This is a genomic window from Lysinimonas soli, assembly GCF_042655435.1.
Lineage (GTDB): Bacteria > Actinomycetota > Actinomycetes > Actinomycetales > Microbacteriaceae > Lysinimonas > Lysinimonas soli.
The window spans coordinates 1-55,916 of record NZ_JBHSMG010000003.1 but is presented as its reverse complement, the minus strand read 5'-3'; the positions used below and the strand labels follow the sequence as shown (position 1 = coordinate 55,916).

Annotated in this window: 53 protein-coding genes and 1 tRNA gene (1 of these 54 running past the window's edge); 26 read left to right on the top strand and 28 right to left on the bottom strand. The window is 68.4% G+C overall.

Translation table 11 applies throughout. The annotated features are described in order from the left end of the window. The 3 genes in view from ACFPJ4_RS12020 to ACFPJ4_RS12010 are tightly spaced (at most 38 nt apart) and all read left to right on the top strand, a layout consistent with a single transcriptional unit that may run on beyond the window. Positions 1–481: the end of a bifunctional lysylphosphatidylglycerol flippase/synthetase MprF gene (locus tag ACFPJ4_RS12020; protein WP_386740685.1), read on the top strand. Its footprint begins 1,508 nt before the window's first position; 481 of the gene's 1,989 nt are visible here — the last part of the coding sequence; its start codon lies beyond the left edge, outside the window; its stop codon occupies positions 479–481. A 2-nt stretch (positions 482–483) separates the two neighbouring features. Continuing rightward, positions 484–1,764: an alpha/beta hydrolase-fold protein gene (locus ACFPJ4_RS12015; protein WP_386740684.1), complete on the top strand. Its 1,281-nt coding sequence runs from the start codon at positions 484–486 to the stop codon at positions 1,762–1,764. A 38-nt stretch (positions 1,765–1,802) separates the two neighbouring features. Then, positions 1,803–2,627, top strand: coding sequence for a zinc-ribbon domain-containing protein (locus tag ACFPJ4_RS12010; protein WP_386740683.1), 825 nt, complete (start codon positions 1,803–1,805; stop codon positions 2,625–2,627). On the opposite strand, the gene ACFPJ4_RS12005 is transcribed toward ACFPJ4_RS12010, so the two are convergent. From ACFPJ4_RS12005 to ACFPJ4_RS11995, 3 genes are all read right to left on the bottom strand, one after another. After that, the gene (locus tag ACFPJ4_RS12005) at positions 2,615–3,100 is read right to left on the bottom strand and encodes a GIY-YIG nuclease family protein (RefSeq protein ID WP_386740682.1); all 486 of its coding nucleotides are present in this window, start codon (positions 3,098–3,100) and stop codon (positions 2,615–2,617) included. The two genes, ACFPJ4_RS12010 and ACFPJ4_RS12005, sit on opposite strands and share 13 nt — an antisense overlap. 80 nt (positions 3,101–3,180) lie before the next feature. Further along, complete coding sequence (gene dinB / locus ACFPJ4_RS12000) at positions 3,181–4,377, bottom strand: DNA polymerase IV (protein WP_386740681.1); 1,197 nt, start codon at positions 4,375–4,377, stop codon at positions 3,181–3,183. Between the two features lie 44 nt (positions 4,378–4,421). After that, positions 4,422–4,685, bottom strand: a complete 264-nt coding sequence (locus tag ACFPJ4_RS11995) for a hypothetical protein (RefSeq protein ID WP_386740680.1) — start codon at positions 4,683–4,685, stop codon at positions 4,422–4,424. A 233-nt stretch (positions 4,686–4,918) separates the two neighbouring features. Between ACFPJ4_RS11995 and ACFPJ4_RS11990 the strand changes: the two genes are divergently transcribed. Next, on the top strand, positions 4,919–5,305 hold the full coding sequence (locus ACFPJ4_RS11990; RefSeq protein ID WP_386740679.1) for a DUF7670 domain-containing protein: 387 nt from the start codon (positions 4,919–4,921) through the stop codon (positions 5,303–5,305). A 62-nt stretch (positions 5,306–5,367) separates the two neighbouring features. Here ACFPJ4_RS11990 and ACFPJ4_RS11985 read toward each other — a convergent pair whose 3' ends face one another. Next, the gene (locus ACFPJ4_RS11985; protein ID WP_386740678.1) at positions 5,368–5,928 is read right to left on the bottom strand and encodes a TetR/AcrR family transcriptional regulator; all 561 of its coding nucleotides are present in this window, start codon (positions 5,926–5,928) and stop codon (positions 5,368–5,370) included. A 116-nt stretch (positions 5,929–6,044) separates the two neighbouring features. Here ACFPJ4_RS11985 and ACFPJ4_RS11980 point away from each other — a divergent pair, with 116 nt between their 5' ends. Beyond that, on the top strand, positions 6,045–7,115 hold the full coding sequence (locus tag ACFPJ4_RS11980) for an SDR family oxidoreductase (protein WP_386740677.1): 1,071 nt from the start codon (positions 6,045–6,047) through the stop codon (positions 7,113–7,115). A 23-nt stretch (positions 7,116–7,138) separates the two neighbouring features. On the opposite strand, the gene ACFPJ4_RS11975 is transcribed toward ACFPJ4_RS11980, so the two are convergent. After that, entirely contained in the window at positions 7,139–7,882 is a 744-nt protein-coding gene (locus ACFPJ4_RS11975) for an SDR family oxidoreductase (RefSeq protein WP_386740676.1), read from the bottom strand. A gap of 87 nt (positions 7,883–7,969) precedes the next feature. Between ACFPJ4_RS11975 and ACFPJ4_RS11970 the strand changes: the two genes are divergently transcribed. Continuing rightward, positions 7,970–8,929, top strand: a complete 960-nt coding sequence (locus tag ACFPJ4_RS11970; protein WP_386740675.1) for a LysR family transcriptional regulator — start codon at positions 7,970–7,972, stop codon at positions 8,927–8,929. Between the two features lie 55 nt (positions 8,930–8,984). On the opposite strand, the gene ACFPJ4_RS11965 is transcribed toward ACFPJ4_RS11970, so the two are convergent. Next, entirely contained in the window at positions 8,985–10,142 is a 1,158-nt protein-coding gene (locus ACFPJ4_RS11965; RefSeq protein WP_386740674.1) for an epoxide hydrolase family protein, read from the bottom strand. 48 nt (positions 10,143–10,190) lie between these two features. Between ACFPJ4_RS11965 and ACFPJ4_RS11960 the strand changes: the two genes are divergently transcribed. Further along, on the top strand, positions 10,191–10,817 hold the full coding sequence (locus ACFPJ4_RS11960) for a TetR/AcrR family transcriptional regulator (protein ID WP_386740673.1): 627 nt from the start codon (positions 10,191–10,193) through the stop codon (positions 10,815–10,817). Next, positions 10,814–12,310: an MFS transporter gene (locus ACFPJ4_RS11955; protein WP_386740672.1), complete on the top strand. Its 1,497-nt coding sequence runs from the start codon at positions 10,814–10,816 to the stop codon at positions 12,308–12,310. The genes ACFPJ4_RS11960 and ACFPJ4_RS11955 overlap by 4 nt, the downstream gene beginning before the upstream one ends. Before the next feature lie 85 nt (positions 12,311–12,395). Here the strand turns inward: ACFPJ4_RS11955 and ACFPJ4_RS11950 are convergent, their stop codons facing one another. Then, a complete protein-coding gene (locus ACFPJ4_RS11950) occupies positions 12,396–12,881 on the bottom strand; it encodes a MarR family winged helix-turn-helix transcriptional regulator (protein ID WP_386740671.1) in 486 nt (161 codons plus the stop codon). A 116-nt stretch (positions 12,882–12,997) separates the two neighbouring features. On the opposite strand from ACFPJ4_RS11950, the gene ACFPJ4_RS11945 reads away from it, so the two are divergent. Then, positions 12,998–14,443 (top strand): MFS transporter, encoded by a 1,446-nt coding sequence (locus ACFPJ4_RS11945; RefSeq protein WP_386740670.1) that lies wholly within the window; start codon positions 12,998–13,000, stop codon positions 14,441–14,443. A gap of 24 nt (positions 14,444–14,467) precedes the next feature. Beyond that, positions 14,468–15,382, top strand: a complete 915-nt coding sequence (locus tag ACFPJ4_RS11940; RefSeq protein ID WP_386740669.1) for an alpha/beta fold hydrolase — start codon at positions 14,468–14,470, stop codon at positions 15,380–15,382. Between the two features lie 46 nt (positions 15,383–15,428). On the opposite strand, the gene ACFPJ4_RS11935 is transcribed toward ACFPJ4_RS11940, so the two are convergent. Genes ACFPJ4_RS11935 through ACFPJ4_RS11905 form a run of 7 tightly spaced genes read right to left on the bottom strand, consistent with a single transcriptional unit; the run spans position 15,429 to position 23,297 of the window. After that, a complete protein-coding gene (locus ACFPJ4_RS11935) occupies positions 15,429–16,313 on the bottom strand; it encodes a VOC family protein (protein ID WP_386740668.1) in 885 nt (294 codons plus the stop codon). A gap of 38 nt (positions 16,314–16,351) precedes the next feature. Further along, on the bottom strand, positions 16,352–17,518 hold the full coding sequence (locus tag ACFPJ4_RS11930; RefSeq protein ID WP_386740667.1) for a thiolase family protein: 1,167 nt from the start codon (positions 17,516–17,518) through the stop codon (positions 16,352–16,354). Beyond that, positions 17,515–19,023 carry an AMP-binding protein gene (locus ACFPJ4_RS11925; protein WP_386740666.1) on the bottom strand — a complete coding sequence of 503 codons (1,509 nt, stop codon included), beginning with the start codon at positions 19,021–19,023 and terminating at the stop codon, positions 17,515–17,517. The genes ACFPJ4_RS11930 and ACFPJ4_RS11925 overlap by 4 nt, the downstream gene beginning before the upstream one ends. Before the next feature lies 1 nt (position 19,024). Continuing rightward, positions 19,025–19,954, bottom strand: coding sequence for a fumarylacetoacetate hydrolase family protein (locus ACFPJ4_RS11920; RefSeq protein ID WP_386740665.1), 930 nt, complete (start codon positions 19,952–19,954; stop codon positions 19,025–19,027). 7 nt (positions 19,955–19,961) lie between these two features. After that, positions 19,962–20,816, bottom strand: coding sequence for a fumarylacetoacetate hydrolase family protein (locus ACFPJ4_RS11915; protein ID WP_386740664.1), 855 nt, complete (start codon positions 20,814–20,816; stop codon positions 19,962–19,964). 8 nt (positions 20,817–20,824) lie between these two features. Continuing rightward, complete coding sequence (locus ACFPJ4_RS11910) at positions 20,825–21,634, bottom strand: alpha/beta fold hydrolase (RefSeq protein ID WP_386740663.1); 810 nt, start codon at positions 21,632–21,634, stop codon at positions 20,825–20,827. Continuing rightward, positions 21,627–23,297: an FAD-dependent monooxygenase gene (locus ACFPJ4_RS11905; RefSeq protein ID WP_386740662.1), complete on the bottom strand. Its 1,671-nt coding sequence runs from the start codon at positions 23,295–23,297 to the stop codon at positions 21,627–21,629. The genes ACFPJ4_RS11910 and ACFPJ4_RS11905 overlap by 8 nt, the downstream gene beginning before the upstream one ends. A gap of 198 nt (positions 23,298–23,495) precedes the next feature. Between ACFPJ4_RS11905 and ACFPJ4_RS11900 the strand changes: the two genes are divergently transcribed. Then, entirely contained in the window at positions 23,496–25,103 is a 1,608-nt protein-coding gene (locus tag ACFPJ4_RS11900) for a helix-turn-helix domain-containing protein (RefSeq protein ID WP_386740661.1), read from the top strand. A gap of 631 nt (positions 25,104–25,734) precedes the next feature. Beyond that, a complete protein-coding gene (locus tag ACFPJ4_RS11895) occupies positions 25,735–27,687 on the top strand; it encodes an ATP-dependent nuclease (protein ID WP_386740660.1) in 1,953 nt (650 codons plus the stop codon). 231 nt (positions 27,688–27,918) lie between these two features. On the opposite strand, the gene ACFPJ4_RS11890 is transcribed toward ACFPJ4_RS11895, so the two are convergent. Next, positions 27,919–28,344 (bottom strand): hypothetical protein, encoded by a 426-nt coding sequence (locus ACFPJ4_RS11890; RefSeq protein ID WP_386740659.1) that lies wholly within the window; start codon positions 28,342–28,344, stop codon positions 27,919–27,921. A gap of 430 nt (positions 28,345–28,774) precedes the next feature. Between ACFPJ4_RS11890 and ACFPJ4_RS11885 the strand changes: the two genes are divergently transcribed. The 3 genes from ACFPJ4_RS11885 (at position 28,775) to ACFPJ4_RS11875 (ending at position 31,107) form a co-directional block, all read left to right on the top strand. Further along, positions 28,775–29,590, top strand: coding sequence for a TIGR04255 family protein (locus tag ACFPJ4_RS11885; RefSeq protein WP_386740658.1), 816 nt, complete (start codon positions 28,775–28,777; stop codon positions 29,588–29,590). A gap of 38 nt (positions 29,591–29,628) precedes the next feature. Beyond that, positions 29,629–30,159 (top strand): helix-turn-helix domain-containing protein, encoded by a 531-nt coding sequence (locus ACFPJ4_RS11880; protein ID WP_386740657.1) that lies wholly within the window; start codon positions 29,629–29,631, stop codon positions 30,157–30,159. Positions 30,160–30,234: 75 nt separating this feature from the next. Continuing rightward, the gene (locus tag ACFPJ4_RS11875) at positions 30,235–31,107 is read left to right on the top strand and encodes a hypothetical protein (protein WP_386740656.1); all 873 of its coding nucleotides are present in this window, start codon (positions 30,235–30,237) and stop codon (positions 31,105–31,107) included. A 983-nt stretch (positions 31,108–32,090) separates the two neighbouring features. On the opposite strand, the gene ACFPJ4_RS11870 is transcribed toward ACFPJ4_RS11875, so the two are convergent. After that, positions 32,091–32,180 (bottom strand) — tRNA-Ser (locus tag ACFPJ4_RS11870). 132 nt (positions 32,181–32,312) lie between these two features. Here ACFPJ4_RS11870 and ACFPJ4_RS11865 point away from each other — a divergent pair. From ACFPJ4_RS11865 to ACFPJ4_RS11850, 4 genes are read left to right on the top strand one after another with little or no spacing between them, the layout of a single operon-like run. Further along, complete coding sequence (locus ACFPJ4_RS11865; protein ID WP_386740655.1) at positions 32,313–33,548, top strand: efflux RND transporter periplasmic adaptor subunit; 1,236 nt, start codon at positions 32,313–32,315, stop codon at positions 33,546–33,548. Next, complete coding sequence (locus tag ACFPJ4_RS11860) at positions 33,545–34,297, top strand: ABC transporter ATP-binding protein (protein WP_386740654.1); 753 nt, start codon at positions 33,545–33,547, stop codon at positions 34,295–34,297. The genes ACFPJ4_RS11865 and ACFPJ4_RS11860 overlap by 4 nt, the downstream gene beginning before the upstream one ends. Further along, positions 34,294–35,523, top strand: a complete 1,230-nt coding sequence (locus tag ACFPJ4_RS11855; protein WP_386740653.1) for an ABC transporter permease — start codon at positions 34,294–34,296, stop codon at positions 35,521–35,523. Before ACFPJ4_RS11860 ends, ACFPJ4_RS11855 begins: the two co-directional genes overlap by 4 nt. A gap of 21 nt (positions 35,524–35,544) precedes the next feature. Beyond that, a complete protein-coding gene (locus ACFPJ4_RS11850) occupies positions 35,545–36,159 on the top strand; it encodes a DUF5666 domain-containing protein (RefSeq protein WP_386740652.1) in 615 nt (204 codons plus the stop codon). A gap of 176 nt (positions 36,160–36,335) precedes the next feature. Here ACFPJ4_RS11850 and ACFPJ4_RS11845 read toward each other — a convergent pair whose 3' ends face one another. Genes ACFPJ4_RS11845 through ACFPJ4_RS11830 form a run of 4 tightly spaced genes read right to left on the bottom strand, consistent with a single transcriptional unit; the run spans position 36,336 to position 39,621 of the window. Next, positions 36,336–38,009: a 2Fe-2S iron-sulfur cluster-binding protein gene (locus ACFPJ4_RS11845; RefSeq protein WP_386740651.1), complete on the bottom strand. Its 1,674-nt coding sequence runs from the start codon at positions 38,007–38,009 to the stop codon at positions 36,336–36,338. Next, on the bottom strand, positions 38,006–38,905 hold the full coding sequence (locus ACFPJ4_RS11840; RefSeq protein WP_386740650.1) for an FAD:protein FMN transferase: 900 nt from the start codon (positions 38,903–38,905) through the stop codon (positions 38,006–38,008). The genes ACFPJ4_RS11845 and ACFPJ4_RS11840 overlap by 4 nt, the downstream gene beginning before the upstream one ends. 13 nt (positions 38,906–38,918) lie before the next feature. Further along, complete coding sequence (locus tag ACFPJ4_RS11835; protein ID WP_386740649.1) at positions 38,919–39,266, bottom strand: hypothetical protein; 348 nt, start codon at positions 39,264–39,266, stop codon at positions 38,919–38,921. Beyond that, entirely contained in the window at positions 39,259–39,621 is a 363-nt protein-coding gene (locus ACFPJ4_RS11830; RefSeq protein ID WP_386740648.1) for a hypothetical protein, read from the bottom strand. Before ACFPJ4_RS11830 ends, ACFPJ4_RS11835 begins: the two co-directional genes overlap by 8 nt. A 114-nt stretch (positions 39,622–39,735) precedes the next feature. Between ACFPJ4_RS11830 and ACFPJ4_RS11825 the strand changes: the two genes are divergently transcribed. Genes ACFPJ4_RS11825 through radA form a run of 3 tightly spaced genes read left to right on the top strand, consistent with a single transcriptional unit; the run spans position 39,736 to position 43,313 of the window. Beyond that, complete coding sequence (locus ACFPJ4_RS11825; protein WP_386740647.1) at positions 39,736–40,407, top strand: response regulator transcription factor; 672 nt, start codon at positions 39,736–39,738, stop codon at positions 40,405–40,407. Further along, complete coding sequence (locus ACFPJ4_RS11820) at positions 40,404–41,954, top strand: sensor histidine kinase (RefSeq protein WP_386740646.1); 1,551 nt, start codon at positions 40,404–40,406, stop codon at positions 41,952–41,954. Before ACFPJ4_RS11825 ends, ACFPJ4_RS11820 begins: the two co-directional genes overlap by 4 nt. 9 nt (positions 41,955–41,963) lie before the next feature. Beyond that, positions 41,964–43,313 carry a DNA repair protein RadA gene (gene radA, locus ACFPJ4_RS11815; protein ID WP_386740645.1) on the top strand — a complete coding sequence of 450 codons (1,350 nt, stop codon included), beginning with the start codon at positions 41,964–41,966 and terminating at the stop codon, positions 43,311–43,313. A 17-nt stretch (positions 43,314–43,330) separates the two neighbouring features. Here the strand turns inward: radA and ACFPJ4_RS11810 are convergent, their stop codons facing one another. From ACFPJ4_RS11810 to ACFPJ4_RS11795, 4 genes are all read right to left on the bottom strand, one after another. After that, on the bottom strand, positions 43,331–44,221 hold the full coding sequence (locus ACFPJ4_RS11810) for a PfkB family carbohydrate kinase (protein ID WP_386740644.1): 891 nt from the start codon (positions 44,219–44,221) through the stop codon (positions 43,331–43,333). Positions 44,222–44,265: 44 nt separating this feature from the next. Further along, entirely contained in the window at positions 44,266–44,883 is a 618-nt protein-coding gene (locus tag ACFPJ4_RS11805) for a hypothetical protein (protein ID WP_386740643.1), read from the bottom strand. Positions 44,884–44,950: 67 nt separating this feature from the next. Continuing rightward, positions 44,951–45,481 (bottom strand): amino-acid N-acetyltransferase, encoded by a 531-nt coding sequence (locus ACFPJ4_RS11800; RefSeq protein WP_386740642.1) that lies wholly within the window; start codon positions 45,479–45,481, stop codon positions 44,951–44,953. A gap of 268 nt (positions 45,482–45,749) precedes the next feature. Continuing rightward, complete coding sequence (locus ACFPJ4_RS11795; RefSeq protein ID WP_386740641.1) at positions 45,750–48,266, bottom strand: ATP-dependent Clp protease ATP-binding subunit; 2,517 nt, start codon at positions 48,264–48,266, stop codon at positions 45,750–45,752. A 252-nt stretch (positions 48,267–48,518) separates the two neighbouring features. Here ACFPJ4_RS11795 and ACFPJ4_RS11790 point away from each other — a divergent pair, with 252 nt between their 5' ends. From ACFPJ4_RS11790 to ACFPJ4_RS11775, 4 genes are read left to right on the top strand one after another with little or no spacing between them, the layout of a single operon-like run. Further along, complete coding sequence (locus tag ACFPJ4_RS11790) at positions 48,519–49,412, top strand: cytochrome c oxidase assembly protein (protein WP_386740640.1); 894 nt, start codon at positions 48,519–48,521, stop codon at positions 49,410–49,412. 23 nt (positions 49,413–49,435) lie between these two features. After that, positions 49,436–50,515: a phosphotransferase gene (locus ACFPJ4_RS11785; protein ID WP_386740639.1), complete on the top strand. Its 1,080-nt coding sequence runs from the start codon at positions 49,436–49,438 to the stop codon at positions 50,513–50,515. Further along, positions 50,515–51,867, top strand: coding sequence for an aspartate aminotransferase family protein (locus ACFPJ4_RS11780; RefSeq protein ID WP_386740638.1), 1,353 nt, complete (start codon positions 50,515–50,517; stop codon positions 51,865–51,867). Before ACFPJ4_RS11785 ends, ACFPJ4_RS11780 begins: the two co-directional genes overlap by 1 nt. Further along, entirely contained in the window at positions 51,864–52,859 is a 996-nt protein-coding gene (locus ACFPJ4_RS11775) for a pirin family protein (RefSeq protein ID WP_386740637.1), read from the top strand. Before ACFPJ4_RS11780 ends, ACFPJ4_RS11775 begins: the two co-directional genes overlap by 4 nt. Before the next feature lie 10 nt (positions 52,860–52,869). Here ACFPJ4_RS11775 and ACFPJ4_RS11770 read toward each other — a convergent pair whose 3' ends face one another. The 4 genes from ACFPJ4_RS11770 to panC form a co-directional block, all read right to left on the bottom strand. Next, a complete protein-coding gene (locus tag ACFPJ4_RS11770; RefSeq protein WP_386740636.1) occupies positions 52,870–53,064 on the bottom strand; it encodes a hypothetical protein in 195 nt (64 codons plus the stop codon). A gap of 114 nt (positions 53,065–53,178) precedes the next feature. Continuing rightward, the gene (locus ACFPJ4_RS11765; protein WP_386740635.1) at positions 53,179–53,319 is read right to left on the bottom strand and encodes a hypothetical protein; all 141 of its coding nucleotides are present in this window, start codon (positions 53,317–53,319) and stop codon (positions 53,179–53,181) included. Positions 53,320–53,333: 14 nt separating this feature from the next. Next, complete coding sequence (gene lysS, locus ACFPJ4_RS11760; protein ID WP_386740634.1) at positions 53,334–54,857, bottom strand: lysine--tRNA ligase; 1,524 nt, start codon at positions 54,855–54,857, stop codon at positions 53,334–53,336. A 5-nt stretch (positions 54,858–54,862) separates the two neighbouring features. Further along, positions 54,863–55,762 carry a pantoate--beta-alanine ligase gene (panC, locus tag ACFPJ4_RS11755; RefSeq protein ID WP_386740633.1) on the bottom strand — a complete coding sequence of 300 codons (900 nt, stop codon included), beginning with the start codon at positions 55,760–55,762 and terminating at the stop codon, positions 54,863–54,865. Positions 55,763–55,916 lie beyond the last annotated feature (154 nt).

Here is a 55,916-nt window from a genome sequence, read left to right as displayed (position 1 = left end):
CGCCCTCGACGAGTTGCGCGATCCCGAGGTGCAGCTCGTGGTCGCTCGAGACGAGGCCGGGCGCGTGCACGCGGTCACCAGCTGGCTTCCCATCTGGGAGGAACATCGGCTCATCGGCCGCACTCTGGACGTGATGTGGCGCCAGGCAGACGCGATGCCGGGCGCCATGGAGTTCCTCATCGCCGCCGCCGCCCTCGGGTTCCGCGCCGGGGGCCTTCAGAAGCTCAGCCTCTCGGCGACCCCTCTGATCGTCGATGCCGCCCCGGGGCGACGCGCACGCCTCACCGCCTGGCTTCTCGGAGTCATCGCGCAGGGGCTCGAGGGCGCGTACGGTTTCCGCTCGCTCGCGCGCTTCAAGCGCAAGCTGCACACGAGCACGCAACCTCTCTACGTTGCCTACCCCGACGCGCTGGCGCTTCCGATGATCGCGGCGGCGGTTCTGCGCGCCCACCTGCCATCGCGGCCCGAACGGACGACCTGAGGGTGAACTGGCTGCTCCACCTGCGCGTCGACCACACGGCCTTCCTCGTCGCCGTGGACGTGGCGATGGTCATTATCGCGATCCTGCTGATCCCTCGAGGACGATCGCGGCCCCGTCCCTGGCTCGCCTGGCCCGTCCCGGTGCTCGTCGGTGCAGGGATCGGACTCTTGCTGACGTGGCTGATCGGCGACGTAGCCGATGCCTTCGGCCTGACCCTCACCCCCATCACGCGCATGTGGGTCGCCCTCGGCTTCGCGGGCATCGCCCTCGCCGTCACGCGCCTGTGGACTTCGAGCTGGTGGCGCAGAATCATTGCCGCGATGGGCATCCCGATCATGGCTCTCGGCGCGCTCGCCGGCATCAACGTGGACTTCGGCGCCTACCGCAACCTGCACGACGCACTCGGCCTCGGCAACTACCCGACGCTGACCGAGTCGATCGCCCCAGCATCTGCGGCACGTACCTGGACGCCGCCCGTCGACATGCCACGTACCGGGATCGTGCGCCGGGTGGCGATCCCAGGCCCCACCTCGCGGTTCGCGGCCCGGGATGCCGTCGTGTACCTGCCGCCCGCCGCCCTGACCGCGAATCCTCCTCGCCTTCCCGTCATCCTGATGTTCGCCGGACAACCCGGCGCTCCCTCCGACATGTTCACCGCCGGTCGCGTCGAGAAGACGCTCGACGCCTACGCGACAGCGCACCACGGCATTGCTCCCATGGTCGTGGCGCCGGATCAACTGGGTGCACCCGACCGGAATCCCATGTGCGTCGATTCACCGCTGGGTGACGTCGCCAGTTACATCACCATCGACGTCACGAGATGGATCCGGTCGCATCTGCCGGTCGCGACCGACCCGGACTCCTGGGCGATCGCCGGCTATTCAGAAGGAGGAACCTGCGCCATGCAGTTCGGCGCCGGCCACCCGGACCTGTTCTCGTCGATCCTGAGCATCTCCGGCGAGCTGGCTCCCACGATCGGAGCGAAGACGGTCGACGTCGCCTTCCACGGCTCCGCCGAGGCGTATCGGCACGCGCAGCCGCTCTCTCTGCTCGCCGCCCACGGCCCATACACCGGTTCGTACGCGATCTTCGGCGCGGGTCAAGACGACGCGAAGTTCTCGACCTTCCAGCACACGACGGATGCCGCCGCGAAGGCGGCCGGCATGCAGACAGAATTCATCTCATCGCCCGGAACGGCGCATGACTGGAACACCGTTCGCTACGTTCTTGCTCGCGGACTCCCGAAGCTCGCCGACCGCCTGGTGACGACGCCTGCGGCCTGAGCGCGCCGGGCGTCGGACGCCGCTCGTATCCTCACCCCATGTCCGAGGGTGTCGAGGCGTGGTGGGCGCGACGGCAGTTCACGCATGACGCCGACGTGCCGTTCCCGGTCGGGACGTATCGGGACGCGTGGGCGCCCTACCCCGCCCTGATCCGGCAGTACCACCCGGAGTTCAACGCCGGCATCACTCTCACTCAGATCCCGCCGGCCGCCGAGGTGCTTCTGCTCTGGCAGTGCGAGGTCGGCCACCTGTTCGCGGCGACCCCCGCAGAACAGCGTCAGCGGCCGGGGCGTGAACGCCGGCTCTCGTCGTGGTGCCCGGAGTGCGCAATGCTGGCCAAGCCGCCCCGCGTCCGGCCCGCGGGTGAGGCGCGACCGCGCGCTGCATCCCGGGCCAAGGCGGTGTGCCCGAAGACGCCGCGGCTTCCGGTCGGCGAGGCGTTTACGAGCGAGTGCGCGCCGGCCACGGCATCCGCTGTCGAAGCGCGGCTGCGGCACGACCTCGCCGAACGTCTCGAGTTCGCGTCCGGCCTCAACGCGGTGCGCGTGGCACGCCCGTTCTTCGAGCATCTCGAGGTGTGGCCCGACATCGTCATCCCCGAACTGCGCATCGCCGTCGAGTACGACAGCACCGGGCGGCACGGTCTCGAGCACGTGGGCAGGCGCCGGGATGCCGACCTGCGTAAGGACCGCGCGCTGCGGTGGGCGAAGTGGGAGGTCGTGCGAATCCGCACCGGACGGCTTGAGAAGCTCGGGCCGTGGGACCTGCAGGTGTCGGGTGCGGGGCGGAAGACGGTGACCGGACTGCTCGACGTGTTCCGAACGATCCGCGGCGAGCTGATCGTCGAGGCCTATCGGCGCTGACGATCCGAGAGCGCGGCGGCCTCGCTCATCCACCGTGCGTAGACGTCCCAGGGGTCCCGCCCGCCCGCGACGACATCAGCGTGCTCGGCGATGGCCGGGGTCAGGCGGAACCATTCCGACCCGCCGAACCTGTCGGCGGCGAACTGCTCGTGCCGCCGCCGCTCGAGGCGACGGTCTCCTCGCTCGAAGGCGAGGACCTCCTCGTGCCAGATCGCCGTGAACCGCTGCCGGGGATTCGCGGTGGTCCCGATCTTCACGCGATCGCCGTGCCGCAGGTAATAGACGACGTCGACGCGCGGAGGCGCCAAGTCGGAGTCCGGCGCCTCTCCGTATCGCCACTCGCAGACGGCGCAGGCCCACCCGGACGGGTAGTGCACCCCGATGGGCGAACCGCAGGCCAGGCAGGGCGACGGGAGCAGGTCGGTGACGCTCTGGGTGCGCGAGCTCCACTCGGCGGCAACGGCGAGATGCATCTCGCAGAGAGGCAGAGGTGCGTCGACCGCCTCGGTTGCCTCGCATCCGGGTATGCAGCAACTCATGCAGACCGTCCTGTTCACTCGTGCTCGGGAAGCAGCGGAGTCGACCACCCCGGGTCGCGGCCGAGCTGTGCGGCACGGGCGACCGATGCCGTCCCGAACTTGTCGCGCACGGCGTCGAGCACCATGTCGAGTCGCGCTCCCTCGTTCCACTCGATCGGCAGTTCCGGTTGGATGTCGTCGGCCCGACCCAGCTGCGACAACGTGATCCCGATGAGCGTGATCCCCCGGTCCGCGATCTCCGCCTGGGAGGCGGCGAGCAGCGCTCGGGCGACGGCGAGCAGCACCGTCGTGCGGTCGGTCGCGGGGCCGACCGTGTGCGACCGGGTGGCCCGGGCGAAGTCGCCGAATCGGAGGCGCAGCACCACCGTGCGACACACCCGATCCCCGTCGCGCAAACGTCGGGCCAGCCGATCGACGATCTGGGTGAGGATGAGGTCGAGCTCGTCGGGCGATCGCGGGCTGCGGCCGAGTGCGCGTTGAGATCCGATGGAGCCACGACGTCGTGTCGTCTCGACCGGTCGCGGATCCCGCAGCCGAGCCAGCGCGTGCAGGTGCGCCCCAGCCGCTCGGCCCAGCATTCGTTCGGCGGTCGCGGCTTCGAGCTCGGCGAGCTCCCCGACGGTGCGGATGCCGAACCGGTGGAGTTTCGCGGCCGTCACCGCGCCGACGCCCCACAGTCGTTCGACCGGCAGCGGTAACAGGAAGTCCTGCTCGCGGTCGGGTTCGACGACCAGGAGCCCGTCGGGCTTGCTCACCGCGCTGGCGACCTTGGCGAGAAACTTGGTGCGCGCGACACCGACCGAGATGGCCAGCCCGACCTCCGCTCGCACGCGCTCCCGCAATCGCACGGCGACCTGTTCGGGCGTGCCGACGATGTGACGCAGGCCGCCGACTTCGAGGAACGCCTCATCGATGGAGAGCCCCTCCACCAGAGGGGTCGTATCGCGGAAGATCGCGAACACGTCCTTGCTGGCCGCGGAGTAGGCCTCCATCCGCGGCGGGACGATCACGGCATCCGGGCACAGCTCACGCGCCTGGCGGCCACCCATCGCGGTGCGCACTCCGCGGGCCTTCGCCTCATAGCTCGCGGCGAGCACCACTCCGCCGCCGACGATCACCGGCCGGCCGCGCAACTCGGGCGCGTCGCGCTGCTCAACCGACGCGTAGAAGGCGTCGAGATCGGCGTGGAGCACGGTTGCCTCGCCTCTCATCCTGCCCCCTCCCGTCGATCGCTGACGAACCCGGCCGTCTCGCCCTAGTCGTAGATGCGGATCAGTTGCCACTCGCCGCCGGCCCGGCGGATGTCGAACATGTGGGACAGACCGGCGTCGTCGGTGCCCTGGAAGCGCCACCCGGTCAGGTTCAGCCGGTGGGTCATCTCGGGATGCTCGTCCTCGAGCCGGGTGGGCATGTCCGTCACTCGGTAACGCTGGCCCTCGTAGACGAGACGGGCCGGCACGTCGTTGACCAGCCAGACGGTGACGACGCTCCCGGTTCGGGCCGGGTGCAGCAGACTCATGATGAACTCCCTTCGACACTCGAACGAATGTTCGAAGGTCGAGAGTAACCCCGGCTTCCACGACACGCCAAGAGACCTTGTCCCCGAGATCAACGATGTCCGTCCGCACTGAGCCACGCAATGACTGGACCGAAAGGCTGAGGGCCGGACAGGACCAAAGCCCCTGCCGACTCCCGGCCCACACGGACGAGTGTGTCTCTAACCCGTATCCGAATCGATCTTGGATCAACCGTATGTCGCCCCGCACCCGCGTTCCCGCCGTCGAGTGGGTGGCCCGTGTCCTGGCGATCGCCTTCGCTGCGATCACCGCGGTGGGATGGTGGGACGAGGCCCGCGCACGCCAAGAGCCGACCCTCGGCGGCACGGTGCCGGGGACATGGTTCGATCAGTGGGCGATCCCGACCCATTTCCTTCCGCTTCTGTTGATCGTCGCCGCGATCATTGTGGGATGGAGGCGTCCGCTCATCGCCGCCATCGGTTTTGCGATCTATGCGGTGCTTCAGGCGATTGCTGTCGGAACCGAGTGGGCCTACCTCCCCCTCGTCGTCGCACCGCCTGCGCTGATTGCGATCCTGTACCTCATCGGCTGGTCGGTGCGTCGTCGTGCGAAGCCCGCCTGACCCCTTCGACGACCTCGACCTCGCAGTCGCACACAGCCGCAGCCGTGTCGCGCGAATCTTCGTTACACCCTGAGAATCCAGCGCCTGAGCGCGTCGCGCGCCCCGCTGTCGCGAGTGGCGGCATCCCACTCGATCGCCGCCGTCTCCGACGCGAGGGCGATCAAGAGTCGAGCGTTGATCTGGACAGGTGTCAATCCCAGCACCTTCAAGCTTGGCTCCACGAGCTGCTCGAAGCGCGCGGCCAACGGGCGGCCAGACTCACCGACTCCCCCCGCCTCGAGAGTAAGGGTCTTGACGGATCGGTGTGCGAGGCAGACGTCGAGGTAGCTGTCGATGGCGGCGAGCAGGAAGTCCCGTCCTGGCGGGTGGGGCGCCACTGCGGCGAGCACCGCTTCCTCGACCTCGGAGAGGAATCGCTCCCGAAGAGCCTCGACGAACCGAGCACGATCGGCGAAATGGATGTAGAAGGTGCCTTTGGCCACGCCTGCCTCGGCCGTGACCGCTGCCACGGAGAGATCTGAAAGACCGTCCCGAGCGGCGATCAGCTCTCCGGCATCAAGGAGAGCCCGGGTCGTCTCACGCCCTTTCGGCGTTATGGGGCTCTTCCACTCCTCGTCCGTCATGTGACCATGTTACATGACCGTTTGGTCATAAAATTATGACCGCGCGGTCATTTCTGTGCTACGGTCGCCTCTCGGGTGCGGATCCGAGGGTCGGATCGGCGTTGAAGGGACATGACATGAGCGACGACCTCGTGCTCGTAACGGGTGGAACCGGCTTTCTCGGCGCGCATACCGTCGTACGTCTGATCCGGGCTGGCTACCCGGTGCGAACCACCATCCGCAACATCTCGGCCGTCGACCGCTTCCGCTCGATGCTCCGCGCCGGCGGCGTCGACGCCAACGCGGCAGCGGCCGTCGAAGTCGTGGAAGCCGACCTCGTGGCGGATGCCGGCTGGCAGGCTGCGGTGAACGGCGCCCGTTATGTCCTTCATGTGGCATCCCCCTATCCCGCTGTTGCGCCCCGCAATCCGGACGAGCTCCTCATCCCGGCCCGCGACGGCTCGTTGCGCGTCCTTCGTGCGGCCCGCGAAGCGGGAGTGCGACGGGTCGTGCTGACCTCGTCGTTCGCCGCGATCGGCTACGGCCATCCCCCGATGGAGCGCACCTTCACCGAGCGAGACTGGACGGATCCCACCCGCCCGGGCGTCGAGGCCTACCAGCGTTCGAAAGCCATCGCCGAACGCGAAGCTTGGGACTTCGTTGCGCGAGAAGGCGGCTCGCTCGAACTTTCCGTGATCAACCCGGTCGCCATGATCGGGCCCATGCTCGCGACTCCGCCCTCGACGTCGATGCAACTCATGGCGCAGATCCTGAACCGAGCAATGCCTGCGCTGCCGCGGCTCTCGTATGGGATCGTCGACGTGCGAGACGCTGCAGACCTTCATCTCCTTGCGATGACCACTCCCGCCGCCGGCGGCGAACGGTTCCTCGCGACGGGCGGGGATGCTGTCTGGCTCACCGACATAGCTCGTGTCTTCCGCGACCACCTCGGCGACGCGGGGCGCCGGGTCCCGTTGCACGCCATGCCCGATACGGTTCTGCGCGCTCTCGCCTTGGTCAGCCCGTTCGTCCGCCCGATGACACATGACCTCGGAGTCATGAAACACCTCGACAACACCAAGTCGCGAGAGATGCTTGGATGGCGTCCCCGCACCACCGAGGAGACCCTGATCGCCACGGGCGAGAGCCTCCTTCGCTACGGGCTCATCGCTCACCTCGACCCTGCTCGTCAGCGGCGAGCGCGATAAGGGAGGGCGACACATCCGCGCCTTCAGAGTTGCGAGCCGCCGCCATCGACCGTTAGTTCGGCACCTGTGGTGTAGCTCGCGTCGAAGAGAAGATAGGTCACGGCCCGCGCGACTTCGTCCGCCGTCCCGAGCCGTCCCATGGGGTTGTCAGCGGCCATCTGAGCCTGGGCCTGCTTCGCGATGTGGTCGGGCATCGACTTCTGAAGGATGCCTGAGTCGATGGCCCCCGGGCTCACCGCGTTGACGCGAACGCCGCCTGGCAGCAACTCGCGGGCGAGGCTGCGCACCATCGACCGCGTCGCTGCCTTGGCCGCGGCGTAGGCGCTCAGTGTCGGAAGACCGAGCACGTTGGCAATGGACGTGGTGATCACCACACCGCTGCCCTCGGAGAGCAGAGGAGCCAGCCGTTGGACAGTGAAGTACGGACCCTTCGCGTTGATGTTCATCAGTTCGTCGAAGAGTTCCTCGGTGGTCTCGCCAAACGGAGCGAACCCGTTCACTCCTGCGTTGACGAAGAGGCCGTCGACAGTTCCGAACGCGCTCTTTGCGCGCTCCGCGAGCGTCTCGATATCCCTCAGCGATCCGGCATCGCTGAGTACGGCGATGGCATCACCACCTAACCGGGAAGCAGCTTCGTCAAGGCTGGATTGAGTACGTCCCGTGATCAGGATCCGGGCGCCCTCGCTGATCAACGACTGGGCGGTGGCAAAACCGATTCCAGTGCTTCCTCCGGTGATGACAACACTCTTGTTTTCAAAACGACCCATGTAGCCAGTTGATGCCTGTCTCCGCGATACGTCCAAGGCCTGGATGGCACTCCGGCATACCCGAAATGCATGACCTAGGTTGGGGAGGTGACGATCGCAGTTGGCGGGGCAGACCCTGACGGGGGTCTCGCCTCGGACCTGGACCTGCGAATCGTCAGGTACTTCGTCGCAGTCGCGGAGCATGCCAACTTCGGTCGGGCGGCACAGGCGCTGCGCCTCGCTCAACCCTCCCTCAGTCGACAGATCCAACGGCTGGAACGTCAACTTGGGGTCCAGCTGTTCGTGCGGGGCCCAAGCGGAAGCACGCTGACCGATGCGGGGGACGCATTTCTCCCCCACGCGCGAAGCCTTCTCGCCACGGCACGGCGCGGCGCGGCCGCCGCACGGGCAGTCGACGGATCGGACGGTTTCACGATCGGATACCTGGGCGGCCTGGGCGTCACCGATGCCGTACGCACCCTCCATTCGCTTCATCCTGAGGCGCGCATTCGGACTCGTGAACTGCCTGACGTCGGGGCCGCGGCAGCGCTACGTTCAGGTGAGGTCGACGCCCTGCTGGCCAGGATGCCGCTTTCTCTTGACGGTATTCGGACTCGCACTCTCCTGGAGGAGCCGCGCTTGCTCCTGGTTTCGTCCGGTCACCCGCTCGCCGGCAGGGAATCCGTCAGCGCCGAGGACTTCGAATTGGACCTACGGGTCTCTTGCGGCGCGACGGATCATGAGTGGACGTCCTTTTGGCGCCTCGACCCGGCCAGCGGGTCTCCGGCTCCCCTCGCAGCTGCGCGCGTGGCGACGTTTCGGGACAAGCTGGAACTGGTGGCGATGGGCGAGGCGATCGCCGTCGTGTCCGCGGGCGACAGTCGACTGGTGGAGCGCCCGGATTTGTGCACCATGCGGATCCGTGGCATCGAGCCTTCTCGGATTGTCACGGCCATCCGTTCCTCCGAGGAGGATGCTCTTGCGTCGGACTTTCTCGGCCTGGGCCCGACGGCTTTTGGCCTGGAGACTTCTCTCAACGAGGCAATCGACGCAACCCGGGGCCTCTGAAGCTCACTGTCGTCGATCGAGATGAGAGTCTCTCGCGAAGGTCTGTCGATGTGTCCTAGACCAGTAGCGTGAACGTCGCCCGGATGTCTGCAACGAGGGTGTCGGGTTGTTCGAGGGCGAAGAAGTGGCCACCGGCGGCTGGTTCGTTGAAGTAGACGATGTTCGAGTAGCGGCGGTCCAGCTGCCGACGCGACTTTCGGACCGCCTCCTTGGGCGGCATGGTGAAGCCGACCGGGATGCTGATCGGGTCGTCGATCGTGGCCGGCGATGACCATCCAGACTGGTCCATCTCCCAGTACATCCGGGCAGCCGACGCGCCGGAGTTCGGCAGCCAGTACATCATGATGTCGTCGAGCATCTCGTCGAGCGTGAAGGACCCTTCGGCGTCACCGGGTGTGCCGCAGGTGTCCTGGAACATGGCGTAGATCCATGCGGCCTGCCCGACGGGCGAGTCGGCGAGGGAGTACCCGATCGTCTGTGGCCGGGTGGACTGTTCTTTGGCGTAGCCGGAAAGGTTGTCCCAGAAGTGTTTCGCGTCTCCGAGCGCCGCCTTCTCCTCGGGTGTCGCGTTCTGGATTTCGTCCGGGGTGGGCGGGAACATCGCGAAGTTCAGGTGGGTGCCGATCAGGCCGGCAGGCTTCAGCTTGGCGATCTCATCCGTGATGGCGCAACCGAGGTCGCCGCCTTGCGCGCCCCAGCGCTCGTATCCGAGTCGGTCCATGAGGGTGATCCATGCCCTGGCGATTCGGGGCGGTGTCCACCCGGTTTCGGTGGGCTTCTGGGAGAACCCGAACCCGGGCAGCACGGGGATGACGAGGTGAAAGGCCTGCGCGGAGTCCAACCCATGGGCGGTCGGGTCGGTCAGTGGGCCGATGACCTTGCGGAACTCGAGGACGGAACCGGGCCATCCGTGGGTCATGATCAGCGGGGTCGCGTTCGCCTCATGGGAGCGGATGTGGAGGAAGTCGATGTCGAGGCCGTCGATCGTGGTGCGGTGCATCCCCCAGACATTGAGCTCCGCTTCGACCTTGCGCCAGTCGTACGAGCCGCGCCAATAGTCGACCAGGGCGGCGAGCTTCTCGGGAGTCGGTCCCTGCGAGGTGTCCGACACGGTGCGACCGTCAGGCCAGCGCACCAACGCCAGCCGGGTGTGCAGCTCGTCGAGCTGCTCCTGCGGAACCGCGATCGTGATGGGTTCGATGGTCTCGGACATGCGAGCGCCTCCATTGCTTTGTTTAGTACTGTACGGTATCGTACACATATGGTCAAGTCGATTGCCCCCAGCGAAGACACCCGTACCGCCGAGCCCGGCTCCTCTGAACTGCGCGGTGAAGCGCGCACCGTGGCGATCCTCGACGCCGCCCTCGAACTCATCGGCGAGGTCGGCTACGAGCGCGTGACGATGGACAGCATCGCCGCCCGCGCGCATGCGTCGAAGATGACCATGTACCGCCGCTGGCCCACCAAGTCGGAACTGGTCGCGGAGGCACTACGCCGCCATGCGCAGGGCGATGCACCGGCTGTGCCCGATACCGGAACCATGCGCGGGGACCTGCTGGCGACCGTCGCCGAGATCGCAGAGACACTGACCGGTGCGCACGGTCCCTCTCTGATCGGGCTGATCGAAGCCATCCGCGACGACGCCGCACTGCGGGAGCACGTCAGCTCGCAGGTCCGTGAACGGAGCCACCAGGTCGGGCGGGAGATCTGCGCCCGGGCGATCTCCCGTGGTGAGGCCGTTCACGCTGAACGAGCAGAGACCGTGCTCGACCTCGCTTTCGAGCATCTCTTCACGTCGACGCTGTTCGACGGCGCACAACCGAGCCGCGAACGTCAGCGCTCGCTCGTCGACGCGATCCTTCTCCCGTTGCTGAGCAGCGGGTCGTGACCACCGGACCAGCCGTCTCTTCTGACGCGGCCGAGAGGAAAGTGCACCCGAGGCGCTGGGCGATCCTCGCCGTCATCGCGGTCTGCCAGCTCATGCTGGTGCTGGACTCGTCGATCGTCACCATCGCCCTCCCCCAAGCTCAACACGATCTGGGCATCTCCACCGCCGACCGGCACTGGGTGGTCACGGCATACGCCCTCGCGTTCGGCGGACTGTTGTTGCTCGGTGGCCGGATCGCCGACTACGCGGGACGCAAGCGTGTCTTCGTGATCGGCCTCATCGGGTTTGCGATCGCCTCCGCTCTCGGCGGTCTCGCCCCCAACGCACTCGTCCTCTTCGGGGCCCGCGGCTTGCAGGGAGCATTCGCCGCCGTCATGGCGCCTGCCGCCCTGTCACTTCTCGCCGTCACGTTCACGAGTGGCAGGGACCGGGCCACCGCTTTCTCCGTGTACGGAGGGATCTCGGGCGGCGGTGCCGCCCTCGGACTCATCCTCGGTGGCGTCTTGACTGAGTTCACCTCGTGGCGGTGGTGCCTGTTGGTCAACGTTCCGATCGCGCTGATCACGGCCGCATTTGCGATTCGTCTCATGAGGGAAAGCCGCGCCACCGGAACCGCCCACTACGACATCCCTGGCGCTCTTACCGTCACCATCGGACTCATCTCACTCGTCTGGGGGCTCAGCCAGGCGGGCACCGTCGGCTGGGCGGCCGCCTCAACGATCACCTTTCTCGCTATCGCCGTCGTTCTCCTCGTCGCCTTCATCGTGATCGAGTCACACGTCGCATACCCGCTGCTGCCGCTACGGATCGTCCTCAACCGGAGCCGGGGCGGCGCGTTCCTCGCCGCCGTCCTTTCCGCCGCCGGGCTTTACGGGATGTTCCTGTTCCTGACCTTCTATCTGCAGGGCACCTTGAAGTTCTCGGCGCTCGAAGCCGGGTTCGCATTCCTGCCGTTCTCGGTCGGCATCGTCATCGGCGCCACCATCACCAGCCGAGTCCTCCCCAAAGCAGGACCCCGCATCATCATGACCATCGGCATGTTCCTCGCCGCACTCGGACTGTTCTGGTTCACCCAGATCGGGCTCGACGACAACTACCTCGTGCACGTGCTCCCCGGCGAAATCGTGGTCAGCGTCGGCATGGGAATCGTCTTCGTCACCGTCAGCAGCACCGCCCTCATCGGCGTGCGCGACAACGACTCCGGTGTCGCCAGCGCGTTCATCAACACCAGCCAACAGGTCGGCGGGGCACTGGGAACCGCGTTGCTGAACACGATCGCCGCGACCGCCACGGTCGCCTACCTCAGCGCACATCACGGCACCGGCGTACAGCCCGCCGCCAATCTCCACGGCTACCAACTCGCATTCCTCGTCGCCGGAATCATGCTCGCCGTGGGCGGCATGCTGACAGCCGCTCTCGTCCGCAGCATCCAGCCGGACGGGTCGTCGCGGATGTCGAACATCAGCGATCGCCCGTCGGGATCGGTGACCTGACATCGCCATCCGGTGATCGGAAGCGGACGGGTCATTCCGAACATCTCGGCCTCAAGCCGCGTCGGGTGCCGCTCACCCGGTACCTTCAGTCGGCTGTGACGCCGCCCGCCAGCTCCCAGATGACTTCGCGGAAGATGCGCTGCTTTGTCGGACTGATCGCCGAGAGCCTGTCCCGGATCGCGGCATCGCGCGCGGCGTCTACCTGCTGTTGAATCGCGCGTCCCGCCTCTGTTGCTTCTGGTATTCGAATGCGGCGATCAGTCGGGGACGAGCGACGGACTATCAGCCCATCCTTCTCGAGGCGATCCAGGAGCGACACCATCGTGGTCTTGTCGATGCCCAGCTCCGCGCAGATTTCGAGCTGTGTCCGTTCGGTCCCGTCGGAGGCGAGGGAAAGAATGAACCACGCACGTAGGTCCGACAACCCGGCCTCGCGGGCGAGCTCATCGAACGCGAATCCCAGATTCTCGCCGGCTCGGAGCACCATCCAGGTGAGGTCCGCGGTTTGGCTGCTCCCCACGATCGGTCGGCGGATGCCGTTCATGACGATGGGTTCGCGCTTGGCTGGCATGCGCCCAATCGTACAAGAGACTCAGGATGATCGGACGATAGATCATCTTGCGCCGGATGATCCGCCACGGTACGGTTGCGTTTGCGGCGCAGGTCGCCCTATCGAAAGGACCACCCATGAACCCCGATCCGAGAAGATGGATCGCTCTGACGGTGATCGCGGCGGCCCAGTTGATGGTCGTGCTCGACGGCTCAATCGTGAACATCGCGCTCCCCTCGGCGCAGGCCGATCTGGGCATCTCAGACGCGGACCGGCAGTGGGTGGTGACCGCCTACGTCCTCGCCTTCGGAGGACTCCTTCTCCTCGGCGGACGCATCGCGGACCAGGTCGGCCGCAAGAAGGTGTTCGTGATCGGGCTACTCGGCTTCGCCGCCGCGTCAGCTCTGGGCGGCTTCGCCGTCAATTCGGGAATGCTGATCGGTGCTCGCGGTCTGCAGGGAGTGTTTGCGGCGTTGCTTGCACCGTCGGCCCTGTCGCTGGTGACGGTCACGTTCACCGATATGAAGGAACGCCATCGCGCGTTTGGCGTGTACGGCGCCGTTTCGGGCGGTGGCGCCGCCATTGGACTCGTCCTCGGTGGGGTGCTCACCGAGTACGCGAGTTGGCGGTGGTGTCTGCTGGTGAACGTCCCCATTGCGATCATCGCGGCTCTCGCGGCGATCCCGACCGTTCGGGAAAGCAAGATCACCAAGGGGACGAGGTATGACATCGCTGGTGCCATTCTTGTCACCGGTGGTCTGACAGCGATCGTCTACGGCTTCACTCGCGCGGCCGACCCCGGGGCCGGTTGGGGCAATCCGCTCACGGTCAGCCTGCTCCTGGGCGGGATCATCATTCTTGCGGCCTTCGTGTTCGTCGAGACCCGCGCCCAGGACCCGCTCGTCCCGCTGCGCCTGGTACTTCACAGAAATCGCGCCGGGGTGTTCCTGTCCTCGCTACTGATCTTCGCGGGACTGTTCTCGATGTTCCTGTTCCTGTCGTACTACTTCCAGCAGAACCTCGGCTTCACCCCCCTCCTTTCCGGGTTGGCGTTCCTGCCGTTCAGCGCGGGAATCGCCGTGTCCGCGGTCGGCGGCTCGGGACTCGTTCACCGCTTCGGGCCGAAGCCCTTGCTTGTCTTCGGCGCGACTCTGGGCGCGATCGGGCTCGCCTATCTTCTCTTCCTTAACGAGCACAGCACCTATCTCCTCAACGTGCTTCCGGCTGAGGTATTGATCAGTATCGGCATGGGCCTGTCCTCGGTGGCGCAATACTCGCTCGCACAGCACGGGGTTGCCGAGAAAGACGTCGGAGTGGTCAGCGCGCTTCTCAACACCGCACAGCAAATCGGCGGCGCACTCGGATTGGCGTTGCTCAACACCGTCTACGCGGCCGCGGTCGCCTCATACCTCCTCGCCCACAAGACCGGCGCGACAGCACACTCGCTTGCCGCTCTCTCCGGGTACCAACAGGCCTTCCTGGTGGGAATGATCATGCTCCTTGCCGCGGCGCTCATCGTCAGCGTGCTCGTGAAACGAGACCGAACCGTGAGCGAACCCATCCCCACCGCAGTCCACGCCTAACTCAGCTTCAAGAAAGAAGTCCCCATGTCAGACACCACGACCGCGCCACTCCCCGCGCCCTCCGGACCCGTCGCCGGGATGCCCACATTCCGGCACGAATACGCCAACGTCAACGGAACCCGAATCCACTACGTCGTCGGCGGAGAAGGCCCCGCCGTCGTCCTCCTCCATGGGTGGCCCTACACCTGGATGGTCTGGCAGAAGATGATGCCGATCCTCGCCGACGCCGGCTACACGGTGATCGCCCCGGACTTGCGCGGAACCGGCGACTCCGCCATCCCGGCCGAGGGATACTCCAAAGTCAACGTCGCAACCGACATCCACGAGCTCGTGGAAGGACTCGGGATCTCGTCGATCGATCTCGTCGGCATGGACATCGGCACCATGGTCGCGTTCGCCTACGCCGCATCCTTCCCCGAGGGGGTGCGGACGCTGGTGCTATCCGAATCGGTCATCCCCGGCTTCGGCCTCGAAGAGCTCATGAACCCAGCCACCGGTGGGTACTGGCACTTCGGGTTCTTCCGGCAAGTCCGAATCGCGACCATGCTCACCACGGGGCACGAAGCGGCCTTCCTCGGCGGAAACTGGAAAATGGGATCAGTGCACGGGTTCGACCCCTCCGACATCGCCGAATACCTCCGTCAGTACACAAAACCCGAGGGGCTCAGAGGAGGATTCGAGCACTACGGGACGTTGCTCGAAGACGGCAAGACGAACCGAGAACTCGCCGCCGACCGGCTCACGATGCCGGTACTGGTACTCAACGGTGACGGCGGTCTCCCCCAGAACATCCTCCTGGACGGAGCCAAACGCGCCGCCGAAAACGTCGAATCCGATGTCATCCCGGCAGCAGGACACGCCTTTGGAGCCGACAACCCGACCGCAGGGGCAGAAATGCTCCACCGATTCTTCTCCGCCCACACCCCCACCACCCGGTAGAAATGGGACATCGAAACGATCGAACACCCGAGCTGGGCGCCCCGCCCTACCGTTCAATCGCGGGGATGCCGAAGGTGAGCATGTTGTCCGGCGACAGCGTCTCCCACTGGCTGAGCCAGCCCGGATCCTCGAACGCCCACACGAGCGCCTCGCGACAGGGGTCGTAGATCATCTCCATATCGGTGTACAGCTCGACCAGGGCAGCACCTGGCTCGATGTAGTAGGCGGCGATGTTGTGCCCGGCACCGTGGCGAACGGGCCCCCACAACAGCCGCGACCCCGACTTCTTCACACGATCCGCCAGCTTTCCGAGCTCGGCGATGCTCTGCGCCTGCCAGGCATGATGGTGCAGCGACGGCGCCTGGTCGACGGCTTTCACGACCGCGATGCCGTGGTGCTCGGGATTACAGCGCAGGAAGAAGGCGAAGTCGTCACCGATGCGGTCCGAGACCATGAAGCCGAACACGTCGACGAGGAATGCGACCATCGCGACCGAGTCGCGCACCTTGATGTTGACGTGGCCATAACGGTCGGGGCCCATGCCCCCGCCACGCGCATCCCACAGCGACATGCCCCGGTAGACGTGCCACGTGAATCCCTCGGGGCCGACGAAGGCGAACCCCTCCTCGATGTGGTCCTCGATCGGCTGCTCTGAGATCACCCGCCATCCGCCCCGGCGGACCTTCTCGCGGATGGCGGCGAGGTTGTCGTGGTCCGGCGCGACGAGGCCGATGTGGTCGACGCCCTCGGTCTCCGACTTCACATACACGAGTTCGTGGTGCGTGTCGGCGGCCGAGAGGAAGGCTCGCGTCGCGGTGTTCTCCACCGAACGGAGGCCGAGCACATCGGTCGCCATGCGGGTGGACGCGGCCAGGTCGCGCGATCCCAATGCCACATACCCCATCGCGCAGACGGATCCCGTGGTCGTCATTTCTGTTTCCTCTCTCTTGGCGAACTGGCCGCGTTGGCTCAGTCGCGCTCCAGCACGGTCACGCTGCACACAGCGGACGTGTAGGGCACCGTCGTGACGGCGCCTCCGGCGTTCTGCGCGACCGCGAGCCGCGCGTCTCTCACCTGGCGCCCTCCGGCGCGGCCCCGCAGCTGATCGACCAGCTCGACGATCTGCGCGGCGCCAGTCGCCCCGACCGGGTGCCCACGGCTGACGAGCCCGCCGCCGGTGTTGACGGGGAGCCTCCCGTCGAAGCGGAAGTCGTCGTGGAGCGCGCGGCGCCAGGCACGCCCGTGCTCCACGACCCCCAGCTCCTCGAGCGCGACGAGTCCCGAGGAACTGGCGGCATCGTGCACCTCGACGATGTCGACGTCGGCGGGGCGCCGCTCGGCGGCCGCGAACGCCTCGGCAGCGGTCCGTCTCACGAGCTCTCCTCCTTCTGCCCGGCGCCCCGATCGCAACGCGATCGCACGCACCGCGATCGCGGCGTCGCGGTGCGGGCGCGCCGAGACCAGGACGGCAGCCGCGCCGTCACCGATGGGCGAGCACATCAGCAGGGTCAGCGGATCGTCGATGACACGGGAGTCGAGGATCTCGGCGGGCGTCGCGGTCGTGCGGTATTGCGCTCGGGGATTCAGACTGCCGTGCAGGCGCGCGATCGCGGCGGCGTGGGCGAAGGCCTCAGCCGTGGCTCCCGTCGCGGCCATGTAATCTCGGGCCTCCTGCGCGTAGATGCTCATGAAGACCGAGGCGCGCGGTGTGCCTGAATGGGCATGCGTCGTGACGTCGATTCCGGCTGCGAGCGCCTCGAACGCGCGCGCCCGGTCAGGGGAGGTCATCTTCTCGACCCCGATCGCGAGCGCCGAGTCGCACGAGCCCGATCGCACGGCGTTGATGGCGAGCAGCAACGCGCTCGAGCTGGAGGCGCAAGCGTTCTCGACGTTCACGACCGGAGCGCCGGCCAGCGGCGTGTCGGCCAGCGCGAGCTGGCCCTGGATCATCGCCTGGCCGGTCATGAGCGAGCCGATGGCGTTGCCGACAGCAACGAACCCGATGTCCTCGGGGTCGCAGTCCGCGTCGGCGAGAACATCGTCGACGACCGACTCGACCATTGCGGTGACGGAGCGTTCGGGGAACTTCCCGAACGGGGTGCACACCGCGCCCGTGACGTAGACCGACGCGCTCATCGCACCTGCTCCGCCCAGCCGGTCCAGGCCCGGCGCAACGCGACCTTGTCGATCTTGCCCACCGCGGTCATCGGCAGGGAGTCCACGCGGACGATCGCCTTGGGGTGCTTGTACCGCGCGAGCGAGGCCTCGCACGCCGAGGCCACGTCGACGTTCTCGACCCGCTCGTCGGCGACGATGTAGGCGACCACCGCCTCACCCCAGTCGGGATGCGGGATGCCCACGACGGCGACCTGTGTCACACCAGCTGAGGCGATGGCCTGCTCGACCTCGGTGGTGTAGATGTTCAGCCCGCCCGAGATGATCATGTCGTTCTTGCGGTCCAGCAGGTACACGAAGCCGTCGGCATCGATTGTTCCGATGTCACCGGTGTGGAGCCATCCGCCGCGCAATGTCTCGGCCGTCTTCTCGGGCATGCCCCGGTAGCTGTCCATGACATACGGCGCCCGTGCGCAGATCTCCCCGATCTCGCCGACGGGGAGCGGGCGGCCGTCGTCGTCGAGCACGGCGATCGACACGAGGGTCGCCGGTCGCCCGCAGCTGGTGAGTCGCTCAGAATGAGCCGGATCGTGATCCTCGCGTGTCAGCCGGGTGAGGAAGTTGGGCGCCTCGGACTGTCCGTACAACTGCATGAAGACGGGCCCGAAGCGCGCCAGCCCCTGTCCGAGGCGCTCGGGGGATATCGGCGCGGCGCCGTACAGGATGGTGCGCAGCGATGCGACCTCGCCCACCCGGTGATCGGAATCGAGCAGCCGGTAGATCATCGTCGGGACGAGGAAGAGCAGCGTGATGGCGTACTCGATCACGCTGTCGATGACCGCAGCGGCCTCGAAGCGCGGCGCCAGCACGTGGAACGCCCCCTTGAGCAGGCCCGCCTGGAGCAGGAAGCCCGCCGAATGCGCAAGCGGGGCGGTCAGGAGCATCCGCTCGTCGTCGAGGATTCCGATCTCGATGTCGTGGGCGAGCAGGTTCAGTGCGAGTGCTCCCTGGCAGTGCACGACGCCCTTCTGTCGACCTGTCGTGCCCCCCGTGTACAGGATCAGCGCGACGTCCGACGGCGCAACCACGACTTCGACCTCGGAATTCCGGCCCGCGTCGACCGCGAGCAGCCCATCCCATTCGCGCCCGAGTTCGATCACCCGCGCCACCCCAGCCTGCCGGGCGACGCCGGCCAGGGCCTCGTCCACGAGGGCCACCGTCGCGCCGCTGTCAGCGAGGATGTACCTCATCTCTGACGCCGAGAGCATCGGGTTGATCGGCACCTTCGCGCCACCCGCCCGCAGGATCCCCTGATCGGCGACGACCCATTCGACGCTGTTGGACATCATCACCGCGACGGGATCACCCGGCGAGATCCCGGCGGCGACAAGGGCGCGAGCGAGCCGGTTCCCGAACCGCTCGAGGTCGCGGTAGCTGAGGGTCCGCCCATCCGCATCGACGACGGCGGGGCGATCGCCGAAACGGGCGATCGAGCCGACGAGCAGCGAACGGAGGGTGACATCCATCTCAGTACCCCGTGCTGAGGGGCTCGGCCCGAGGTGCGTCGACGATGCGGTGACGGAGCTCGCCGAGCTGCGCGACGGCGAGCGTGACGGTGTCGCCGGGCTGCAGCCACCCCCGGAAGCCGGCGCGGTCGGTGACGTACTGCTCGAAGAGGCAGCCGGTTTCGACCGTGCCGGAGCCGATGACGTCACCGGGCCGCAGCCGAGCCCCGCGGGACGCGAACGCGATCATGTCGGCGAAGCCCCAGTCGATGGTGTTCCAGTTCCCGCGGCTGACCAGGTCGTCGCCGACTCGGACGGTCATCTCCAAGTCGTAGCCGTGAGCGGACCGGAATGGCTCCAACTCGTCGGGCGTCACGAGCGTGGGGCCGAGCGTGTTGGCGGTGTCCTTGCCCTTCCCCGGCCCGAGCCGCAGCGGCATCTCGTTCATCTGCAAGTCCCGCGAGCTCCAGTCGCAATAGATGAGGAAGCCGGCGATGTGCGCCTCTGCACTCGCCACCGGGATGTCGGAGCCTGCTCGCCCGATGACAGCCGCGATCTCGAGCTCGAAGTCGAACATCTCGGTGCCGGGCGCCATCGGCACCTCGTCGCGCGGCCCGAACCGGGCGTCCGGGTTGGTGAAGTAGAACGGCGGGAAGGTCTCGAAGCGCTCGTCGACGGGCATGTCGATCGCGGATGCCACGTTGCGCAGATGCTGGAGGAATCCCGCGCAATCGCGGATCGAGGGCGGCTGCAGCGGACTCCGTAGTAGCGCGTCGTCGAACGGGATCACCTCCGTCGGGCGACGCGCGGCGGAGTCGCCGCGCGTCGCGAGGTCGCCGGAGTCGAGGAGGTCGAGCAACGTGGGCCCTGCCTCGAGGCCGTGCACCTGGTCGTCGACGACCACACCCACGCGATCGTCTCCGGCGGGTGAGCGATAGGTGACGAATCTCATCCGCGGCTCATCCCTGCGATGCCCCCGCGACCATCCGGGTGCGCAGCGTTCCGATTCCCTCGACCTCGCTCACGATCTCCTGCCCCGGCTTGAGGAACCGTCGGGGGGTCCGGGCGAAGCCGACACCCGACGACGTGCCGGTGAAGATCAGGTCGCCCGGACGCAGTTCGACCACGGACGACAGCAGCGAGACGAGACGCGGCACCGAGAAGATGAGGTTCGTGGTCCGGAAGTCCTGCACGATTTCGCCGTCGATCGTGCAGGTCAGGCCGATGTCATCACGGTCCTCGAACTCGTCGGGCGTCACCAGCCACGGACCGGTCGGGCCGTAGCCGGGGAAGGACTTGCCGAGGCTGAACTGGGGGTATGAGGCCCCCGCGAGCTGGAGTTCGCGATCTGAGATGTCCTGCCCGATCGTCAGCCCCGCGACGTGATCCCACCCCGCCGACTCGCTCACGAGGTGTGTGGGCCGGCCGATGACGACGACGAGCTCGAGTTCCCAATCCGTCATCGGCCGCGCGATTTCGACAGGGGTCGAGGGGCCGATGATGCAGGACGGGAACTTCGTGAACACGGAGGGGAAGTCGGGGATCTGCAGCGACGCCTCGGCCGCATGGTCGCGATAGTTGAGCGAGATCGCGAACACCTGGGACGGGCGAGGTGAGGGGGCTCCGAGGGACGCCGGGGCGAGCTGCCCCGGAGCCCCGGCACCCTGCGAGGCGGCCCACTTCGTGAACTCGTCCCAGACCTCGTAGACCTCGGCGATGTCGGCCGGGAACCGGCCGTCGGAGGCCCGGTTCACGTCGACCGGATGACCGTGGACGAAGACCGACAGGCGGTTCTCGATGGAGGCGAGGTACATCGTTCAGCTCATTTCTGGTCGAGGCGGGCGAGGAATCGGGAGATGGCGGCGGCGATCTCAGGAGCCGCCTCGAGCGTGGCCAGATGACCGGCTCCGGGGATGACGACGAGCTCCGCGTCGGGGATCGCCTCGACCATGTCCGGCCCGCGGAACGCCCCCGCGTCGAGCTCGCCCCACATCACGAGAGTCGGGCAGGCGATGAGAGGCAGCTGGTCGGTGATCGAGCGGTAGGTGGCAGGGAGACGAGTCGCGAGGGGCATGGCTTGGCGGGGGTGCCGCAGCATCTGGTCGAGTTCGCGCCGGGCGGCATCAGGGTGTGCCTCGAGCCAGCCCGGCGCATGGAAGATCCGTTGCAGGCCGGAGGCGGCCGCACGGCGCTCCCCCTCGTCGTCCCCCGCCAGAGCGATCCCCACCCGCGCAAGGGCATCGACCGCGTCCGGTCCCGGAGGTTCGGGCGACGCGTTGATCAGCACCAACGCCCGGACGACGCCGGGATGCTGGATGGCGACCCGGGTCGCGATCGCCCCACCCTGCGAAAGCCCGATGAGGACTGCCGACTCCGCGCCGAGTGCGGCGACCAGCTCGGGCACCGCAGCGACGAGGTCATCGGCGGACCACCCCGCCGGATGCCAGCCCGAGTCTCCATGACCCGGCCAGTCGACCGCGACCAGGCGATACGCACCGGTGACCGACGCGACCGTGTCGGCGAAGCTCGCGCGGCCGCTGAGGGTTCCATGCAGGAAGAGTACGAGTGGCCCTTCACCGACCTCGGTGTACGCCCAGTCGATGCCGCGGACGCCGACCCGACCCTCAGACATGCCCACGCACCAGGTCGATCAGTCCCTCCGCATCCTCGGGCACGGCGTCGCCGCGCCACGCGACGTGCTGATCGGGACGCACGAGCACGAGCTTGGCTTCGTACATCTCCGCGAGATCCGGATGCCCCGGAGCGTAGACCTCGAGCGGAACGCCGCGATCGCGTGCGGCAGCCTCCAGCCCGGAGGTGTCGACACCGTCGACGGTGGTGATAAGCGTGAACCACGGCCCGAGTCGGTCGTACAGCGACGTGGTCTCGTCGAGCCACACGTGCGGCAGACGGGATCCCGGTGATGCGGTTGGGATGTAGTCACCTGCGGTGGACTGCGGCGGATCCGGCTGGTGCACGACGATCGGCGACTCGTTGTACTGGTAGCCGAGCTGAGCGCCCATGCTCTTGAGCTCCGAGACCTTCTTCTCGAAGATGAGAGCCGTCACCTCGTTGCGAGCTGCCTCCCCGATGGGGCCTTCCTGCTCCATGTGGTCGCGGGTCATCGTGGGGCCGATGAGCGAGGTGTTCTTGGCGCACACGTCGAGGATCCAGGTCTCGGCCTCGCGGCGCTCGACGCTGTAGCTCGGAATGAGCGCGTCGCCGCCCCAGCCCTGCAGGATGGCGGCGAGCTTCCAGCCGATGTCGGCGGCGTCCCCGATGCCGATGTTCATCCCAAACCCTCCATAAGGAGAGATCAGGTGCGCTGCATCGCCGGCCAGCAGAACCCGTCCGTAGTCGTAGCGGGGCGCCATGACGGAGTGCACCATGAGCTGCCCGCCACCCAGGGACTCGAGCTCGAGGTCGGCGCCGATCTGGGCGACGTAGTAATCGCGCACCGACGTCCAGTCATCGGGGTCCACGCCGGCGGGGGCGGGAGCGTCGAAGAAGAGGTACGTGTCCTCGGAGTCCTGCGCGAAGACGATCAGGCCGGTACGGTCCTCGTTGATCAGCCAGTAGAACGCAGAGAGCCCGGTGGGGCGGGCGAGCTCCTTGAGGGCCGGAGCGTGCACGTGCCACGCCATCGCCGTCACCAGGTTCGGCAGGCCCTCGAGCTTGACCCCGAGCTGCCGGCGCACCGTGCTCCTGCTTCCGTCCGCCGCGACGAGGAACGCGCCATGCACCGAGCCGGTAGTCCCGTCGCGGTCGACGAACTCGACAGTGACGCCGTCATCCGTCTGGATGAAACCGGTCACCTCGATTCCGAAACGGAGGTCGATCAGGTCGAGTTCGGCGACCCGGTCGCGAAACGTCTTCTCGATCGCGGGGTTCGGAGCCCATTCCGGAGTCTCCGCGGCGAACGGGAAGCGGGCCGCCCACTCGACTCCGCCTTCCAGGTTGGCGAGGGTGTAGCCCCCGACCACACGGGTGGTGAAGCGGACGTCGCGCTTGAGTTCGGGGTCGATCGGATCGTTGCTCCGCAGTCGGTCGGCGATGCCCCAGCGGCGGAAATGCTCCATCGAACGCGAGTTGGTCTGGTTGGTTCGCGGCCCGAACGACTCGTCGGCGAACCGCGACTCCAGGACGACCGTACGGACGCCACGCAGCGCCAGATCGATCGCGACGGCCATGCCGATCGGGCCTCCCCCGGCGACGATGACGAGTTCCTCGCTCCGACCGGCGGACGCGGCGTCCCGGCTCGAAGCGGCGCGAGCGTCATTGCTTGCTGCAGACATGGTGAAGCCTCTCTGTCTCCGTCGACAACGCCGTCACGACGGGTTCCGCGACGGCAGGACCGAGTCTGCTGGCGCCCGCCCGCCGTCTCTAGGACCGGTCTGCCAAAGTTCGGCGGCGGCGGATTGTCACGCAGCGACAGCGGCCTAGAATCTCGTCAAGTCATGCTCGCTGACGAGCAGGAATAGGTTGCTGTCTCCGTGGACGAACGAATGGGTGCCGAGCGCCGCGAATCGCGAGCGAGCCTCCTCCGGCAGCTGCTCGGTGCGCGATCCCTCTATGAGGCCATGAAGGCAGCCAGCGACGAAGTGGTCGACTGGGTCGGCAGCGAGCTCTCCTGGGCCGCCCCGATCGTCGACGGGTACCTGGTCATGGGCGCGCACGCCGGCCTCCGCACGGCGGAGATGGCGTCCTCATGGAGCCTGCGCCTCGGCGAGGGAATCGGCGGGCGGGTTGCCGTCGAGGGCGTCGTCGCCGTGTGCAGCAACTACGCCACCGACCCCCGGCGCGGACCGGTGATGGCGCGCGTCATCGACCAAGAGGGCATCCTCTCAACACTGACCGTGCCGGTGCACGCCGGAGAGCACATGTTCGGCGTCCTCTACGCGGCCAATCGACGCATCCATGATTGGAGCGCCGAGGAGATCGGCCGTATGCGCGAGATCGCTCAGACCCTCTCGGCCTGCGTGTCGCTGCTGCGCGAGATCGACGACGCCCGCCATGCCGCCACGAGCGCTCAAGAGGAGCTGGACGCGACCGACCGGGCGATGCACACCACCGAGCTGGTCGCCGACTCGCTCAGCCTCCGCGCCGGCGGACATCGGGCACTCGAGATCCTGTCCCAAGCGCTCGGCATGACGGTCGAACTGCGGCAGCTCGACGGTGGGCTCCTTGACATCGTGGTGGCCGATGCGACGATGCGCGACTCGCAGGTGCGGTGGCGCCATATCGCAGGACGAAGCGGTGACTTCGAGTTCGTGGTGCTCGGAATGCGCGAGCTCACGAGGGCCGAGACGCGCTTGCTGCGCACCTCCGCGTCGATGATCGGCGGACTGCTCACCGACCTCGCGATCCGGGCGCGAACAAACGTCGACGAAGGCGGGGCCGAGGTGGAGGCTCTGCTCGACCAACCGTGGGCGGGCCCGGCGCGCGCACCGGCGCTCTTCGTGCGACGACCCAGAAGCGACGGCGCGCACAGCGCGACCGACATCGACGCGGGACTCATCGGCGACGCGCTCGACGCCACCTTGCCGACCGCCCTGCTGTGCCGGCGCGATGGCGAGCTCATCGCCGTCCTGGATGCGAGCGACGGGATCCCGCACCTTCGTGATCGCCTCGAGCACGGAGTCCTCGCGGTCGTCGGTGCCGAGCAATGGGTCGTCGTGATCGGCGAGCCGTGCACGAGCGGAAAGGATCTGCGCATCTGCCTCGACAACCTCGTTGCGATGGCGGACACCGTCGGCGCGGACTCGCGGCCTCAGCGAATTCGCGAGGTGCACTCCGTCGACGCGACGCTCGCGGGCGGAGTCTCGTCCCACCGGCTGGACCGCCAGCTCGAGAGCCTGCTCGGACCTCTTGTCACCTCGGACGAAGAGACCGGCACGGACTACGTGCGGACGCTCGCGGCGTACCTTCAGAGTGACCGCCATCTCGCGCGCACTGCGGAGCGGCTGAACGTGCACCCGAACACCGTGCGCTACCGGGTGGCGCGCATCGAGGCGATCCTGTCCATCGACCTCAAGGATGTGGATCATCGCTTCCGCGTCGATGCGGCGCTGCGTCTCACGGGCGCCTCTCCGGGCGTTTGAGACGAGCCGACTTCATGCGCGGACGGCGGGGAGGGAAGATGCCTATGCCGGAAAGTCTTCGACTGTCAATCGGCACTGCTCTCAAGCGATGGATGCTCGACGTTTCGAGCATCGGCACGCGTCACTCTCGACACCCGGGAAGCGCGATCGCTCGAGCTCTCGTTCGGTCACCGAGAAAGGCAAGCCCGTCAGACCGCCGCCATCGAAACGGACCTGGCCAAGCTCAACGTCCTTCCGTCCGGGGCTCTTGCCATTCGTGGCTTGGTAAGTAGTGCCGCGCCCGGACCCGAGATGAGCCCACAGACGAGAAGGACGGGCAGGGCGTGTCCTGGCTCACCTGTCCTTAATCCGCCAGCGCTCCCGTCACCACAGGAAGCGGAAAGATCCCTGATTATACAGGCGTCATTCGTGGCGGTACCGGTGGGATTTGAAATCGCCACATCACGAGGCAGTCATCGAGAAGCCCGAGATTCTGGGCTTCATGCACATCAGTAGACCCCTCCTCGATCAGTACGACCCTGCTCGATTGTTGCCACTTTCTTGCCACCTTGTGACACCAGAGAGATTGACGGAACGAAACCCAGGGCGATTCACGTAGCTTGACCTGAACCAAAAGGATCAGGATCAGGAGATGACCGAGACAACCCCCGCGACATTTACTCTCAAACAGACCATCGAGGCCGGATACACACGCTTCGACTTCGTCCATGGCGGTGGAGTCGCGCGCAACGCGAAGGTACACCTCGGAATACTCATCGACGGGGTCGCGCGATCTGGTGACGGATGGGATGCCGGGGACACTGCGCGCGACCTTCTCGTCATCCTTATCGACACGGCGGAGATCGACCAATCCACAGTCCGAGCGGACTACACGGCAGGCTTCACCGCTGACGCCCGCATTGCAGTCTTCCTGACGTGGTCGAGCGGGACCGACGAGCTAATCTCGGTCATCGGCGTCGACACCACTTTCACCAAGGCAGACGGATTCGCGATGGGTCGGACCCTCGAGGGCGCCGAGGCACGCGATATCCTTGTTGACGCAGGCATGCTGGACCGGAGCGACCTGCGCGCGGCACCGGCCGAGGGTGTCCCGGAAGCCCGCTACTTCGACGAGCTGAAAGTTGAGGGCTACCGCGGGTTTGCGGCGGAGAAATCGTTGCGCTTCGCCCGTCCGACGGGCTCACCGGGATCGGGGCTCACCTTGCTCGTCGGCGCTAACAACAGTGGGAAGTCAACGTTTATCGAAGCCATCCAGATTTCCGCAAGGGCGCGGAATCAGGTGGATCTCAACTTCCCGCAGCCCCGTAGGCACCGCGATCTCGACGCGGTCTCGATCGAGCTGTCGCGTGAAGACGGCCGGCGTCTGTCGATCCGTTCGATCCGTCCGGGCGGCAGTCAAGCCACCGCGACGTGGTTGCCGGAAGACATCGGACCCGGCAAGTTCGACATTCAGGTGACGCCGTCACGTCGAAGCTTCAATCCGTACTTCGGCAACTCGGGCATCGGCGACCGCGACTGGGGGCTGATGGATCAGGAGTTCTCTCGGACGCAAACGCGGGACAACTTCGTCGGTCGCCTGAAAAAGGTCGACCGGGATCCGGTGGCACGTGTCGCTTTTGATGGCCTTCTCGAGGAGATCATCGGGGAGCCCCTCGAGTGGACCATCGACGAAATGACCACGTCCCAGCAGTTTGTGAAGATGACTGACCCGGGCGGCGCGTGGCACACGAGCGAGGGCCTCGGGGATGGTCTCGTCAGCCTGCTGTTCATCGTGGACGCACTCTACGACTCCGCGCCCGGATCCCTGATCGCGATCGACGAGCCCGAGCTCTCTCTTCACCCGCAGCTCGTGCGGCGTCTCCGCCGCGTTCTGTCACGCTACGCTGCAGACCGCCAGATCGTCGTGGCAACCCATTCCCCCCTCCTAATCGACTGGGCCGACATCGGGAACGGGGCAACGGTCGCCCGAACCTTCAAGGCGCGCGGACAGTCCGAAGTCGCGCAGGCGAGCGTTGAAACCCTGCGAAAGACGGCGCTCCTCGCCGACGACCGGAACCTCTCGAATCCGCACACCGTCGGCGCGGTCGCGCGCGAGGCCCTCTTCCTCGAGGACGGCATTATCCTCACGGAAGGACAGGACGACGTCGTCTACCTCCCTCGCGTGCTCGCCGATCTCGGGCTTGATGAATCGGAGAACGTCTACGGCTGGGGATCTGGGGGAGCAACTAACATCCCGACGCTCGCCCGACTCTTCCGAGAGCTCGGATTCACCCGGATCGCCGCGATCCTCGATGATGACGGGCAGCCCGGCACTCGCAAGGCGGAAGAACTCCTCGACGCCATGGCGCCGGAGGTGCTCGTCCGTCGCATCCCAGCACTCGACATCCGCTACAAGCCGAGCGCCAGCGCGAAAGACGAGGTCGTCGGGCTGCTCGAGAAGGGCGGGACACGGGTACGTGACGATGTGCGAAAAGAGGCGGCCCGAGTTCTGAAGGACGTGCTCCGTCACGTAGGGAATGCGAATGCTGAGTCCGGCGCCAAAGGCGGGCTCGGTGGGAATTCGGCGTCTGTCGGGGAGAATTGATGAGGAGCGCTTTGATCACGGCGGCCGCGCCCGACGCTCGTCGCCCCGCCCGGGGCGGGCTCTTCGCGCAGATGGGCGACCAGAAGCAGATCGTCCGCGAGCGCATGTTCTTCCTGTTGCGGTGGGCTGATCGGCGCGCGCGCAACAGCGCCTCTTCTCGTTTCCCTCATCCGTCACTCGCTAGATCCGGCCCGCTGGGCACCGAGATGAAGCAGTGCTCCAGGTGGGCGATCAAGCCACTGACGCGCCCCTTCGCTTCAAGCGCCTTGAAAGGACGCCCACCGCAGCAGCGATAAGGACAACGACGAGTACGACTACCAGCGCCAGTTCCGTCATCACCAGGATGTACCAAAGCAATGGCGACCGGTTGCTGATCTGCGTGCCGAATGAACCAGTGACGACAGTCACCAAGCTCAGAGCGATCCACAATCCCACGAAGTACTTCAGGGTCGACATCTGAGCACGGCCGATCGATTCAGCGTCCACACGTCGAACCTCCACCAGACCCTTGTAAGCCGGGTCCTCGCTAGTCATGCCAGCTAGTGCGCGGCTCACCACGTCCAGTCGATGGAGCGGCCCTCGGGAACCAACGACCACAAAGACCGCGGACAGTACGGCGCCGAAAGCAGCGATGCACGCCGCGATAATCGCTTCCATGCCGAGAGGCTATGCCAAGTCTTTACCACGCCCTTGCCCGGCTGGCCCGAACCCCCGACATCACAATGATGAGCCGTGTTCTTGACCCCAAAGCCAATGACGGCATGGAGAAAACCGGACAACGAATGACGACAGGTTGTGTCCAAGAATATGTCCAGACGGTGCCCATCGGCCGCTCCACAGCTGGACCGACGCGGGGAACAGGCGGCCAATAGAAAAATGTTCGTTCACGAAGTCGTCGAGTCGTCCGCCTACGATCACCTCGCGGATCGCGTTGCGGCGCCAGACGCGGCCGAGATCGGAATCGCTCGGCTGCGCTTCTGCGAATCGTGGCGCGGACCCGCTCCTCTAGGGCCTTACCACTCAGTTCGTAAAATGCCACCCGGTGTGGGGCGAGCTGTCCTCGGCTGTGTGAAGTAGTGTGTGAAGCGTGAGCACCCCAAACCCGGGGCCGTTCGGGTTGGACCCCATCGAGGTCCCCTTGGACCGGGCCCCTCTCCTGCGCGTGCTCTGCCAGGTCGCTTGGCCTGAGCAGACCCTACTGTCCGCCGCGTTCAACCAGATCGCTGACGAGATCGGCGTTGCTCTCGCGGATGCCTATCCAACACGCGATGCGATCCCCATGATGAGCGTCGAGTTCGACGCTCTGACAGGCCAGGTGCGCACTCCCGCATCACCGCCGAGCCGGCAGTGGTCGTCGCTCGACCAGTATTGGCGGGTCTACTTCACTCCGCAGTTCGTAACGCTGGAGAACCGTGGTCACTACACGAGCCGTACCGACATGACCGCCCGCTTCCGGCGGATCGTCGAAGTCGTCAGCAAGCTCGCGCAGGTTCCCGCTTACCAGCGCGTGGGTTGGCGCTACGTCAATCGCATATCCGAGGCCGCCGAGTACGACGCCCTCGGTGAGCTGGTCGAGGACAGCGTCCGTGGTGCACAGGTGATCGCCCTGCCCAGCGGCACAAGCATGCACCACTCGATGACCGATTCGCTGTTCCGGTCCGAAGCGGGCAGCCTGGGCGCCAAATGGGGATTCCTGCCGCCAGGGGGTCTTCACGACTCGACGCTCGAAACCGTACCTACTTCGAGCTGGGTTCTGGACCTTGACGCCTACGACGACACGAGGTCACCGTTCAGCGTCGAATCGGTCATGAACAAGGTCGGCGAACTATCCTCAATGGCGTATGGATTCTTCCGCTGGGCCGTGAAGCCGGAGTTCATCACGAGGTTCGGAGGACACGAGTGACTGTAATACTCGATCGCCAAACCGCCGACGTACGAGCGGTGGAAGCGCGCACCAGCCCCGTCGAACAGTACGACGTGGAACCCGTCCGATTCGCTGCCGCGACCAAGTTCATCTTCGCGGCCGGCATGGCCGTCACCACGGCAGCTTTCGGCATGCCCACTAACATCGCGAGCACCGAGCTTCCCCGCACCGTGACTAGCGGTCTCATCGCTCCGACTCCGGTGCTAGCTGCGCCTTCCCTCACCACTGACGCGCTCATTCGCCGGATCCGTGATCGCGCCGCGCTGACGTGGGACCAAATCGCTCGCCTGTTCGGAGTCTCTCGGCGCTCCGTGCATCACTGGGCGTCCGGCGAGAATATGAGCGCGCACAACATCGAGCTGTTGAGCCAGCTCTACGCGCTCGTCACGAAGGTCGACGCCGGTGACCCAGTCCAGACCCGCACCAGTCTGTTCACTCCCGAGGAGAGTGGCATCAGCCCGGTAGAAACGTTCAAGCAGCGCGTGTCCGCGGTTTCGCGCCCCAACCCGGAGCCTGCGACCAAGGACGCCCTGCTCGGCGCCGAGTAGTCCGTAATGGACGGCGAATCGCACGAGGGCCAGTGCGCGCACCTTCGCCAAGGCGATGTCCTCCAGCTTGGGCCAATGACGGTCGCCGGCATCGAGTTCAACGGCAAAGATGGGTGGGTCCTCCTCACCCAGACCTGTGACGTAGTACGGGACGGCGGCCGGCCGAACGTGATGGTCGCTCCAGTGGTTCGCCTCGGCGACAACGACGCACGACTCGCGCAGCAGGGTAAGCGGCCTAGGCACGTACAGATCCCGCACATGGAGGATTTGCTGTTCGCGGACCTCGAGTACGTCGTTACCCTTCCCAAGTCCGCGATGGACGCTGTCGACTTTCTGCGCGGGGTTCGCGACGATGACTGGCGCGCGCAGCGCAAGTTCGGGATGAGCGTCGGGCGTCGATTCTCGAGGGTCGCGATTCCCGACGAGGTCGTTCCATGGCTAAGTCCGATGTCCGACTCGGTGATGGATAAGGCGCTCAAGCCGACTTCTGCTCTCTACCGCGCAGTGGAGGCGGTCGCCGACTTCCGGATCTTCTCGCCTGACTGGTATGCCGAGGGCATCGACCTGACCCTCTACTTCGTCCTAGCCCCTCAGGAACTGGCGCCGTTCACCGATGACGATGACCCGCCGCCGGTGAGCGCGGTTCTAGACAACTGGCTCAAGGGGAAGGAGCGTAACCCAAGCGAGATCGCGGAACGGCTGTTCCCGGCGAAGGGCGATCGCCCTCCAGCCGTTGACCGCGATGCACTCTGGCGCGCGTTCGCCAACGCGTTCAAGCGGCTGGGTGTCGCAAACGCGGGCTCTAATCCGAATCCGAGGGTTCGCGACGCAGTGTTGTCTTTCGTAGTCGAGGTCGCTGGCGAGGACGAATTGACGATGCTGGAGTTCCGCAAGAGCGACCAGCTCGATCTCGCCCACTTGTCAGGCGCCGACGGGCCGGAGAGCTAGCGATATCAGCCACGACCAGATCGCGCTTATGCCCTGACCTTCTTAGGCGCCTTCGGCCCGCGCCTCTCAAGGCGCCTCATCTTCCGCACGGAGATATAGCCGTTGTTCCGGGGCGAGCGATGCCAAGTGACACCCGAGCCGTCCGTGAAGGTGATGAAGTAACTTCCCCAGTTCAAGCGCTCATTCCCGTTCATCGGCGCCCGAACTAGCCCGCCGAGCCCGGGCGAGATGAGATAGGGCTCTACCGATCCACCGCTAACAGCTCCCATTTCGCGGTTCCAATGCTCGCCGTCCCACCAGCTCAGAGACACGTATGGAACCGGACGGCCACCGGCGTTGTAGAAATTGGTCTCTATCCACCATTTGGTTGTATGCGGCTCGTTGCCGACAGTGAAGGTCGAATGTCCGACTCGTGACCATGTGGCGAAACTGTCCGCTTCGGAGCGCTGCTGCTTACGGCGATCACCGAGTACGACAGAGAGCGAAACCGTGACTGCCGCGAGTGTCCCTATGCCAGAGACCCACTCCGCGACCGACCCCCAGGCAAGCGACATGCGATCAAGTTATCGGGTGCCGCCCGCTTGAATGCTTCCCTCATGTACTACGCGATCACGAAGATTGAGCTTCACCCTCGCCGGCGTGACGAACTCACTGGGTCAGATCAGTCGCGACCTATGAATGGCTATGCCCTCCGCCATCATGCGGGACGGCAGGTCGATACCAAGTTCCGAGATGGAAACCCGTGCCAGCTGCTGCAGCCGAGATGCTGAGAATCGAGCGTCGCGGCTGCTTAAGGGGAGCACACTCGGTCGCCTCCGATCGGGACGAATGGACGTTGCCAATCCCATTGGGACGGCGAAATAGCCGCCAACTCGATCAGTACGACCCATCCTCGATCAGTACGACGTTGCTGGATTGTTGCCAAATGCGTTCGGTCCGACACTTGGGCAGAGAAAAACCCCTGATCAGACAGGGGTTTTTCGTGGCGGTACCGGTGGGATTTGAACCCACGGATGGCTTGCACCATCACATGTTTTCGAGACATGCTCCTTCGGCCGCTCGGACACGGTACCGAGAGGGAGTCTAACGCAGGCCGAAGCGGCCTTTGAGCGCCGGTATCCGGCATGTGCGTGGGCAGCGCCGCTCACGGCGGATTCACAGCCCTGCCATATGGTGCGCAGAAGCACGCTCCCGAGCATTCGAGCATGAGAATCCCCCGCCGTGTGCTCATCAACGGAGGGCTTGCCATCGTCATCGTCGCCGCGCTCGTCATCGCAGGCCTCGTGCTGTTCAAGCCCTTCTCCGCATCGACCGCCAGCGCCACAGGAACCCAGCTCACCGGAACGGTGCAGCAAGGCACGGTGAGCAGCACGATCAGCGCGAGCGGTGCCATCGCCCCGTTGAGCACGACGCCGGTCTCGTTCGCGGTCTCGGGCACCGTGGCCAGTGTGGATGTCGCCGTCGGTCAGACGGTCAGCGTCGGCCAGCAGCTGGGCGCCTTGCAGACCTCGACGTTCCAATCCACCGTCGACCAGGACTACACCGCATACGTGTACGCGGGCCAAGACCTGACCGCCGCCGAGGCCCAGCCGAACGCGCAGGTGTCGCAGATCAATCAGGCCAAGCTGGCCCTCGCCCAGGCACGCGCCACGTACACCGCGGCCAAGTCGGCGCTCGCCTCCACCACCCTCACCTCCCCCGTGGCCGGACTGGTCGTGGCGGTCAACGGCGCCGTGGGGGACTCCAGCGGCAGCACCTCGGCGTCGTCGGGGTCGGGGTCGGGGTCGGGGTCATCGGGATCCAGCGGCTCGGGAACGAGCGGCTCCAGCAGCTCGACGAGCGGTTCGAGTTCGTCGTCGAGCGGGTTCGTCACGATCGCCGACGTCTCGAAGTACACCGTCACGGCCAGCATCGCCGAGGCCGACATCGCCAACGTCACGGTAGGGCAGGCCGCCACGGTCACCTTCCCCGCACTGACCGGAGTGACCGCGACCGCCAAGGTCACGGCCATCTCGCCGACCGCGACGAGCTCGAACTCGGTGGTCACCTACGCCACCACGCTGACGCTCGACACCGTTCCGGAGAAGGTGCGTCTGGGGCAGACCGCCTCCGTCGCCATCACGGTGGCCACGAGCGCCGCCGATGCGCTCTACGTGCCCGCCGCCGCCATCACGACGGCGAGCGACGGCACCTCGACGGTCAAGGTCGTCGACTCCAAGACCGGCAAGACGACCGTCGTGGCTGTCACGACCGGCGTCATCGGCGACGGCGGCACCGAGATCAAGTCGGGTTTGACTGTCGGCGAGACCATCGTGCTGGGCACCGTCTCGGCCGGCACGACCACCACGGGCACGACCGGCACCGGCACACGAGGCGGATTCGGTGGATTCGGCGGCACGGGCGGTTTCGGCGGCGGCAACCGCACGGGGGCGAACGGATGACGACCGCGTCACCGGTTGCGGTCGTCGTCAACGAACGGGCAGACCGCGACGTTCCCGTGCTCGAGTTGCGGGGCATCCGTCAGACCTACGGAACCGGCGAGGCTGCGGTGCACGCCCTGCGCGGCATCGACCTCGAGGTGGCTCGCGGGGACTACGTCGCGATCATGGGTCCCTCGGGCTCGGGCAAGTCGACCCTGATGAACCTGCTCGGGTGCCTCGACATCGCCTCGGAGGGCCAGTACCTGCTCGGCGGAGTGGACGTCAACGAACTCGACGACCGGCAGCTGGCCAAGGTGCGCAACAAGCAGATCGGCTTCGTCTTCCAATCGTTCAATCTCATTCCGCGCATGACGGCCCTCGCCAACGTCGAACTGCCCCTCGTCTACGGCGCGGTGAAGCGCGCCGAGCGTCGCCGGCTCGCGCTTGAGGCACTCGAGCTGGTGGGGCTCGCGGATCGCGTCGATCACCGCCCACAGGCGCTCTCGGGCGGGCAGCAGCAGCGCGTTGCGATCGCGCGCGCCCTCGTCACGAGTCCCACGATCCTTCTCGCCGACGAACCCACAGGCAACCTCGACAGCGAATCGACCGACGACGTGCTCGGCATCCTCGACTCCCTGTCGAAGGCCGGCCGCACGATCGTGGTGATCACCCACGAAGAGAACGTCGGCGAGCACGCCGCCCGGGTGCTCTCGATCCGCGACGGCCACATCGTGGGCGACCGCCGAAACCGCGAGGTGGTGAGCGCATGACCCTGTTCGAGACGCTCCGTTCGGCATTCCGCGGGCTGACGGCGAACAAGCTGCGCTCGGCCCTCACGCTGCTGGGCGTGATGATCGGCGTCGCCGCCGTGATCCTGCTGCTCGCGGTCGGCAACGGCAGCTCGCAACAGATCCGCAACCTGATCACCCAGCTCGGCACCAACACGATCACCGTGCGTGCCGGCAGCGGATTCGGCTTCGGCGGCGGGGCAGCCTCTGCCGACACCTCGACCAAGAAGCTCACGCTCTCGGTCGCCGACCGCCTCGCGGCGGCCGGCCTCGGCCATGTCGACGCGGTGGTGCCGCAGGTCTCGACCAGCCTCACGGTCTCGACCAGCAGCGCGACCGAGTCGTCGATCTCGGTGGTCGGCACCACGCCCGACTACTTCACGGTCACGACCTCGAAGATCGGCGCGGGCTCGCCGTTCACCGTCGCGGACGTCACGAGCGCCGCGAAAGTCGCCGTGATCGGGTCCACCCTGGCCAGCGAGCTGTTCCCCAGCGGATCGGCGATCGGGCAGACCGTGTCGGTCGATGGCACCGCCTTCACGGTGGTCGGAGTGCTCGCCAGCCAGACCAGTGTCGGCATCCAGGACCCGAACTCGGTGCTCGTCGCGCCGATCAGCCGGGTGCAACGCAGCTACACCGGATTCGGGGCGATCAGCTCTCTGACCGTCGAGGCGATCAGCTCCGACGCGGTCACCGCCGCCGAGGGCGAGGTGCAGGTCATGCTCGACCAGCTGCTCAAGTACGACCCGACCTCGACCACCGAGACCGCGCCCTACACGATCAGCAATCAGACGACCCTGCTGCAGACGGCGGCCGCGAGCGCGCAGAGCTTCACGGTGCTGCTCGGAGCGGTCGCCGCGATCTCGCTGCTGGTCGGCGGGATCGGCGTGACCAACGTCATGCTCGTGACCGTCACCGAGCGCACCCGAGAGATCGGCATCCGCAAGGCGTTGGGAGCGACGCGGACCGCCATCCTCGGTCAGTTTCTGGTCGAGGCGGCCACGCTCACCCTTCTGGGCGGCGTACTCGGGGTCGTGATCGCGCTCGTCGGCGCCCAGTTCCCCATCAACGGCACCCAGCCCGAGGTGCTCAGCTACTCGATCCCGCTCGCGCTCGGAGTCTCCGTCGCGATCGGAGTCTTCTTCGGGGTCTACCCGGCGGCCCGCGCCGCGGCGATGCGCCCCATCCAGGCCCTTCGCTCCAACTGATCCACGAAAGGAACACCTCACATGGCAGACAAGAACATCACCCCGGCCGCCGCTGAGCCACCCGCCGAGTCGCAACCCGTCGCCGGGCCCGCCGTCCCGGCGAGCGCTCCCATCGACGTCCCGGCCGCCGCCGCACCGAAGGCGCGCTGGACCAAGTACCTGACCCCGGCTCTCGCGCTCGTCGCCGCACTCATCGTCGGCGGGGTGGCGGGAGTGCTCATCGGTCAGAGCACCGCGAGCGCCAGCAACGCCAGCAACGTGCGCAGCGGATTCGGGGCAGGGGGCGGCTTCGGAAATCGGGAGGGGGGCGTCGGCGTTCCGGGCGGCGGCACCGGCGGCTCGGCCGCGCGCGGCGGCTTCACGGCCGGCACGATCACCTCGATCGACGGCAGCACCCTGACCGTCAAGCTCGCCGACGGCTCGACCGTGAAGGTCGACACGAGCGGCAACACGACCGTGACCCAGACCGCCACGACCTCGGTCGACAGGCTCGCGGCCGGCGAGACCATCACCGTGATCGGTCAGAAGGATGCCAGCGGCAACATCACCGCGACACGCATCGCCGAGGGCACAGCCGGCCTCGGCGGCTTCGGCGGCCGTCCGGGTTCCGACGCGACCGCGGCGCCGGGCAACTAGCGGTCGACGAGGAGATCGCCCCCGAGCTAACGGTCAAATGAAGGAGATCGTCGCTCCAGCGCTCGAGAACCCACGAACCCTCGGACCGGGAGCTGGATTCTCCTTCATTTGGTCGGAGCAGACGAGCAGACGGGGTGAAGCGGGCGGCGTGACCCCGACGCCACGCCGCCCGCGGCTCAGATGTCGAGCACCAGGCGGTCGCCGCGCGCCCGCGAGACGCAGGGGAACATGATCCCGAGCTCGTCCTTCTCGGAATCGCCCAGCACCGAGTCCCGATGTTCGGGCACTCCCCCGGTGACGCGCACCTCGCAGGTGCCGCACACGCCGCGGCGGCAGGAGGCCAGCAGGGGCACGCGGTTCTCCTCGAGCACCTCGAGCACGCTGCGGTTCTCGGGCACCGTCAGCTCCACCCCGCTGCGGGCGAGCGAGATCCGCAGGGGCTGCGCGATCATCACCGGTCGCGTCACCGGTTCGAAGTGCTCGGCGTGGAACCGGCTCGGCGGCGTCGCCGACTCGACGTCGGCGATCAGCGACTCCGGTCCGCAGCAGAACACCTCGCCGCCCAACCCGGCGACGATCTCGGCGACGTTGAGCCGATCCGGGTGCTCGTCGCGGGCGTAGACGTAGACGCGGCCGGGGTACCGCTCGAGCAGCTCGGGCAGGTAGGCCATCGTCGAACGGCTGCGGCCCAGGTAGATCAGCTTCCACTCCCGCCGCTCGGGAAGCGACTCGATCATCGAGCGCAGCGGCGTGATGCCGATGCCGCCCGCGACGAACAGGTACTCGGGGGCCGCGATGAGCGGGAAGTGATTGCGCGGCTGCCAGACGCGCACCGCCATGCCGGGGTGCAGCGACTCGTGGATCCAGCGGGACCCGCCGCGCGAGTCCGGCTCGCGCAGCACGGCGATGTCGTAGTGATACCGATCCGCCGGATCGCTGCACAGGGAGTACTGCCGGGTTTCGCCGCTCGGCAGCTCGAGGGTCAGGTGGGCTCCCGGATGCCACGGCGGCAGCTCGGCGCCGCCGGCCGGCACCAGCCGCAGCCCGCGCACGCCGACCGCGAGCTCGAACGAGGCCGCGACGATCATCGTCGAGATGCCGGACGCGGTTCCGGGCGGCTCGATCATGGGCTGACGTTGACCGACATCGAAGGGCGAGCGCTCGAGCACGGCGGTGGGGGCGAACCCCAGCTGCGCCAGCAGCGCCGTCTGCTCCGCACCGCCGGCGGTCGGGCCGACGGCGCGCGGTCGGGGCGCGGATGCCTGCCCCGCGACCATCGCGCCGCTCCCGGCAGCTCCGGTCGCTCCGGTCGCTCCGGAGGGGCTCTGACTCATGACCAGACGGACGATGATCGCGATCGCGGTCAACGACAGGATCATGACCGAGACCGCGAAGTACCACCAGCTGCCGGCATCCGTCCCGGCGAGTCCGGCGTGGAATCCGATCAGCAGGACGGCGCCGTAGTTGACGTAGTGCAGGCCCTTCCAGAAGCGGGGAGGCAGCCGGTCGCGCAGCAGCGACGAGCCGTACACGACGACGAGAAGGTAGAGCGCCCCGATGCCGAGCGCGACCGGGATGGTGCGATAGCTCGCCTGGAACGGGACGAGCGCCTGCAACGGCGTGAAATGCAGCCAGCCGTCGAGCATGAGCGACACGACGTGCACCACGACCATGAGCAGCGAGAGCCCGCCGAAGTAGCGATGCAGGTCTTGCAGATGGCCGGGGTTGTCGACCTTGCGGAAGATCCGGGTCGACAGCAGCACGCCCCAGACGACCGCGAGCGTCATGAGGATCCAGGCGAGGATCGCGCTGGAGCGCGTCACGTACCACCAGATGTGCGGGTCGTTCATCGATAGTCCTCCCAGTTGGACGAGGTGCGGATGTCGCCTTCCGTCGAGATGACCAGGCCCGCGGCATTGCGGGTCGGCAGCCAGTTCAGGAATCCCTCCGGCGGGGGCACGAATGCGGCCTTGGTGAGCACCTCGGCGCGGGCACCGGTGCCGGCGATGACCGTCGCGGCGTGCAGCCCGGTGCGGGCCGGCAGCAGCGTGCGCGGGTCGAGCAGGTGATGGCGTTCCTCGTCGCCGACCGACCAGCGACGGCGCCGGGTGCCCGAGGTCGCGACCCCGCCGGCAGCCAGCCGGACGGTCTCGACGTGGGTGGTGGCGTCATCCGGATGCTCGACGCCGACCGTCCAGAATCCGGTGACCGGCGCCTCCCCCGCGACGACCAGGTCTCCGTCGAGCTCGACGAGAACCCCCGTCGCGCCGCGCTGCAGGGCACGTTCGCAGAGCAGATCGGCGGCGTAGCCCTTGCCGATCCCCCCGGAGTCGAGGGTCATGCCCCGCGGCAGCCGAACCCGGGTGCCCTCGATCTCGATCGCGGCGAGATCGCCGCCGTCGCGCACCCCGTCGGCGAGCGCCGTGCGCCGATCCGGATCACGGAACGAGGCCTCGTAGCCCGCTGCCACGAGCGCGGGCAGCATCGTCGGATCGTAGGCTCCCCCGGTCTCGGCGTGGCCGTCGCGCATCGCCTGGATGAGTCCGACCGTCGCGGGGTCGACCGTGACGGTCTCGCCGGCCGCCGCGTTCAGCCGCGACAGCTCGCTGTGCGGAAGGAAGCGCGACCACAGGCCGTCGAGGCGCTCGAGCTCTTCGGCGAGTTCGTCGAGCAGCCCGGCCCGGCCCCCGTTGACGGTCAGATGGGCGGGCCCGCCCATGGCGGACAGGGTCCGCGACTCGATCACGCGACGTTCCGGGTCAGTGCCCGGACGAGCCGGTCGACGCCGCGGGAGGAGCCGGAGCGGGAGCCGGGGCCTTCGCCACGGGGGCCGGAGCCGGGGCGGCGGGCGCGGGAGCCGGCTTGCTCGGGGCCTTCGCGGCCGGTGCCGGGGCCGCGGGCGCCGGAGCGGCGGGCGCGGGCGCCGGCGTGGGAGTCGCTGTCGCGGTCGGCGTCGCGGTGCCCGCCGGGCCCGGCGTCGAGGTGGGTCCGGCGGCGCCGGTCGACGCGGCCGCGGTGGTCTGGAAGCCGACCACGAGCCCGACGAAGGCGAGGGCGGTTGCCGCCCCCGCCGCCGTACGCGCGGATGCTGCGGGGTGCTTAGTCATCGCTGCCGTGGCCACCGCTGCCGCTGTCGTCGCCACCGGTCGAGGAGTCGTCCTCGTGGTGGGTCGGGCTGGGCACGGTCGAGCTGTGCTCGGTCGCGTCGTCGTGGCGTGAACCATCGGTCGATCCGCCGACGTGGCTCGAGTCGTCCCCGGGCTCGGCGGTCTCGGACGGCTCCGGCGTGCGGGTCGACGTCGGGGTGGGCATCGGCGTCGAGGTGCCGACCAGGGTGCTCGGGGCGTTGCCGACGTTGCCCTGCGAGAAGCCCGCGAGCGTTCCCGCGTTGACGGCCATCGCCGCTCCGGCGGTGCCGAGAACGCCGACGATGGACAGGGCGATGATGATGGGTGTCTTCATGCCTTCGACGCTACGGGTCGGATGTCGAAGGCCGTCCCGGCTGAAATCCAAGAAACGGCCAAGATCCACCCCGCGTACCCAGCTCGTCCCGGCATGCGCCCGCGACAATGGACCATGCGCGTGCTGCTGATCGAAGACGACCCCTCGGTCGCGGCCGGCATCGTCGACGCCCTGACCGGAGCCGCCCACGAGGTGCGCCACGAGAGCACGGGAACGGCGGGGCTGGATGCGGCGCGAAGCGGTACTCCGGACCTCGTCGTGCTCGACCTGGGACTGCCCGACCTGGATGGCACGGATGTCTGCCGCGGCATCCGGTCGTTCTCGACCGTGCCGATCATCGTCGTGAGCGCGCGGAGCGAAGAGATCGACCGCGTGCTCGCCCTCGAGATGGGGGCCGACGACTTCCTCGTGAAGCCGTTCGGCATCCGCGAGCTGATCGCCCGCATCCGGGCCGTGACGCGCCGCACCTCGGCCGACGCCACGCCGGCGCCGACCGAGCGCCGACTGGGTCCCCTCGTCATCGACCTGCGCGGTCAGCGCATCACCCTCGACGGCGAACCGGTGCACCTGACCACGACCGAGTACCAGATCCTGCTCTACCTCTCGGAGGAGCCGGGGGCCGTGCGGCCGCGTTCCGACATCCTGCGCAGCGTCTGGAAGACCGAGTGGTTCGGCGCCACCAAGACGCTCGATGCGCACGTCGCGGCGCTGCGAAAGAAGCTCGGCTCGGCCGCCTGGATCGAATCGGTGCGCTCCGTGGGCTTCCGCTTCGAGATCCCCGCATGACCTGGCGGTTCATGGTCGCCCTCATGGGCGTCACGGCGGTCGTGCTGCTCGTGCTGCTCGTGCCCTTGAGCGGCTACCTCGCCAGCACCGAGCACGACCGGATCACGACCGCGCTCGAACGCGACGCCTTCGTGCTGGCGGGTCGCAGCGAACAACCGCTCGAGACACCCAGCGAGAGCGGGCGCGCGGCGATCACCGAGCTCGCCCGCACGTACCGCGCCTCGAGCGACAATGCCCGGATCGTCGTCACCGACGCCCAGGGCATCGCGATCGTCACGAGCGACGACGACACGACCGCCGTCGGATCGTCGTACGCCTCACGCCCCGAGATCGCGACAGCGCTGACCGGGCAGATCGCCAACGGCACCCGCTACTCCAAGACGCTCTCCGAAGAGCTGCTCTACGTGGCCGTTCCGGTGCTGAGCGGCGATCGCGTGCTCGGCGCGGTGCGGCTCACCTATCCGGCCGGCGTCGTCGACTCGGCCGTCAATTCCAAGGTCGCGGCGCTCGGAATCGTCGCGGTGACGACGGTCGTCCTCGCCGGGGCGATCGGTCTGATCCTGTCGCGCACCGTCACTCGACGGCTTCGGCAGCTCACGGAGCTGACCGAGCGCTTCGCCGAGGGCGATCTCGCCGTCCGCGCCGAGGAGCGCACGGGGGCGCCCGAGCTGAGATCGCTCTCCCGGTCGTTCAACGCGATGGCGGAGCGCCTCGCCTCGGCCCTGGACCAGCAGCGTCGCTTCGCCGCGGATGCCTCCCATCAGCTGCGCACGCCGCTCACCGCCCTGCGTCTGCGCCTCGAGCGCGCCCGCGAACTGGTCGGGGTGGACCCGGCCGAGTCGGTCGCCCGCATCGCCGCCGCGGAGTCCGAGGCCGATCGGCTCGAGACCCTCGTCGAGGGGCTGTTGCAGCTGAGCCGCGGCGAGGGCTCGATCGCCGCGGTCGCCCCGACCGACATCGCCGCGATCGCCCGCGACCGGGTCGAGCACTGGCGCGCCCTGGGCGAGGAATCGGGGGTGACCGTCGGCTACGAGGGGGCCGCCTCGGCCGTCGTGCTGGCCTCGGCGCCGGCGGTCGAGCAGATCGTCGACAACTACATCGACAACGCGCTCGGCGTCAGCCCGAGTGGATCGCGCCTGACCGTGCGGGTCGACGCCGGCGCTCACGGGGCCACCCTGCACGTGCTCGACGCCGGGCCGGGGATGGCGACCGCCGACCTCGACCGCGCGTTCGACCGCTTCTGGCGCGGAGGCCGGACCGGGGGCGGCAGCGGACTCGGCCTGTCGATCGTCGCGCAACTGGCCGGCGCCAGCGGAGCGACCGTGCGCCTCGCCAACCGACCGGGCGGCGGGCTCGACGCGCAGGCCGACTTCCTCGCCGGGTGGGTGCCGGAGCGAGCCCGCGGCCCGCGGGACGGGCACGACCGGCGGCACGGATCGGCGACGACGGCGGCGGATGCGCCGGGCAGCACCCCGGATGCCCAGTCGGGCACCCAGTCGTCCACTACGCCGGGCACGCCGCCGGGCGACGACGGCGGTGCCGCCTAGGCTGACCGCATGGCCCGCCCGACTTCGTCCTACGCCTGCAGCGAGTGCGGCTGGACGAGCCTGAAATGGGTCGGCCGTTGTGCCGAATGCCAGGCATGGGGCACCGTCGTCGAGCGCGGCGCCCCCGTCGCCTCGGTGCGGGCCATGGCGGTGCCCGAGGGGCGCGCAGCCCGACCCATCACCGAGCTCGGCACCGAGTCGCTCGCGCACTGGCCGAGCGGCATCGCCGAGTTCGACCGCGTTCTCGGCGGCGGCATCGTGCCGGGGGCGGCGATCCTGCTCAGCGGGGAACCCGGCGTGGGCAAGTCGACCCTGCTGCTCGAGGTGGCCTCGCGGGCGGCGCGCACCGGCATCCGGGTGCTCTATGTCAGCGCCGAGGAGTCGGCCGGCCAGGTGCGGCTGCGCGCCGAGCGCACGGGAGCCCTCGACGACGAGCTCTACCTCGCCGCCGAGACCGATCTTGCGACGATCCTCGGGCACGTCGACGCCGTGCGGCCCGGGCTGCTGATCGTCGACTCGGTGCAGACCGTCTCGTCGTCCATGTCGGAGGGCGCACCCGGGCAACCCGCCCAGGTGCGCGAGGTCGCCGGCACGCTCATCCGCGTCGCCAAAGAGCGCGGGCTGCCCGTGCTGCTGATCGGGCACGTCACCAAAGACGGGTCGATCGCCGGGCCGCGGATGCTCGAGCACCTCGTCGACGTCGTCTGCAGCTTCGAGGGCGACCGGCAGACCGCACTGCGTTTCGTGCGCTCGCTGAAGAACCGCTTCGGCCCGACCGACGAGGTCGGCTGCTTCGAGATGACCGGCGACGGCATCGCCGAGGTCTCCGACCCGAGCGGGCTGTTCCTCTCGCGCAGCGGCACCGCCGTGAGCGGAACCTGCGTCACGGTCGCCGTCGAGGGCCGCCGGGCGCTGCCGGTCGAGGTGCAGGCGCTCATCGTGGCGACCCAGGCGCCCCAGCCGCGGCGGGTGGTCAACGGGGTCGACGCCTCCCGGGTCGCGATGCTGCTGGCGGTGCTCGAACGGCGCTGCGGCTTCCGGCTGTCGAGTTCGGATGTCTACGTGTCGACCGTGGGCGGCATCCGGCTCTCCGAGCCCGGCGCCGACCTCGCGATCGCGCTCGCGATCGCCAGCGCCGTGAAAGATCAGGCGCTGCCCGCCACCACCGCGGCGGTAGGCGAGATCAGCCTGGCCGGCGAGATCCGGCCGGTCGCGGCCGCGAAGCAGCGTGCCGCCGAGGCCCGCCGCCTGGGCTACACCACCATCGTCGACAGCACGGCCGGACCGCTCAAGGAGGCGATCCGGGTGGCGTTCGCCGCGACCGCGCCCGGCGAGCGGGTGGACGTGCCCGCGTTCTGAGCGGCGGCGGCTGCGGTTCAGCTGCGCAGGCGTGCCTGCACCTGGGCGGAGGTGGGCAGCGAGCCCCGCGCACCGAAGCCCTCCGTCGCGATCGCGCCGGCCACGGCGGCCCAGCTGACGGCATCCGGCAGCGCTCGTCCCTCTGCCAGGCCGACGGCCAGCGCCGCGGTGAACGCGTCGCCGGCGCCGGTGGTGTCGACCACGTCGGCCGGGATCGGCGCGATGTGCTGCGGCGCCGCACCGGCCCGGTGCAGTTCCGCGCCCTCGCCGCCGCGGGTCACCACCACCGCGCCCGCGCCGGCCGCGAGCAGAGCGGCGACGCCGCCCAGCGACTCGAGCTCGGTCTCGTTCGGGGTGATCACGCTCGCTGCAGCCAGCAGGGAGGCCGGCAGAGCGCCGAGCGGCGCCGGGGCCGGATTGAGCACGAAGCCCCAGCCGCGTCGCGCGGCCACCCGCGCCGCCTCCTCGACCGCGTCGAGCGGCACCTCCAGGCAGGCCACGACGATGGCCTGCGGTTCGTCGATCGCGTCGAGGGCGGAGGCCACCACGACGGGGGTGACGGCCGAGTTCGCGCCCGGCACGATCGCGATCGAGTTCTCCCCGTCGTCATCGACCAGGATGATGGCCACGCCGGTCGCGCCGTCGACCGTCGCGAGCCCCGACACCTCCACCCCGCGGGCGGCGAGGTCGGCGCGGGCCGCCGCGCCCCAGTGGTCCGAGCCGACCGCGCCGACCAGGTAGGTGCGCGCTCCGAGGGCGGCGGCGGCCGACGCCTGATTGCCGCCCTTGCCGCCCTGCGCCTCGGCGAAGCGCGCCATCGACACGGTCTCGCCGGGTCGCGGCATCCGACCGCCCGCCGCGACCAGGTCGACGTTGACCGAGCCCACGACGATCACAGCGGCAGTCATGCTGTCGATCCTGGCACGCCCCAGGCTCGCGGGACGACCGCGGACTACTGCAGCAGGAACTGCCTGGTGCCCGCCGACTTGGCGGCGCCGAGCTGCACCGAGAGGTGGTAGCTGGCTCCTCCCGCGGTGACCGCGGGCCGGTTCGTGGTGCAGGTGGTCTTCGACGAGCGGGTGCGATCCCACGCGAAGGGGGTCGTCGACACCGCCTTGCCTGGCTGCAGCACCTGCACGTTGGCGGCGGGAGCGGTCTGGCAGTCCTTCGAGCTCCAGATCTGGTCGGCTCCGCTCGTGATGACATACACCTGGGCGTCGGTTCCGACATCGAAGCTGCAGGCGCTCGCGCCCGAGTTGGTGATCGTCATCGAGAGCTGCGGCTGCGCCCCCGTGGCGTAGCTCGCGGCATCCGTCACGGGCTGCAGCGTGACGACCGAGGGATCGCACGCGCTTGCGTTACCGGAAGCCCCCGTGCTCGCGAAGCTGGACGGCTTCTGGCTCGTCGTGTGGGAGGGGCTGGGCGTCGCGCCCGGAGTGCCCGATCCCGGTCGGACCACGATGAGGATGACCACGACGATGACCGCGACGATCACGAGCAGCAGCAGCAGACGACGGCGCCAATACACCGAGGGCGGTTGCGGGCCGACCGGATTGCGGATCGTCGACATGCCGACAGGGTAAGCCCGGCCTGGTGCGACGGGCGGCTGACCCGCCGCGACCGCGCATGAAGCGCTGCTACAGCTGCTTCAGCATCCGGGTGTTGCCGAGGGTGTTCGGCTTGACCCTGGCCAGGTCGAGGAACTCGGCGACGCCCTCGTCGGGCGAGCGCACCAGCTCGGCGTAGACATCCGCCGACACCACGCCCTCGCCGATCTCGCGAAAGCCGTGTCCCTCGAAGAACGCGGTCTCGAAGGTGAGGCAGAACAGGCGGGTCAGGCCGAGCTCGCGCGCATCGTTCTCGATCCGCTCCAGCAGTGCGTGCCCGACGCCGCGATGACGCCAGGCGGGAGCCGTGGCCAGAGTGCGCACCTCGCCGAGGTCCTCCCACATCACGTGGAGAGCGCCGCATCCGACGAGCTCGCCGTCGGCGGTCTCGGCGACGCGGAACTCCTGTACGGCCTCGTAGAAGACGACCCGGTCTTTTCCGAGCAGGATGCGCTGCTGCACGAGCGGCTCGATCAGCGCGTCGATCGCGGGCACGTCGGTGGTACGGGCGCGGCGCACCGCGAAGCCGGGGGCTGCCGAGGTCGGGGCCGCAGAGGTCACGCTGCCACCCTACAAGTGCCCCGCCTCCGACCCGGCGGCCTCCGCCGCCTCCCCTTCGCGCCCGTCGCCCCCGCCGCCCCCGCCGCCGACACCTGCCGAATGAAGGAGATGCATCGCAATCCGTCGTGAGATGCGCCCGGATGCGCCGACACGTGCCGAATCTCCTTCATTCGGCAGGTGCGATCGGGGATGCCGGATCGCGGCGCGGGGCGGGACGACGAAGGGCGGCGGTTCCGCAGAACCACCGCCCTCGTCGTGAGCTGAGACGCTACTCGGCTTCGACGGCTCCCACCGCGGCCGGGAGCTCCTTGGCCGGAGTCTCTTCGCGGCCCGGCTGACGCCCGGTCGTGAAGACGAACTCGCCCAGCCCGGCGGCATCCGTGACGTAGTCGACGTGCACGTGGTCGCCCGCGTTGAGGTCGCCGTGCAGGATCCGCTCGCTCAGCGCGTCCTCGACCTCGTGCTGCACCGCGCGGCGCAGCGGTCGGGCGCCGAGGGTCGGGTCCCAGCCGATCTCGATCAGGCGCGACTTGGCGGCATCCGTGATGTCGATCGTCATGTCGCGGTCGAGCAGGCGCTCCGACAGCCGGCCGATGAACAGCCCGACCACCTGGAGCAGCTCCTCCTTGCTGAGCTGCGGGAACACGATCGTCTCGTCGACGCGGTTCAGGAACTCCGGCTTGAAGTGCTTCTTCAGCTCCTCGACCACCTTGGCGCGCATGGCCCGGTACGAGTTCTCGGCGCTCCCCTCGATGGTGAAGCCGACCGGCCCGCCCGTGATGTCCTTCGTGCCGAGGTTGGTCGTCATGATGATCACGGTGTTCTTGAAGTCGACCACGCGGCCCTGACCATCCGTCAGACGTCCCTCCTCCAGGATCTGAAGCAGCGAGTTGAAGATGTCGGGGTGCGCCTTCTCGATCTCGTCGAAGAGCACGACGCTGAACGGCTTGCGGCGCACCTTCTCGGTGAGCTGGCCACCCTCTTCGAAGCCGACGAACCCGGGAGGGGCACCGAACAGCCGCGAGACGGTGTGCTTCTCGCCGTACTCGCTCATGTCGAGCGAGATCAGCGCGTTCTCGTCGTCGAAGAGGAACTCGGCGAGCGCCTTGGCCAGCTCGGTCTTTCCGACGCCGGTGGGGCCGGCGAAGATGAACGAGCCGGAGGGGCGCTTCGGGTCCTTGAGGCCGGCGCGGGTGCGGCGGATCGTCTTGGCGAGCACCGAGATGGCCTCCTCCTGACCGATCACGCGCTCGTGCAGGGCCTTCTCCATGAAGATCAGGCGCGAGCTCTCCTCCTCGGTGAGCTTGAACACCGGGATGCCGGTCGCGTTCGCGAGCACCTCGGCGATCACGCCCTCGTCGACGGTGCCGCTGGCGGCCACGTCACCCGCACGCCACTGCTTCTCGAGGCGCAGCCGCTCACCGAGCAGCTTCTTCTCCTCGTCGCGCAGGCTGGCGGCCTTCTCGAAGTCCTGGTCTTCGATCGCGGCCTCCTTGCTGGCGCGCACTCCGGCGATCTTGTCGTCGAACTCGCGCAGCTCCGGCGGGGCCGACAGGATCGACAGGCGCAGGCGTGCGCCGGCCTCGTCGATCAGGTCGATGGCCTTGTCGGGCAGGAAGCGGTCGCTCACGTAGCGGTCCGCGAGGTTCGCGGCGGCGACGATCGCGCCATCCGTGATCGACACCTTGTGGAACGCCTCGTACTTGTCGCGCAGCCCCTTGAGGATGTTGATGGTGTGCGGCAGCGTGGGCTCGTGCACCTGCACGGGCTGGAAGCGGCGCTCGAGCGCGGCATCCTTCTCGAAGTGCTTGCGGTACTCGTCGAGCGTGGTCGCACCGATGGTCTGCAGCTCGCCGCGGGCGAGCAGCGGCTTCAGGATGCTGGCCGCGTCGATCGCGCCCTCGGCGGCACCGGCACCGACGAGCGTGTGGATCTCGTCGATGAAGGTGATGATGTCGCCGCGGGTGCGGATCTCTTTCGTGACCTTCTTGAGGCGCTCCTCGAAGTCGCCGCGGTAACGGCTGCCCGCGATCAGCGAGCCGAGGTCGAGCGTGTAGAGCTGCTTGTCCTTCAGCGTCTCGGGCACGTCGCCGCGCACGATCGCCTGGGCGAGGCCCTCGACGACGGCGGTCTTGCCGACGCCGGGCTCACCGATCAGCACCGGGTTGTTCTTGCTGCGACGGGAGAGGATCTGCATGACCCGCTCCATCTCCTTCTCGCGGCCGATGACCGGGTCGAGCTTGCCGTCGCGCGCGGCCTGGGTGAGGTTGCGGCCGAACTGGTCGAGGATCTGCGAGCCCTTGTCGGGCGTCGCGTCGTTGCCGCCGACCGCGACCTGCTCCTTGCCCTGGTAGCCGCTCAGCAGCTGGATGACCTGCTGGCGCACGCGGTTCAGGTCGGCGCCCAGCTTGACCAGCACCTGCGCCGCGACGCCTTCGCCCTCGCGGATCAGGCCGAGCAGGATGTGCTCGGTGCCGATGTAGCTGTGGCCGAGCTGCAGCGCCTCGCGCAGGCTCAGCTCGAGCACCTTCTTGGCGCGCGGCGTGAAGGGGATGTGGCCGGTCGGCTGCTGCTGACCCTGGCCGATGATGTCTTGCACCTGCTCGCGCACGGCATCCAGCGAGATGCCGAGGGACTCCAGGGCCTTGGCCGCGACTCCCTCGCCCTCGTGGATGAGGCCGAGCAGGATGTGCTCGGTGCCGATGTAATTGTGGTTGAGCATCTTCGCCTCTTCTTGGGCGAGGACGACCACCCGACGGGCGCGATCCGTGAACCGTTCGAACATCTTCTCTTTGCTCCTCCGGAGCCGAGCAGGGGCGGCTCCGATACATCGAGAGTAACGACGGGGGCGGCTCAGAAGTCCCGTGTTCGCCGTGGGCGTGAGACGTGTCCCGGCCGTCACCCCGCCGTCACCAGGAGCCCGTTCAGGAACAATCGGACGTCACGAGACCGAGAGTGAGACACCTGCCGTTTCTTCCTGAACCGGCCACGGTCTCCCCCGGCCCGGGCTCAGACCGGCGGGCGTAGCATCCTGACCGTGCCGTCCATCTCCGTCTTCTTCGCCACCTGGCGGCTCGATCCGGTGGCGCTCGCCGCGATCCTGCTCGCGGCGGCCCTGTATGCGGCCGGTGTCGTGCGGGTGCGGCGACGCGGCGGGCGCTGGCCGCTGCGGTTCACGCTCGCGTTCCTGCTGCTCGGGCTCGGCTCGTTCGCGGTGGTCGAGTTCGGCTTCCTCGGGGCGTACAGCCACGATCTGCGGTGGGCCTTCACCACCCGCATCGCGCTGCTGCTGTTCGTGATCCCGGCCTGCATCAGCGCGGGCCGGCCGATCGGGCTGCTGCGCGCGTCGCTCGGCGAGAGCGGCGTCGCCCGACTCGAATGGATGCTGCGCACCCGCCTGCTGCGCCTGTTCGGCAACGCGATCTTCGCCACCCTGTTCTCGGCGATCGTGTTCTCGGTCTTCCTCACCCCCGCGGCCTGGGTGCTGCGCGGCACCCCCGCGCTGAACTCGGCGATGAGCATCGTCATCCCCCTGCTCGGGCTCATCATGGTGCTGCCGATCGTCGAGAACGCGGGTGGACGCACGAGCCTGTTCATCACGGTCGAGTTCCTGCTGGCCTTCGTCGAGTTGGTGATCGATGCGGTGCCGGGCATCGTCATGCGGCTCAACGACGCGATCCTCGATCACGCCCCCCTGATCGGCCCCGCCGTCTCGAGCGCGGCGAGCTGGTGGCCGAATCCCGTGCACGATCAGCACCTGGCCGGCGACTTCCTCTGGTTCATCGCCGAGATCGCCGACGTGCCGATCCTGGTGCTGCTGTTCGTGCGCTGGACGCGCTCCGAGAAGCGCGAGGAGAAGAAGTTCGACGAGCTGACCGACGAGCAGCTCGAGGAGCTGACCCGGCAGCATCTGTCCGATCCGCGAGGCTGAGGTCGCGAGGGTAGCCTTCCAGCATGGCGGTGAGCGAGCTCCTGAGCACCGAGTTCGCGGCGCCGTTCGAGCGGACGACCGAGGCGGATGCCGCGGCCCTCGCCCACGCGCTCTGGGGCCTCACGCCCGCCCGTGCGGTCCGGGTCGACACGGAGCGCGACGACACCTTCCTCGTCGAGACCGCCGAGACCGCCGAGGCCGCCGACGCGGCCGGCATCCCCGACACCATCGACGGCGGTTACGGCCGGTACGCCCTCAAGATCAGCCATCCCGCCGACGACCCGGCCGTCGTCGAGCTGCAGCTCGCGGCGATCGAGTGGGCGGCGGCGCGCGATGCCGGCCTGCCGCTGCCGCACCCGATCCCGGCGCTCGACGGCCGCCTGCTCCCCGTGGCCGACGGGCGGGTCGCGCGGCTCAGCCGCTGGATGCCGGGGCGACCGCTGCGCGACGCCGTCGCGGATGCCGCTCCCGACGGCGCTCCCCCGCCGACGCTGCTGCATGCGGTCGGGACGGCGCAGGCCCGCCTGACCGTCGCTCTCGAGGGATTCGCGCACCCCGCCGACGGACGCGCCCTCGCCTGGGACGTCGCCCGGTTGCCCGAGCTCGGAGCGCTGCTCGAGGCGGTCGACGACCCGGCTCCCGTCACGGACGCCTTCGACCGCTTCGCGCGCACCGTCGCGCCGCGGCTCGACGAGCTGCCGCAGCAGGTCATCCACAACGACGGCAACCTCGACAACCTGCTGGTGTCGGACTCGGCGCCCGGGGCGGGAGTCCGCGTGGCGGCGATCCTCGACTTCGGCGACGTCGTGCGCACCGCCCGCGCGCTCGACCTGGCGGTGGCGGCGAGCTATCTCGTTCCGGGCGACGGGCGGGTCGCGACATCCGAGGTCCTGGCCGGTCTCGTGGCGGGCTGGGAGAGCGTGCTCCCCCTCGAGCCGCTCGAACGCGAGCTGCTGCCCGGGCTCGTGGTCGGCCGTCTGGTGCAGCGGATCCTGCTCGGCTCCTGGCTGGCCCGCGAGCTGCCGGGCAACGCCGACTACCTCGGACGCAACATCGCCCACACCCGCGCGCAACTCGCACGCGCCCTCGCGGAAGGCTCATGATGGCAGGCCCCTCGACCTACTTCGATCCCGCCGACACCGACGAGCTCGCCCCGCGAACCGCCGAACTGGTGCGCCGCCGCGCCGCCGCGATGGGCCCCGCCTACCGCCTCTTCTACCGCGAACCGCTCGAACTGGTGCGCGGGGAGGGCGCCTACGTGTGGGATCGCGCCGGCGTGGAGTACCTCGACGTCTACAACAACGTGCCCTCGGTCGGCCACGCCCACCCCCGCGTGGTCGCGGCGATCGCCGAACAGGCGGCGCGCCTCAACACTCACACGCGGTACCTCGACGAGGCGACGATCGCCTACGCGGAAGACCTGCTCGGCACCTTCCCCGGCTCGCTCGAGCACGTCATGTTCACCTGCTCGGGGTCGGAGGCCAACGACCTCGCCCTGCGGATCGCGAAGGCGGCGACCGGCGGAGGCGGCGTGATCGTCACCCGCAACGCCTACCACGGCGGCACGACCGAGGTCGCGGCGATCTCGCCCTCGCTCGGCGGCGTCGACTCGCTCGCGCCGTGGACCCGGGTTGCGCACGCCCCCGGCGGGGGCGCCGATCTGCACGCGGCGGTCGCTTCGGCGATCGCCGACCTGGAGCTGGTCGGCATCCGCCCGGCGGCGCTCATCGTCGACACGATCTTCGCCTCCGACGGAGTGTTCCCGGATGCGGCCGGCCTGTCGCTCGCCGTCGCCGCGATCCGCGCCGCGGGCGGGCTGTTCATCGCCGACGAGGTGCAGGCGGGGTTCGGCCGCCTCGGCGGAGGGTCGGCCGGCGCAGGGCCGGCCGGCGGCGACGACGCCGGCGCCGCCGGGCAGAACGGCGCCGACCTCGGGCTCTGGGGGTTCGCGCGCTACGGACTCGAGCCCGACATCGTGACGCTCGGCAAGCCGATGGGCAACGGTCATCCGGTCGCCGCTGTGGTCGCGCGCCGCGCGCCCATCGAGGCCTTCGCGGCGCGCGGTCGCTACTTCAACACCTTCGGCGGCAATCCCGTCTCGATCGCGGCCGCGCAGGCGACGCTCGACGTCGTGCGCGAGGAGCGCTTCGTGGAGCACGCGCGCGCGATCGGCCCCCGGCTGCGGCGCGCGCTCGAGCAGATCGACTCGCCGCGCATCGGCGAGGTGCGCGGGCAGGGCCTCTTCCTCGGCGTCGACCTGGTGGATGACGCCGGCCGGCCCGACGAGGCCCTCGCGATCGAGGTCGTGAACGCGCTGCGGCAGCGGCGGATCCTGCTCGCGGCATCCGGACCCGGCAACAACACCCTCAAGATCCGCCCCCCGCTCGTCTTCAACGACACCGACGCGAGCAGGCTGGTCGGCGAACTCGACGCCGTGCTGAAGGAGCTGTCGTGAGCAACCTCGAGAAGGATCCCAGCGAGCTGCTGGTCGCCGAACCCGCGATCGACGAGAGCGCCGCCGACCTCGCGTCGCCGGTCGAGCTGCTCGAGCCGCGCGAGGTGCCGCTCGGCGGTCCGCGCGCGATGACCGTGCGCCGCACCCTGCCGCAGAAGAAGCGCAGCCTGGTCGGCGCGTGGTGCTTCGTCGACTCGTACGGGCCGACCCCGGTGACGGGGCGCGGCGCGATGAACGTGCCGCCGCATCCGCACACCGGGCTGCAGACGGTGAGCTGGCTGTACGCCGGCGAGATCGAGCACCGCGACAGCGCGGGCAGCCTGGCCCTGATCGAACCGGGGCAGGTCAACCTGATGACGGCGGGAGCCGGCATCCAGCACTCCGAGGTCTCGACCGAGGCCACGAGCGAGCTGCACGGCGTGCAGCTGTGGCTCGCCCTCCCCGACCGCTCCCGGCACGTCGCGCCGTTCTTCGAGCACTACGTGCCGCCGGTCATCCGGCACGGCGACGCGACGCTGCGGGTGTTCCTCGGCTCGCTGCTCGGGCAGAGTTCGACGGTCACGACGTTCACGCGGCTGCTCGGCGCCCAGCTCGACCTTCCGGCGGGCGGTTCCGTGACGATCCCCGTCGATCCCGGCTTCGAACACGGCCTGGTGGTGGATGCCGGCACGCCCCGCCTGCAGGGCGTCGAGGTGCTGGCGACCCACCTGGGCGTCGTGCCCGCGGGACCCGAGACGCTCACCGTGGAGGCCGGCGACGCGCCGCTACGCGCCCTGCTGATCGGCGGCGAACCGCTCGGCGAACGGATCGTGATGTGGTGGAACTTCGTCGGCCGCAGCCACGACGAGATCGTCGCATTCCGCGAGAAGTGGCAGGCCGAGGTCATCGCCGGTGCCGAGGCGAACGGGCGGTTCGGTCACGTCGACGGCTACCCGGGGCAGGCCCTGCCGGCTCCGGAACTGCCGAACGTGCGCCTGCGCCCGCGCGACTAGCGCGACGCGGCTAGCGGGGGCCGCCCGGTTCGACCGGCGAGTTCGCGACCAGACGCGCGCGCTCCTCGGCCTCGACCTTGGCGTACGCCTTGCGCTCGTTGCGATCCGAGCGCAGCAGAGCGCGCATGATGAACCAGAACAGCAGCCCGATCACGATCGTGGGCGCGAGGGACCAGATGATCCCACCCCAGAAGTCCGTCGGCATGGCTCCAGGCTACGCCCGCATCAATGTGCGTTCGCCAAGAAGACGATCGCGATCACGACGAGCATGACGACCAGGCCGCCGATGGCGACGAGGCGCGAGGTGCGGCGGTCCACCTCAGCCCTTGGCGATGATGCCGACGATGCCCGAGGCGATCAGGTAGATCGCGATGCCGGCCACGACGATCCAGATCACCACGCGCGTGGGCGAGAGCTTGGGCTTGTCGCCGTTCGACGACGGTTCGGGGGGCGTGCTCATGATCGGACCCTACGTCACTTGACGAGCGGGAACAGGATCGTCTCGCGGATGCCGAGGCCGGTCAGCGCCATGAGCAGCCGGTCGATGCCCATTCCCATGCCACCGGTCGGCGGCATCCCGTGCTCGAGAGCCCGCAGGAACTCCTCATCGAGTCGCATTGCCTCGTCGTCGCCGCGCGCACCCTGAGCCGCCTGCTCGATGAAGCGCTCGCGCTGGATCACCGGGTCGACGAGCTCCGAATAGCCGGTGGCCAGCTCGAATCCGCGGATGTAGAGATCCCACTTCTCGACCGCGCCTGGGATCGAGCGGTGGTCGCGTACGAGCGGGCTGGTGTCGACGGGGAAGTCCATGACGAAGGTCGGGCGCACCAGATCGGCCTTCACGAAGTGCTCCCAGAGCTCCTCGACGTACTTGCCGTGGGTGGCGAGCTTGACCTCGATACCCTGGGCATCGGCGAGCGCCTTCAGCTCGGGGAGCGCGGTGGCGGTCGTGATCGTCACGCCGGCGGCGGCGCTCAGCGACTCGTACATGCTGATCCGGTCCCAGTCGCCGCCGAGGTCGTACTCGGTGCCGTCGGCCCAGGTGACCACGTGCGAACCCGCGACCGCGAGGGCCGCGTTCTGGATCAGCTCCTGCGTGAGGTCGGCCATCTGGTGGTAGTCGCCGTAGGCCTGGTACGCCTCGAGCATGGCGAACTCGGGGCTGTGGGTGGAATCCGCCCCCTCGTTGCGGAAGTTGCGGTTGATCTCGAACACCCGATCGATGCCGCCGACCACGGCGCGCTTGAGGTACAGCTCGGGCGCGATGCGCAGGTACAGCTCGGTGTCGAAGGCGTTCGAGTGGGTCGTGAACGGGCGTGCCGCCGCCCCGCCCGGAATCACCTGGAGCATCGGCGTCTCGATCTCGAGGTAGTCGTGCCCGGCGAAGGTCGACCGCAGCGAGGCCACGGCGAGCGCCCGTGCCCGGGCGTTGGCGCGGGCCTGCTCGCGCGAGATGAGGTCGAGGTAGCGCTGGCGCACCCGCGTCTCCTCGTTGAGCTCGACGTAGAGGTTGGGCAGCGGCAGCAGGGCCTTGGCCGCGATCGCCCACTCCGTCACGAGGATGCTCAGCTCGCCGCGCCGCGACGAGATCACCTCGCCGCGCACGAAGACGTGGTCGCCGAGATCCACGTACTCCTTCCAGCGCTCGAGCGACTCCTCGCCGACCTCGGCGAGCGACACCATGGCCTGGATGCGCGATCCGTCGCCCGATTGCAGCGAGGCGAAGCAGAGCTTGCCGGTGTTGCGGCTGAACACGACGCGGCCGGCGAGGCCGACGGTGACGCCGGTCACGTCATCCGCGACGAGGTGGCCGAACTCGGCCCGCACCGCGGGGATCGTGGTGGTGATCGGCAGCGACACCGGGTAGGCCTCGCCCGTGGCGATCAGCCGCTCCCGCTTGGCGAGCCGGACGGCCTTCTGCTCGGCGATCTCCTCGACCGAGATCTCGGGCTCGGCGGGGCTCTCGGGCACGGCGGGCGTGGGCGTGTCGTCGCTCATGATGCTCAGTTCAGGTAGATGGCGTCGTTGTCGATCAGGCGGGCCGGCCCGACCCGTGCGGCGATCACGACGCGTGCGGGGCCCCGGTAGCCGTCATCGACAGGCAGGAAGGTGCGCGGGTTCACGACCTTCAGGTAGTCCAGCTTAACGAGGCGCTCATCCATGAGAACCGACTGGGCCGCCGCCAGCACCGCGTCGATGCCGCGATCCGAGGCGGATGCCGCGGCCTCGAGCGCGCGGCTGAGCGCGAGTGCGGCGCGCCGCTCGTCGGGGTTGAGGTAGCGGTTGCGGCTGCTCAGGGCGAGGCCGTCGGGCGCGCGCACCGTGTCGACCACCTCCACCCGCGTCGCGAAGTTGAGATCGGCGACCATGCGCTGCACGAGGAAGACCTGCTGCGCATCCTTCTGTCCGAACAGCACGACATCGGGCCGGACGATGCCGAGCAGCTTCGCGACGACGGTCAGCACGCCGTCGAAGTGGCCGGGCCGGGTGCGGCCCTCGAGCAGGTTCGCGACCTCGCCGCCGGTGACCTTGGTACCGGTGTCGCCATCCGGATACATCTCGGCGGCCGTCGGAGCGAAGACATACCCGACTCCGTGGGGGGCGAGTGCGTCGAGGTCGCCGCCGAGGTCGCGCGGGTACTTGTCGAGGTCCTCCTCGGGCCCGAACTGCAACGGATTCACGAAGATCGACACCACGACGACGTCGGCCAGCTCACGCGCCCGCTCGACCAGGGCCAGGTGCCCCTCGTGCAGGGCGCCCATGGTGGGGACCAGCGCGACGGTGCGCGACGGGCCGGTGCGGGACGGGTCGGTGTTCTCGGATCCATTGCGGCCGGCGAGTTCCGCTCGGAGGGCAGCGATCGTCTCGACGACGACCGGCCTGCTGGGGCCGGGACTGCTCACGGTGCCTCCTCGCGTGCCGACATCGGTCACGCCTCGAACGATGCTACCGACTGTGCGGGATGCCGCCGACGGCGGGCGGCTCGGCGGGCGCGGGGGGGCGGCTCGGCGGGCGCGGGGGCGGGCGGCTCGGCGGACGCCGGGGCGGGGAAGTCGG

Excerpts from the sequence above, each read along its gene's own strand:
- ACFPJ4_RS11875 (WP_386740656.1), top strand. The coding sequence starts at position 30,235 with ATGACGGTCGCCGGCATCGAGTTCAACGGCAAAGATGGGTGGGTCCTC.
- ACFPJ4_RS11960 (WP_386740673.1), top strand. The coding sequence starts at position 10,191 with ATGGTCAAGTCGATTGCCCCCAGCGAAGACACCCGTACCGCCGAGCCC.
- ACFPJ4_RS11930 (WP_386740667.1), bottom strand. The coding sequence starts at position 17,518 with ATGAGCGCGTCGGTCTACGTCACGGGCGCGGTGTGCACCCCGTTCGGG.
- ACFPJ4_RS11990 (WP_386740679.1), top strand. The coding sequence starts at position 4,919 with ATGTCGCCCCGCACCCGCGTTCCCGCCGTCGAGTGGGTGGCCCGTGTC.
- ACFPJ4_RS12005 (WP_386740682.1), bottom strand. The coding sequence starts at position 3,100 with ATGCATCTCGCCGTTGCCGCCGAGTGGAGCTCGCGCACCCAGAGCGTC.
- ACFPJ4_RS11770 (WP_386740636.1), bottom strand. The coding sequence starts at position 53,064 with ATGCCGACGGACTTCTGGGGTGGGATCATCTGGTCCCTCGCGCCCACG.
- ACFPJ4_RS11925 (WP_386740666.1), bottom strand. The coding sequence starts at position 19,023 with ATGGATGTCACCCTCCGTTCGCTGCTCGTCGGCTCGATCGCCCGTTTC.
- ACFPJ4_RS11920 (WP_386740665.1), bottom strand. The coding sequence starts at position 19,954 with ATGAGATTCGTCACCTATCGCTCACCCGCCGGAGACGATCGCGTGGGT.
- radA (WP_386740645.1), top strand. The coding sequence starts at position 41,964 with ATGGCCCGCCCGACTTCGTCCTACGCCTGCAGCGAGTGCGGCTGGACG.
- ACFPJ4_RS11890 (WP_386740659.1), bottom strand. The coding sequence starts at position 28,344 with ATGGAAGCGATTATCGCGGCGTGCATCGCTGCTTTCGGCGCCGTACTG.
- ACFPJ4_RS11835 (WP_386740649.1), bottom strand. The coding sequence starts at position 39,266 with ATGACTAAGCACCCCGCAGCATCCGCGCGTACGGCGGCGGGGGCGGCA.
- ACFPJ4_RS12010 (WP_386740683.1), top strand. The coding sequence starts at position 1,803 with ATGTCCGAGGGTGTCGAGGCGTGGTGGGCGCGACGGCAGTTCACGCAT.
- ACFPJ4_RS11945 (WP_386740670.1), top strand. The coding sequence starts at position 12,998 with ATGAACCCCGATCCGAGAAGATGGATCGCTCTGACGGTGATCGCGGCG.
- ACFPJ4_RS11805 (WP_386740643.1), bottom strand. The coding sequence starts at position 44,883 with ATGTCGACGATCCGCAATCCGGTCGGCCCGCAACCGCCCTCGGTGTAT.
- ACFPJ4_RS11895 (WP_386740660.1), top strand. The coding sequence starts at position 25,735 with ATGACCGAGACAACCCCCGCGACATTTACTCTCAAACAGACCATCGAG.
- ACFPJ4_RS11915 (WP_386740664.1), bottom strand. The coding sequence starts at position 20,816 with ATGTACCTCGCCTCCATCGAGAACCGCCTGTCGGTCTTCGTCCACGGT.
- ACFPJ4_RS11785 (WP_386740639.1), top strand. The coding sequence starts at position 49,436 with ATGGCGGTGAGCGAGCTCCTGAGCACCGAGTTCGCGGCGCCGTTCGAG.
- ACFPJ4_RS11905 (WP_386740662.1), bottom strand. The coding sequence starts at position 23,297 with ATGTCTGCAGCAAGCAATGACGCTCGCGCCGCTTCGAGCCGGGACGCC.
- ACFPJ4_RS11980 (WP_386740677.1), top strand. The coding sequence starts at position 6,045 with ATGAGCGACGACCTCGTGCTCGTAACGGGTGGAACCGGCTTTCTCGGC.
- lysS (WP_386740634.1), bottom strand. The coding sequence starts at position 54,857 with ATGAGCGACGACACGCCCACGCCCGCCGTGCCCGAGAGCCCCGCCGAG.
- ACFPJ4_RS11855 (WP_386740653.1), top strand. The coding sequence starts at position 34,294 with ATGACCCTGTTCGAGACGCTCCGTTCGGCATTCCGCGGGCTGACGGCG.
- ACFPJ4_RS11850 (WP_386740652.1), top strand. The coding sequence starts at position 35,545 with ATGGCAGACAAGAACATCACCCCGGCCGCCGCTGAGCCACCCGCCGAG.
- ACFPJ4_RS11935 (WP_386740668.1), bottom strand. The coding sequence starts at position 16,313 with ATGACGACCACGGGATCCGTCTGCGCGATGGGGTATGTGGCATTGGGA.
- ACFPJ4_RS11975 (WP_386740676.1), bottom strand. The coding sequence starts at position 7,882 with ATGGGTCGTTTTGAAAACAAGAGTGTTGTCATCACCGGAGGAAGCACT.
- dinB (WP_386740681.1), bottom strand. The coding sequence starts at position 4,377 with ATGAGAGGCGAGGCAACCGTGCTCCACGCCGATCTCGACGCCTTCTAC.
- ACFPJ4_RS11825 (WP_386740647.1), top strand. The coding sequence starts at position 39,736 with ATGCGCGTGCTGCTGATCGAAGACGACCCCTCGGTCGCGGCCGGCATC.
- ACFPJ4_RS11995 (WP_386740680.1), bottom strand. The coding sequence starts at position 4,685 with ATGAGTCTGCTGCACCCGGCCCGAACCGGGAGCGTCGTCACCGTCTGG.
- ACFPJ4_RS11985 (WP_386740678.1), bottom strand. The coding sequence starts at position 5,928 with ATGACGGACGAGGAGTGGAAGAGCCCCATAACGCCGAAAGGGCGTGAG.
- ACFPJ4_RS11950 (WP_386740671.1), bottom strand. The coding sequence starts at position 12,881 with ATGCCAGCCAAGCGCGAACCCATCGTCATGAACGGCATCCGCCGACCG.
- ACFPJ4_RS11830 (WP_386740648.1), bottom strand. The coding sequence starts at position 39,621 with ATGAAGACACCCATCATCATCGCCCTGTCCATCGTCGGCGTTCTCGGC.
- ACFPJ4_RS11860 (WP_386740654.1), top strand. The coding sequence starts at position 33,545 with ATGACGACCGCGTCACCGGTTGCGGTCGTCGTCAACGAACGGGCAGAC.
- ACFPJ4_RS11865 (WP_386740655.1), top strand. The coding sequence starts at position 32,313 with ATGAGAATCCCCCGCCGTGTGCTCATCAACGGAGGGCTTGCCATCGTC.
- ACFPJ4_RS11780 (WP_386740638.1), top strand. The coding sequence starts at position 50,515 with ATGGCAGGCCCCTCGACCTACTTCGATCCCGCCGACACCGACGAGCTC.
- ACFPJ4_RS11940 (WP_386740669.1), top strand. The coding sequence starts at position 14,468 with ATGTCAGACACCACGACCGCGCCACTCCCCGCGCCCTCCGGACCCGTC.
- ACFPJ4_RS11765 (WP_386740635.1), bottom strand. The coding sequence starts at position 53,319 with ATGAGCACGCCCCCCGAACCGTCGTCGAACGGCGACAAGCCCAAGCTC.
- ACFPJ4_RS11820 (WP_386740646.1), top strand. The coding sequence starts at position 40,404 with ATGACCTGGCGGTTCATGGTCGCCCTCATGGGCGTCACGGCGGTCGTG.
- ACFPJ4_RS11965 (WP_386740674.1), bottom strand. The coding sequence starts at position 10,142 with ATGTCCGAGACCATCGAACCCATCACGATCGCGGTTCCGCAGGAGCAG.
- ACFPJ4_RS11795 (WP_386740641.1), bottom strand. The coding sequence starts at position 48,266 with ATGTTCGAACGGTTCACGGATCGCGCCCGTCGGGTGGTCGTCCTCGCC.
- ACFPJ4_RS11810 (WP_386740644.1), bottom strand. The coding sequence starts at position 44,221 with ATGACTGCCGCTGTGATCGTCGTGGGCTCGGTCAACGTCGACCTGGTC.
- ACFPJ4_RS11845 (WP_386740651.1), bottom strand. The coding sequence starts at position 38,009 with ATGAACGACCCGCACATCTGGTGGTACGTGACGCGCTCCAGCGCGATC.
- ACFPJ4_RS11910 (WP_386740663.1), bottom strand. The coding sequence starts at position 21,634 with ATGTCTGAGGGTCGGGTCGGCGTCCGCGGCATCGACTGGGCGTACACC.